Below are 57671 nucleotides of genomic sequence, written 5' to 3'. Positions count from 1 at the left end.
AGGGAATAGAAACTCAGTACGGGCAAGTTTCTAAAAGTATAAAGAGATTGCAAGCGGATGCCGCTCGCTTGCGCCATGCTTTAACGACTATTAGTGAAAAAATAGCGAAGACTCGAGAAGCCATTGCTAATCATAAAAACGAGTTGGAGAGTCAAGTCAGGTCGGCGCATGCAATGGGGGAAAGGGAACGGTTAAAAGTGATTTTTAATCAACAAGATCCAGCATTATCCAGCCGCATGCTCGTTTATTATGATTACTTGAATAAGGCGAGACTGAAAAAAATACGGTTGGTTGAAAATAAGGTTCGGGCTTTACAGCAATTAGAGCAAGAAAAACAAAAGGAAACGGGTTTATTGACCGTTGCGTTGCAGCAACGCCAGCGTGAACAAATTGAATTGCAGAAGGTCAGAAAGGAACGCGAAAGTTTGGTCCAGCAACTCGACGGCTTGTATTCGAGTAAAAAGTCCCAATTAGCAAGGTTGCAAGAAGATGAGCGCAAGTTGCGGCAATTGATTGCCGAGCTGCAAAAGAATCGAGACGATTTCCCATTTCAGGAAGGGCCGGATAAACCGTTTGCGCAGTTGAAAGGGCAATTGCCCTGGCCGGTCCATGGCAGGTTGCTCAAAAAGTTTGGCAGTCCGCGTTCTGAAAGTCGTTGGGATGGTGTGTTGATCAATGCCAAGGAAGGAACGGAGATTCATGCGGTTACGCGGGGGCGGGTGGTTTATGCGGATTGGTTGCGGGGTTACGGCTTGTTGACTATTATTGACCATGGCAAGGGTTATATGACCTTATATGCATTTAACCAAAGTCTGTACAAAACCGAAGGCGATTGGGTCGAGGCGGGCGAGGTGATTGCATCGGTCGGTAACAGTGGCGGCCGTTCTCAGGCTTCTTTGTATTTTGGCATCCGTAAGAAGGGTAAGCCCGAAAATCCGCTAAAATGGTGCCGAAAAGTACGTAATGGCAGAGTCGGATAGTTTTCGTCGACACTGAATAACTTTTTTAATAATCTTTCTGTGGGATTTTTGTTCTCTTTATCGGAAACCAGGTCACTGGAGTTTTAAATACATGCAAATTAAGAAAAATATATTAATTCTGACTCTCGGCTTTTTGCTTGGTGCGTTGATCAGTTTATGCGGCAGCGTCTTGGCTGAGAAAGAAGATACTTTGCCGGAGCTTCCCGAGGAAGTGAAAGCCCTGCCATTCGATGAGCTGAGGACATTCACCGAGGTCTTTGGCCGGATAAAACAGGATTATGTCGAGCCGGTTTCCGATAAGAAATTGTTGGAAGGGGCGATTCGCGGCATGTTGGCCGAGCTGGACCCGCACTCGGTCTATTTGGATGGGGAGCAGTACGAAGAATTGAAGGAAGGAACGACCGGGCAATTCGGTGGCCTGGGTATCGAAGTGACAATGGAGAGCGGTTTTGTCAAGGTGGTGGCGCCCATTGACGATACGCCGGCACAACGCGCCGGCCTGCAAACGGGAGATTTAATCGTCAAGTTGGATGATCAGCCTGTTAAAGGCATGACCTTGGTCGATGCGGTCAAGATCATGCGCGGCGAGCCCGGTAGCGATATCGTACTGACCGTGATACGGGAAGGAGAGGAGGCGCCGTTAAAATTCAAGATTACCCGGGCTATCATTAAAGTTAAAAGCGTTAAAAGCAAATTGCTGGAGAAAGATTTCGGCTATTTACGCATCAGCAGCTTCCAATCCCGTACCGGACAAAACTTGCTCGATGCTGTGTCTGAGTTGGAAAAAGAGAATAAAGGCGAGTTAAAAGGGATAGTGCTGGATTTGAGGAATAACCCCGGCGGTGTGTTGAATGCGGCTGTTGAGGTGAGCGATGCCTTTCTTAAAGAAGGCTTGATCGTATTCACCGAAGGGAGAATCAAAAATTCCGAAATGCGTTTTAACGCCGCTCCCGATGATGTGATTAATGGCGCTCCGATCGTCGTCTTGATCAATGCCGGTTCGGCCTCTGCCTCGGAAATTGTGGCCGGAGCCCTTCAGGATCATAAGCGGGCGATCATTATGGGCGAAAAATCATTCGGCAAAGGTTCGGTGCAAACTATCTTGCCGACCAGTAATGGCGCGGCGGTGAAGTTGACCACGGCGCGTTATTACACGCCTTCCGGCCGTTCCATTCAGGCCGAAGGGATCGAGCCGGATATCAAGTTGGCGCGAGTCAAGCTGGAAACTCTCGAAAGCTCTAAATTCGAGCCTATCAAGGAAGCCGATTTAAGCCATCATCTGGAAAACGGCAATGGCAAAAAGGATGAAGCCGATAGTAAAGAGGGTGGGGAAGAAAAGAGCTTGGATATTCGTGATTATCCTTTGTATCAGGCGCTAACCTTATTGAAAGGGCTCAGCATTATTCAATAATTGCGAAGGCTAAGCCCGCTGTATGGCAAGTCAGGACTTTGCCGTATGGCGGGTTTTTTAGTTTCTGTTCCCCAAGTCGGCCGGATCTTTTGGTTTATTACGTTCGTAAAGCTTTGTCACGCAGTGACAAGGCAGGGTTAGTGCCGGTAATCAATTTGAAGGATAAGGCGCGGTATGAAGTAATTGAAGGGGGGTTGTAGCCTCTTTGGTGGGACGCCACTTCCCACATGCAGCAGTCACTGTTGCTAAGACAGGATCTCAGGGTTGGGCCAGCGATTTTCCAACCGTCAAAGGGGCTACGAATCTGTTTTAAACTCGTTTTAAATTGATGTTAATGGTAAAAAAATTTATTTTTACCAGCATTTTGCTAGTTTTTTACCGGAAAAAAACGAAAATCGTTAAAATCTTTTTTGTCTTTTTAATGTAAATAACGGATTATTAAAGGAAATCTTCGATTTTCCTATTTTTCTTTATTCGCATACTAAATGTCTCCCCTCAGTTAGTTTGATGAATGCTAAGGTTCGGGTAAGCGATGAGAGATGTTGGTGCCTTGTCTTGGGGAGATATTCCGCTATTGCCGGACGAACGGTCCGGCAATAGGCTGCGGCGGGATTAGTTGCTGGAAATTTGGTAATGAACTGAAAAATCGTTTAGTGCCGATAAGGCCGTATTCAATTCTTTGTCGGTTTTCAGTTCGAAGGCATTAATGCCGACCCGGCTCAGATAAAAAGCTTGGTCAGGGATGAAATGGCCGGTGGCTCTGATTTCGCCTTGGAAGTGATAGCGGCCTCTTAGTAAGCGTGCCTGGGAAAAGCCTCGGCCATCGGTGAATGCCGGAAAGTCGATTTCGATCAGGCTGATTTTATCCAGGTCTTCGGCAAGATTGCTTACATCGTCGGTCGATGTCAGGCGGATGCCGATTTTTCCATCATGTTTAAGGATGTGTTCCTTGTCTTTTTTCCAGCGCGGTAACGAGACGCTGATATCGCCATTTTTCAGAGCTTCGTCGTCGGCAACAAAAGTCCAGGTGTTGTCGGTGATCTGTTTATCTTTAATGATTTGCATAGACTTGTTCTTTAAATGGGTTCAGGCCAATTCTTTTGACGGTTTGTAAAAAAGTTTCGTCTTCACTCAAGCGCTGTTCGACATAAACATCCAGAATCGAAGTGATCGCAGGCGTGATCTGATCTTTTGCCACCGCCGGCCCCAGTCGTTCGCCGATGGCGGCCTCGTTTTCCGATGAGCCTCCCAGCGTGATTTGGTACCATTCCACGCCTTTCTTATCGACGCCCAAAATGCCGATATGGCCGACACTTTGGTGGGCGCAGCCGTTCATGCAGCCGGATATGTTGATTTTGACGTCTCCTATATCATGCAGGTAATCCAGGTCGTCCAGAGCCGTGTTGATTTCGCGGGCGATACCGATTGAGCCGGCATTAGCCAGGGCGCAGAAATCCAGGCCGGGACAGCAGATCATGTCGGTCGCGGTGCCGATATTGGGTGTTGCCAGGTTCAACTGGTCCAATTGCTGCCATAATTCGAACAGATCGGCCTGCTTGACATCGGCCATGACCAGATTTTGCCTGTGTGTCGATCTGATCTGGCCGAAGCTGTACTGATCGGCCAGGTCGGCAATGGCGTCAAGTTGGCTGTCGCTAATGTCGCCGGGCGGCGAATCTAGGGCTTTTAAGGAAATGAAGGCGTTACGGTAGCCGGCTACCTTGTGATCGACGGTATTGTGTTTGAGCCAGCGGGCAAACGCCGGGTCTTGTTGTTGCATTTGCGCGCAACTCTCATCGTTTGTCGCGTCGCTATCGTAAGCGGGCGGTTGAAAGTGAGCTTGCATCGCGCTTATACGCTCGTCGCTTAATTCCAGTTCGTCGCGAATCTGTAGCCATTCCTGTTCGACCATGTCGGTAAATTTCTCGATGCCGGTTTCCCGTACCAGGATTTTGATTCTGGCTTTGTATTTGTTGTCGCGCCTGCCGTTTAGATTGTAGACCCGTAAAATCGCTTCGAGATAAGAGAGCAAATGTTTCTTTTCCAGGAAAGGCTTTATTTCCTGCCCGATCACCGGTGTGCGGCCGAGGCCGCCGCCGGCCAGGATTCTGAAGCCGGTTACGCCCGCGGCGTTCTTGACGATATGCACGCCGATATCATGAAATTGGGTCGCGGCGCGGTCCACGGTCGAGGCGCTGACCGCGATTTTGAACTTGCGCGGTAAATAGGCGAATTCAGGGTGCAGGATGGTCCATTGGCGAATGATCTCGCAATAGGGGCGAGGGTCCTCTAGTTCGTCAGGACAGGCGCCGGCCAAATGGTCGGTTGTGGTGTTGCGCATACAGTTACCGCTGGTTTGTATGGCGTGCATTTGTACGCTGGCCAGTTCCGCTAAAATGTCGGGAACTCGTTTAAGTTCCGGCCAGTTGAATTGGACGTTCTGACGGGTGGAAAAATGACAATAGCCTTTGTCGTAGTCGCGCGCGATGCTGGCCAGTTTTCTTATTTGCTTGGAGGACAGTAGGCCGTAGGGGACGGCAACCCTGAGCATCGGGGCGTGGGTCTGAATGTAAAGGCCGTTCATTAGGCGCAAGGCGCGGAATTCATCCTCGCCTATTTCACCGTTCAGGTAGCGTTCGGTCTGTCCTCTGAATTGGGCGACCCGTTCTTCAATAAGTGTCTGATCGTTGTCGTTATATTGATACATGAATGTTTTGCGCTATCGGTAGCGGATGAGTTTTTTGCCGACAATGATATACCGCACGACATTAAATGACAAAGTAAATTAGATGGGATACTATACGCGGTTGTTTGGATTTGCAGTTGATAATAATTTTGTTTTTTGAAGGGTAGGGGGTTGAATTGTTGCGCTTATTATTGATCTTAGCCGGTCTTTTTATGGTGCCGGAAATGGCCATGGCTGCTGAATTTGCCAATATTGGTTTGACTGGAACGGAAAGGGGGATTTATACGGTACTGATTTTTATCATCGCGTACGGTTTTGTCATGGCCGAGGAGTTTACCGGCCTGCGTAAATCCAAACCGGTGATTCTGGCGGCCGGAATTATCTGGGCCCACGCCGCTGTTTTGGCTGCTTCGGCAGGCGTGTCGGTCGATGCCGTGCATGAAGCTTTCGAGTTTAACTTGAAAGAATATGCCGAGTTGATGTTGTTCTTGTTGGTGGCCATGACATATATCAACGCCATGGCGGAACGTGATGTGTTCGAAGCGTTGCGGTCTTGGATGGTTAGAAGGGAGTTTGGCTACCGTAAACTGTTCTGGATTACCGGGGTTATCACCTTCTTCTTGTCCGCCGTGGCCGACAATTTGACTTCGGCTCTGCTAGTGGGTGCCGTGGTGTTGGCGGTAGGAAAGAACAACGAGAAATTCGTCGCGATCGGTTTCGTCAATCTGGTGGTTGCCGCCAATGCCGGCGGAGCGTTCAGTCCGTTCGGCGATATTACGACTTTGATGGTCTGGCAGGCCGGATATGCGGAGTTCTTCGATTTCTTCAAATTGTTTTTCCCGTCCGCCGTCAATTATCTGGTGCCGGCCGCCTTTATGTATATGGCGGTTCCTGATGAGCGTCCTGAGGCCACTCATGAAGAGGCGGTGCAATTGAAACCTGGAGCGATTCAAGTATGCGCCTTGTTTTTGTTGACCATCGTAACCGCGGTCAGCTTCAAGCAATTCCTGCATCTGCCGCCGTTCATGGGGATGATGGTAGGCTTGTCTTTTTTGTTGATCTATGGCTTTAGATTGAAACTGCTGTATCACTCCGATGAGAACGATCCATTCGATATTTTCAATAAAGTGCGCGATGCGGAATGGGACACTTTGTTCTTTTTCTTTGGCGTGGTTTTTTCGGTGGGCGGTCTCGGTTATATCGGTTACCTGGAATTATTGTCCGGGGCTATGTACGACGGGCTCGGACAGACTGGCGCCAATATTCTGGTGGGGATTTTGTCGGCAATCGTTGATAATATCCCGGTAATGTTCGCGGTGTTGAGCATGAACCTGGATATGGATCTGTATCAATGGTTGTTGGTGACGTTGACGGCCGGTGTCGGCGGTTCGATGCTTTCCATCGGTTCGGCGGCGGGTGTCGCGTTGATGGGGCAATCGCAGCATAAATATACCTTTTTTAGTCATTTGAAATGGGCGCCTGCAATTGCTGCCGGTTATGCCGCCAGTATCTTTGTTCATTATCTGATTAACGGATAAAAGCATCATTACGCTGTTTGTTATAGCGTATCAATTTGGGGAGGCCTGATGGCGGCGAAAGCTCGCGGTTTGCTTCAGGCTTTCTCCGTTTATGTCCGGCCGCGGGTGCTGGGCATGATTTTTCTTGGCTTTTCTGCCGGCCTCCCTTTTCTACTGGTGTTTTCCACGTTGTCCGCCTGGTTGCGTGACGAGGGGGTGGCGCTGTCCGTGATCGGCTATTTCAGCTGGGTCGGAGTGACCTATTCCGTTAAGGTGTTTTGGGCGCCGGTGGTCGACCGATTGCGCCTGCCCTGGTTATCAAGGTTGATGGGCAAGAGGCGCAGCTGGATGCTGGTTGCGCAAATTGGCGTCGCGCTTGGCTTGATCGGTATGGGGGCGGCGGATGTGCATCAGCAATTACAGCAGATAGCCATGTTGGCGGTCTTGGTGGCCTTTTGTTCCTCGACCCAGGATATTGTGGTTGATGCCTATCGGATTGAAGCTGCCATTCCCGAATATCAGGGGGCTATGGCCGCGGCCTATGTATTTGGTTATCGTGTGGCGTTGTTAGTGGCGGGGGCGGGGGCTTTTTATATCGCCGCTTTTAGCAATTGGCAGGTTGCCTATTTCGTGATGGCAGGCACTATGCTGGTGGGAATCGTGACAACGCTGGTGATTGCCGAGCCGGAGCATCATGGCGACCCTCTGGCCAGGGAGGTGGAAGGGAGGGTGGAAGCTGTTTTGGGCGTCGATAAAGAAACGTCATGGCTGCTGAGGTTGTTGGCCTGGTTTTCCGATGCGGTAGTCAGTCCGTTTGTCGAATTTTTTAGTCGCAATGGTAGAAAAGGCCTTTTGATATTGCTGTTAATCGCCGTTTATAAATTGAGCGATATCACCATGGGGGTCATGGCGAATCCGTTTTATCTGGATTTGGGCTTTAGCAAACAGGAGATTGCCGAAGTTAGTAAAATTTTCGGCTTTTTCATGACAATTTTCGGCGCATCGCTGGGCGGCGTGTTGGTCGTGCGTTTCGGTATCATGCGGCCTTTATTGATAGGGGCGGTCATGGTGGCCGCTACCAATCTGTTGTTTGCGTGGCTGGCGGTCAGTGAGCCGAGCCTAGTGTTGCTGGCCTGGGTCATCAGTGCCGATAATCTGAGTGGAGGAATCGCGTCGGCGGTGTTTATCGCTTATTTGTCCAGTTTGACCAACAGCGCTTATACCGCGACCCAGTATGCCTTATTCAGTTCGTTGATGACGTTGCCGGCAAAGTTATTAGGGGGTATGTCCGGCTGGGTGGTCGAATATTTAGGCTATCAGCTGTTCTTTATTTACGCGGCCGCGATTGGTATTCCGGCTATCGTTTTGGTGGAGGTGATGATCCGCTGGCGGCCAAGCGTTAATAAGGATAGTCGTAATCCATGATCAAGGGGGCGTGATCCGAAAATCGCTCCTCCTTATATATGAAGCAAGCTTGAACCTTGTTTTTCAGTGGGTGATTGATGACTTGATAGTCGATGCGCCAGCCGACATTGTTGCTCCAAGCCTGTCCCCGATTCGACCACCAGGTGTATTGGTCGGCTTCCTGGTTGATAAGGCGGAAGGCGTCGAACCAGGTTTTATCGTCGAACAATCGGTCCATCCAGGCGCGTTCTTCGGGCAGAAAGCCTGAATTTTTTTGGTTGCCCCTCCAGTTTTTCAAGTCGACTTTTTTATGGGCGATGTTCCAGTCGCCGCAAATGATGTAATGGCGGCCATTCCGGCTGATGTCTTGTAAATAGGGGAAAAGGCGGTCGAGAATGTCGAATTTTAAGGCCTGTCTCGCTGACCCGGAGGAGCCGGAAGGCAAATAGAGGGAGATGACGCTCAGGTCGCCGAACCTGGCTTCGATGAAGCGTCCCTCTCGGTCCATTTCCGGCCAGCCTATGCCGTGAATGATTTCGCATGGGCGTTTTTTGCAGTAGAGAGCGACGCCGCTGTAGCCTTTTTTCTCCGCGTCATGGTAAAAACAATGGTAGCCTCTGGGCCAGAAAGTTTCAGCCTGCAGTTGCCCGTTTTGCGCCTTGGTTTCTTGGATGCATACGACATCGGCATTTTGTTGCGACAGCCATGGGAAGAAGCCTTTTCGTTCGGCGGCGCGGATACCGTTCGCGTTTAAAGTAATGATGCGCATAAAACACAGTTGCGGATTGTTCTGGGAAGTCGTATTATAAGCAGTTCTCTATTAAGTATGTAGCCCGTAACGGGGAATGTGAAGATATGAAACCAGAAATTCATCCTGAATATAAACAAATTACTGTAACCTGTGGCTGTGGTAACACATTCGAAACCGGTTCGGTGTTAGGCAAAGATTTGCACATAGAGGTATGTTCGTCCTGCCATCCTTTCTATACAGGAAAGCAGAGAGTTGTTGATACAGCGGGTCGTGTGGATAAATTCCGTAAGAAATTCGGAAGATAAGGTTGTCTATAAGGCAATTGCGCAACACACTTTATGGTAGAGCAAAATGAGTTCTGATATGGCACAAGACAAGGCAACCATCACTCTTGAATCGTCGGGACAAAAAGCTGAATTTCCCATAGTAAAAGGATCCAAGGGGACGCCGGCGGTCGAAATTGGAACTCTGCATAAGCAACTGGGCGTTTTTACTTACGACCCCGGTTTTATGTCGACCGCCAGTTGTAAAAGCGCCATCACTTATATCGATGGTGAAAAAGGCGTTCTACTGTACCGTGGGTATCCGATAGAGCAATTGGCCAAGCACAGCACTTTTTTGGAAGTCGCCTATTTATTGATGAATGGCGAGTTGCCTACCGACGATCAGTTGTTGGCATTTACCGACGAAATCAATCATCATGCGATGTTGCATGAGGCCTTGCGAAGCTTTTTCGATGGCTTTCATTACGATGCCCATCCGATGGCGATGATGGTTGGCGTCATGGGTTCGTTATCGGCTTTCTACCATAGCGAACTAAACATGGATGATCCTGAACACCGCCGTATCTCCGCGATGCGGATGGTGGCAAAAGTACCCACCATCGCCGCGGCCTGTTATCGTCATTCGGCAGGTTGGCCCTTCGTTTATCCACGTGTCGACCTGGGTTATTGCGAAAACTTTCTGAATATGATGTTTTCGCTACCTTCGCAAAAATATATCGGGGTCGATCATTATATCGATCCGGTAGCGGTCAAGGCGCTGAACATTCTGTTTATTCTGCATGCCGACCATGAGCAGAACGCCAGCACCTCGACCGTACGATTAGCCAGTAGCACCGGCGCCAATCCATACGCCTGTGTCGCGGCGGGTATTTCCGCCTTATGGGGGCCGGCGCATGGCGGCGCCAATGAGGCCGTGTTGAGCATGCTGTCGGAAATCGGCAGTGCCGACAGAATTCCTGAATTTATCGCCAGGGCCAAGGACAAAAACGATCCGTTCAGGTTAATGGGGTTCGGACACAGGGTTTATAAGAACTTCGATCCGCGGGCAACCATTATCCGCGAAACCTGTTACGAGGTGTTGGAGAAATACTCCAATAACGATCCGCTTTTCGAGCTCGCGTTAGCCTTGGAAGAGCACGCCTTGAAGGATGAGTATTTTATCGAAAAGAAACTTTATCCGAACGTGGATTTCTATTCCGGGATTATTTACAAAGCTTTGAAAATTCCGGAAGACATGTTTACCGTTATGTTTGTCATCGCGCGCACCGCCGGATGGGTTTCGCATTGGCTGGAGATGATGGCCGAACCTAATCATCGCATTGGTCGACCCAGACAAATTTATACCGGTTATGATCAGCGGGAATACCTTCCAAAGGATAAACGCTAATCGTTGCAATTTGCTTGGGCGGCGAATACAGCAATTTATTCATGCTGGTAAAATAAAGCGCATTCATCGCTTGATCTAAATATCTTATGTCATTGTTAGGGAGTTCGGTTTCCTGACGAGACTTTCTTCCCGTTTCTATTTTTGCGAATTTTAAAACAAGCCGGTGCCGAGAGAATGCTCGTTCTGGTCGCGGCTTGTTTGTGTCGGAGAATATTGCGTTGGAAGGTTTTCGATTCTGAAATATTCCCAAATGCCGTTGCTGCTGCCGGGCTGGGCTAATAATCCCGTGTCTGGATTGATAAAAGCGCTTTGGATGCTCTCCGGCTGTTCTGGAATTGTCTCCGGCTTGTCCCGTAATGCTGTGCGCATAAATTCGATCCACATTGGCAATGCGGCTTTGCCGCCTGTTTCGCCGCGGCCTAGCGATCGGGAATCGTCGAAACCAAGCCATGCGGTGGCGGCTATCTCCTTCATGAACCCATTGAACCAGGCGTCGCGTTGTTCGTTGGTCGTGCCTGTTTTTCCGGCAAGGTCCTTGCGTCCCAGCGTTTTTGCCCGGGTCGCGGTGCCGCGTTGCACGACATCGCGCAATAGGCTGTTCATTAAGAAGTTGATTTCAGGAGAGATGATGCGCGGGGCGTATTGGCTAGACTGGCTGTGTTCTTCTTCGCAGTTGGGACAGGCCACGGCGGGTTCGTGCTGAAACAATATGTTACCTTGTCTGTCTTCGATCCGGTCTATAAAGAAAGGATAGATTAAAAAGCCGCCATTGGCGAAGGTGGCATACATTCTTGCCATCTGCATCGGCGAGGCGTAACCACTGCCTAAAGCCAGCGATAGGCTGTTAGGTAATTGCTCCTGTTTGAAGCCAAAGCGCATAGCTGTTTGGGTGACTTCGTTTATACCTAATTCTCGCAGGAGTCTGATCGATATCAGATTTCGCGATTTGCGTAAGGCAGTCCGCAGAGGGGTAGGGCCGAAAAATTTTCGGCTATAGTTTTCCGGCCGCCAATCATCCTGATTGGGGTCTTCTATGACCACGGGCGCGTCATTGATGAGGCTGGCTGCGGTAAAGCCGTGCTCCAATGCCGTGGTGTAGATAATGGGTTTAAACCCCGATCCCGGTTGCCGCTTCGATTGGGTTGCACGATTATATTTGTTCTGGAAAAAATCAAAGCCGCCTGAAACGGCAAGAACCGCGCCGTTTTGCGGATTTAGCGCGACAAACGCGCCCTCGACTTCCGGTATTTGAGCTAAACGCCATGTGTTGTCCGGAAGGCGTCTCACCCGGATAAGGTCATTGACGGAGAAGACGTCGGCGGTTGATTTGAGAGAGGGGCCTGAATAGCTCCTTGTTTTAAAAGGCCGGGCCCATTTGATATTTTCCCAGGAGATATTGATTTCGGACTGGTCGGCTAATAAAGCGCGTGCGGACTTTTCCGATAAAGAGGTGATTAATGCAAGTTGAGTGTCGCCAACAATATCTGCGGAAAATGTTTCGCCCGGCGTGAGTTTTTTATGCGGTAGGCTTCTGTAGCCATGACGTTCGTCGTATTCATGCAAGGCGTATTTTAAAGCCTGATCTGCCGAAGATTGCAGTTCGCCGGTAATGGTGGTGTAAACATTCAGGCCAAGCGTATAAGCTTCTTCCCCATATTGATCGACCATTGCCTGGCGGACCATTTCCGCCATATAAGGCGCGTTAAGTTCGATTTCCTTGCCGTGATGCAGTGTTGCTGTCACCGGGGCGTCGATGCTTAGATCGAAGTCGTTCTGGCTGATATAGCCCTGCTCAAGCATGCGGCGCAGCACATAATTTCGCCTTAATCTTGCCCTCTCCGGATTGCTGATCGGGTTGTAGCTGGAAGGCGCCTTGGGAAGTCCGGCCAACATCGCCATTTGTGCTAAATCCAGTTCCGCCAAGGGCTTGCCATAATAAGTCTGGGCCGCGGCGGCAATACCGTAGGAACGTTGTCCTAAATAAATTTTGTTCAAATATAATTGTAGAACCTGGTCTTTGCTATATTCTTGTTCGATCTTGAGCGCCAGAATGATTTCCTTGAACTTGCGAATGAATGTTTTCTCGCGGCTTAAGAGAAAATTGCGAGCTACTTGCATGGTGATGGTACTGCCGCCTTGTTTTTTCTTGCCGGTTAATAAGAATTGGATAGCGGCACGGGTAAGCCCTTTGTAGTCGACGCCGGGATGCGAATAAAAACGGTCGTCCTCCGCAGCCAAAAAAGCGTTTAGTTGCTGTTGCGGAATGTCGCTTATCTCGACAGGGGTGCGTTTTTTCTCGCCATATCGTGCAATGAGCAAATTATCCGCGCTGTAAATGCTAAGAGGTATCTGGTATTGAACGTGATGCAGTTGTTTGACATCGGGAAGTTCTTGTTCCAGTTGTTTATAAAACAAATAGCCGGCCAGGATGAGGCAAAGCGAAAAAAAAAGAGATGTCAATACAAGCAGTTTGAGCGTCGTTTTTAAATAGCTACGGTGTGAGGGCACTGTGTTGTAAAAAATCATCAAAGTTGCTTGCAAAATACATTCTTTTTGCAACAAGGACAACAGAAATTTTAATTTAAGCGGGTGTCGGCCTGTGAAAAAATTAAAAGGCTACTATACTTTTGCCTGACAGCGGCTTTGGATGCTTATTGTTTTGGAGGGTAGGCATTAAAGGTTGTAAACATTTAAGCCACATCATCTTAAGAAGGGTTTGTACATGAGCTGGTTTAGAAAGAATCAGTCTGTTGTTCTGGGCATAGATATAAGTACGGCAGCGATTAAATTATTGGAACTGAGCAAGGCGGGCGCGCGCTATAGGGTGGAAAGCTATGCCGTGGCTCCGTTGCCCCAGGATGCCGTCGTTGATAAGAATATTACGAATGTGGAAGTAATCGGTAATGCGGTGAAAACGGCGGTGCGCCAATCCGGCACCCGGGTCAAGCAGGCGTGCGTCGCGGTGGCGGGTTCTTCGGTGATGACCAAGATCATTCCCATGGCTGCTTCTTTGTCCGAAGACGAAATGGAGCAGCAAATCATGGTCGAAGCCGACCAATACATCCCCTATTCATTGGATGAAGTCAACCTGGATTTCGAGGTTCAAGGAAGATCGGAAAACAATCCGGAAATGGTCGATGTGTTGTTAGCAGCTTCGAGACGGGAAAATATCGAAGATCGTGTCGAGGCGTTGGCTCTAGCCGGTTTGAAAACGGCCATAGTCGATGTGGAAGCCTTCGCCATGGAAAATGCTTTTACATTGCTTGCCGATCAATTACCCGAATCTGTCGAAAACCAGACGGTAGCTATAGCGGATATCGGGGCGACCATGGCCACCTTAAATGTTTTGCATAATGGCAAGACGATATATACCAGGGAGCAGGGTTTTGGCGGCAAGCAATTGACTGAAGAGATTCAGCGTCGTTACGGGCTTTCCTATGAGGAGGCGGGATTGGCCAAAAAACATGGCGGATTGCCCGATAATTATGCCACGGACGTGTTGGAGCCTTTCAAACGAGCAATGGTGCAGCAGATTGCCAGGTCGTTGCAATTTTTCGTTTCATCCAGCGCGAATAGGGGGGTGGATAGCATCGTGTTGGCAGGGGGGTGTTCGTCGATACCGGGATTGGAAAAGTTGGTCGAGCAGGACTTGGGGATTCCCTCATTTGTCGCCAATCCATTTATCAACATGGCACTTTCCAATAAAGTGAAACCGCAAAGTTTAAGTAACGATACACCAGCTATGATGATCGCTTGTGGGTTGGCGTTAAGGAGTTTTGATTAATGGCTAAAATTAACTTACTGCCTTGGCGGGAAGAACTGCGGAAACAGAAACAGCAGGACTTTCTAGTTGGAATCGGTATTGGCGTCGTTATCACCTGCTTAATTTTGATCGCAGTATATCTATACATAGAAGGTTTGAAGGAATATCAGCAGCGCAGAAACCAGTTGTTAAAAGATGAAATTGCGATGGTTGATAGAAAGATTCGGGAAATTAAGGACATAGAAGAAAAGAAAAATAAACTGTTGACCAAAATCGAAGTTATTCAAAAGCTGCAAGAAAGTCGCCCAGAAATCGTACATTTGTTTGATGAACTAGCCAAGGTGACTCCGGATGGGGTTTATTTAACCAAGTTTGTACAAGCAGGTTCTTCGTTAACCTTGAATGGAAAGGCGCAGTCTAATGCAAGGGTTTCCGCTTATATGCGGGCTATCGAAAATTCGCCGTGGCTCAAGGAACCTAAACTGGATGTCATAAAAGGGCAGGGAGATAAAAAAACCATTTCTTTGAATGATTTCACCATGAGGGCCCAACAAGGAAAGGAAAATGCCGATAAGAAGGGGGAAGCTAAATGAATTTGTCCGAAATAAATTGGGACTTGAATGCCGCCGGCACTTGGCCTTTCCCAATTAAAATAATTGCCGTATTGATCGTGTGCGCGGTTGTTGCGGGGGCTAACTATTATTATTTCACGATGGATCAGCTAGCAGAGCTGGAGCAGCTTGAAGCCGAAGAAGCAACATTAAAGTCATCGTTTGAAATTAAGCAAAGAAAAGCGGTCAATCTACAGGATTAACGCGATCAATTAAAACAAATTGAAGCTTCCTTGGGGGAAATGATTAAGCAAATGCCGACCAAGGCAGAGGTGGCTAACTTGCTGGTCGATATTTCTCAGACAGGCTTGGCTAGCGGATTGGAGTTCAAGTTGTTTAAACCAAGCGGTGAAATAAAGAAGGAGTTTTATTACGAATTGCCGATTAGCATCGAAGTTGTTGGTAAATACGAAGAGTTAGGGTTGTTCGTTAGCGGCCTGGCTTCGTTGCCTCGAATCGTCACGGTGCATGATGTCAACATCACACCTAATAAAGATTCAAGTATGTCGATGAAGGCAACGGTAAAAACCTATAATGAAGGTGCAATGGAAGAAGCGCCTAAAAAGAAAAAAAGGAGAAGAAGATGATAGGCATCTCGAATAAAACAAGCTGTTTTCTCATTCCAGTCAGTTTGTTGGTGTCGCTTGGCCTTTCTGGTTGTGGTAACGATGACTATGACGATTTGACTAGATATATCGCTGAAGTCAAGGCGCGGCCAAAAGGAACGATCGAGCCACTACCCGAAATAAAGGTGGTCGAACCTTTCATATTCAAACCAGATGGTTTGCGCGATCCGTTCAGGCCGATGGAGAAATTAGCCGAGTCAGACGTTTCCGATATAGCTGCCGGTAGCGGTATCCGGCCAGATTTAAACAGACGAAAAGAAGAATTGGAGTCGTATTCTTTGGATACTCTTCGGATGGTTGGAACGGTGACGATGAAGAATGATTTGTGGGGATTGGTCAGAGCCAACGATGGGACGATACATCGGGTTCAGGTCGGGCACCACATGGGAAAAAATTACGGAAAAATTATCCGTATTCTGGAAGATAAAATCGAATTGATGGAAATTGTGCCGGATAATAAGCCGGGAATATGGCGCGAGCAACCGGCTTCATTAGCAATAGCGGAGTAATTTTAAGGGTTAAATATGAATACTAAGCAGAAAAACAAATTTTGGGGTTTACCGGGTCGAGCGCAGTTCGGCTGGTTGGCATTAACTTTTGCTTTGTTGTTGCAGGCCCATTCCGTCTCAGCTAGTGAAAAAGCAATTGAATCGTTACAGTTTACCTCGTTGGCGGGAAATAAGGTTCAATTGCAATTGGAAATGAATGAACCGGTCGCCGAACCGAAAATTTTTCAAACCGATAACCCTGCGAGAATCGCCCTGGATTTTGCCGGAGTAAAGAGTCATCTCAGCAAAAAAAGTTTTCCGATTAACCAGGGAGCCGCCACGACATTATATGTCGTCGAGGCGGGCGGACGGACCCGCGTTGTCATTAACTTGAATGCTGCCGTCGACTATCAAACCAAGGCGGAAGGAAATAGCTATTATGTTGTGCTGAATGCAGCCAAATCGGTCGGTGCCGGTGAACAGGCGGTCAAAAAGCAGCTTAAACAAACCAATATCAGTAAGTTAATTCCGCAGCAAACAATCAAGGGAATCGATTTTAGAAGAGGCCCGCACGGCGAAGGCCGCTTGCTTTTGGCTTTATCCAATCCGAATACCGTCGTTGATGTCAAAGAGAAAGGCGGTAAAGTGGTTTTGAATTTTCTCAATACCAAACTGACCGGCGCTTTGGCAAAAAGCTATGACGTGATTGATTTCGCGACCCCAGTTCGGCGGGTTGATGCCAGGAGTCGCGGAACGGGTGCCACGATTACGGTAACGACCGTTGACGAGAATTTTGATTATTCTACGTTTCAAGCCGAAGGGCTTTTGACGGTCGAATTCAGGCCGGTCAGCGTTGAGGAGAAGGCTGCGCTCCTGAAAGATAAGTTCCCTTTTACGGGAGACAAGCTCTCGTTAAATTTTCAGGATATCGAAGTCAGGTCGGTATTACAGATCTTGGCGGATTTCACTGATTTAAATATCATTGCCTCCGATTCGGTGGGCGGCAATGTGACGCTGCGTTTGAATGACGTGCCTTGGGATCAGGCTTTGGCTCTGGTATTGAAATCCAAGGGATTGGCGAAGAGAGAAAGCGGAAATGTCGTGTTCGTCGCTCCGGCAACCGAAATCACTCAGATGGAGGAGGATGAACTGGCGGCCAATAAAATTGTGGAGGAGTTGGAACCGTTGGTAACCGAATATATCCAGATCAATTATGCCAAGGCCGAGGATTTCAGCAAAATGTTGTTTTCCAGGGGGCAGGCTGGCGGCAGAGCTGGTGGAGCCGGTGGAGTCGGTGGAGTCGGTGGAGCTGCTACAGCAACAGGTGTTGGGGCTGGCGTTGCTGGCTCGCGCGGAATAAACGATGATGAGCGCAGATTGATTTCCAGGAGAGGCAATGTGATTGTCGATCCCAGAACCAATACGTTGATCGTTAAGGATACCGCCGATCGCTTGGTTGAAATTCGTAAAATGATCAAGTTGCTTGATATTCCAGTCAGGCAGGTTTTGATCGAGTCGCGTATTGTCATTGCCACCACATTATTTGCTAGGAACTTGGGCGTTAAGTTTGGTGTTGCTCAAAAAGCCGATATCAATGGAGGCAAGCAGTTTGGATATACTGGAACGGGGGTGGAAACTAGCGATACCTCGCAAATTTTGGCTGATTTGGGGGGGGCTTTAGCGGCTTCAAGCGGAGGATCCTTGGCTATGACGCTGGCGCGTGGTGCGGACTATTTATTGAACCTGGAAATTTCCGCCCTGCAAGATGATAGTTTGGGCGAGTTATTATCGAACCCCAGAGTCATGACGACCGACAGAGTGCAAGCGGTGATCAGGCAAGGGGTGCAGATTCCTTATGTTACAGTAAGCCAGGATGGTACCAAGACGGAACTTGTTGATGCCGTACTAGAGCTTCAAGTCACCCCGCAAATTACACCCAATGGCAGTGTTATCATGGAGTTAAACATCAAAAAAGACTCGCCTGGTGCTGATACAATAACGACAGGGGGCGCGGCCAGTACACCTATTGACACCAGGGAAGTCAATACCACAATCCAGGTCGATGACGGCGAAACAGTGGTGCTGGGTGGTATCTATGAATCAGAAACGAATAACCTTAAGAATACAGTGCCATGGCTAGCTGATTTGCCGGGTATTGGCTGGTTGTTCAAAAGAACAGAAAAAAGAGATGACAAAAGAGAATTGCTGGTCTTCGTGACGCCGAAGATCGTCAAACCATCATTATCCGCCTACTAACAACTTACACAACCGGTAAAAAAAGGGGCATAATGCCCCTTTTTTTGTAACTTCAATTTGCCATTCATGAAAAAAGCAAAAAATATTTATCTGATCGGATTGATGGGGGCGGGTAAAACGACCATCGGCAGACAACTGGCAAAGTCGTTGAAGATGCCATTTTATGACAGTGATAAGGCGATTGAAGATCAAACCGGCGTGACAATTCCAACTATTTTTGAATATGAGGGGGAGGAAGGGTTTCGCTGTCGCGAACAGTCCGTTATCGAACAACTGACCGGGTTGAACGGTATCGTTTTGGCGACCGGAGGGGGCGCAATCATAAAAGAGCGAAACAGGGAAGCCTTGCAGCGTCACGGCTTCGTCGTCTATTTGCGCTGTTCGGTCGATAAAATTCTGCAAAGAACCCGGCGCGACAACAAGCGGCCGCTATTGAATACGGCGAATCCGAGAGAACGGTTAGAAGCGTTGTATGCGGAACGGGAGCCTTTGTACTTATCCTGTGCCGATTATCAAATAGATACCGGTATAATGCCGAGTAAAATAGTCGTTAAAAAAATTTTGCAAGAATTTCGGGCGCAGCATAGAAAAAATAATGAAAGAGCTACAGGTTGATTTAAAAGATAGAAGCTATCCTATATATATAGGTGCCGATTTACTTAAACAAGGGCCGTTATTGAAGCGCCATGTCCAATCGCAACAGGTTGTCGTGCTAACCAACGACACTATTGCGCCATTGTATTTATCCGTCGTACAGCAATCATTGCCGGACTGTCATATGGAGGTGGTCGTGATTCCCGACGGCGAGCAATATAAAACACTGGAGTATGTCGGTCAGGTTTTCGATCGTTTGCTGGCGAAAAAATTTAGCCGCAATGCCACCTTGATCGCTTTAGGAGGCGGCGTGATAGGGGATATGGGTGGTTTTGCCGCAGCCTGTTATCAACGGGGAATCGCCTTCATCCAGATCCCGACCACGCTGTTAGCGCAAGTGGACTCCTCGGTCGGGGGTAAGACGGGAGTCAATCATCCGCTCGGTAAAAACATGATCGGCGCTTTTTACCAGCCGAAATGCGTCATCGCCGATACGCGGGTATTGAGAACATTGGAAGACAGGCAGTTGTCGGCCGGCATCGCCGAAGTCATTAAATACGGTTTGATCAGGGATTTGCCGTTTTTCGAATGGTTGGAGGCAAATATGTCTCAGTTATTGGCGAGAAACGATGATGCCTTGAGTTTCGCTATCGAACGCTCCTGCCGCAATAAGGCGGAAGTGGTTGCCGAAGATGAATTCGAGTCGGGTGTTCGGGCGACTTTGAATTTGGGGCATACTTTCGGTCATGCCATAGAAACCGGCATGGGCTATGGCCGATATTTGCATGGCGAAGCGGTAGCCATCGGCACATGTTTTGCCGCCGACTTGTCGCATAGGTTAGGTTATTTGAATGAAGAAGAGGTGGTCAGGATTGTTGCGATATTCAAGGCGGCAGCGTTGCCGGTCGAGCCCCCGCAGGAGATGACAAGCGACCGATATCTCGATTTAATGTCGGTCGATAAGAAAAATATCGACGGCAACATACGGGTAATTTTATTGAAAGCATTGGGCAAAGCCACATTGCCTGTTAATGTGGATTTATCCATGTTGCGAGAAACGCTTGAAAACTATGCCGGATAACGATTCTTCCTATACTTACCAAAAAAACATGCTGGGTGACCGGCAACCCAAGGCCTCGCTGCAAGCGTTGATTACGCTCGAGCGAGCCCAGAAACTGGATTTACTGATTCATTTGATCAGCAATCTCAGTCAATCGCTGGTGATCTGCGGTTCACAAGGGATCGGTAAAACCCGGTTGGTGGAAACCTTGCTTGAACACAATAGGGATCACTGGCCAATTTGTATCGTTCAAGGTTCCGCGGGATTAAGTTTCGAAGCGATTTTGGAGCAATTCGCGCAACAATTGATTCGCCAGGAAGCTGTGTTTGCAGGACAGGATTTATCGGCCATTTTGCAGCATTACCAGAAAAATAACGCTCATGTCGTTTTAATTGTCGATGACGCCGGATTGCTGGTGCCCGGTTTGATTACTGCGCTGATCCAGTATGCCAATAGCAATGAGGCGATTCGTTTAGTGTTGACACTGACACATGACGAGTTGCATATCAAGCACAGTTCCGACAGTATCATTGACGAATGCCATTTTATTGAAATGCCGCCATTGAATAAAAAACAATGTATGACATTTCTGCAGAATTTGTCGGCACAGCCAGGGGCTGCCATTTCATTCAATGCCGTGACGGATGGGTTGGTGGATAATCTGTATAGTGCCACCCATGGTATTCCGGGAAGAATACTCGCCGAATTGCCGCGTTTGTCGGAATATCAAAGTAAGGCCGGAATTAAATGGGGTGTCATTGCGGTCGTTTTAATCGGCTTGTCGCTGATCGGCGGAGGCGTTTACTTTAACGAACACGATCCCCGGGAAGACGATGGGCTCGTTGCGTCGAGGATTGGCAGCAAGCCGGCTCCGGTCAATATTCCTGGTCCGGTCGTTGCCACAAATAAGCCTGTCATTGAAACGATTTCGGAACAGAGTGATAAATCTAGGTTAGAGCATCTTTCCCCCGCAGCTTCTCGGCGTGAAATAACTCAGTCCTTGTTTAAAGCCGAAAAGAGTGACGTCGATATCGAGCCTCCTGTCGTTGAGGACAGCCCGATACAAGGAAATGAAATTGTGGCTGACGCTGAAGACAAGGTTGCAGCTCAAACGGAAGCCAAACAGGCCGCCGATATTAATGAAGAAACAGCGCTGGAAATCGAGCAAGGCGCGGAATCGGCCGGAAAAAATGAATCGCCCGCGGAAGAGCCAAAAACGATGGCGGCAAAACAAATAGCCAAGGAAACCGAGGAAAAAACGCCAATTGTCATGCCTTCCGCCGAAGAAAAAAAACCGGCGGATGACGGAGCACACTGGGTGAGCGCACAAAACGCGAGTCAATACACATTGCAATTGATGGTGTTGTCACGCAAGCAGTCGGTGATCGATTTGTTGAAAAAACATCCCGGGTATCAGCAAGCCATTAAATATTTCAATATCGGCAAATCGGGTCAGGATAAATATGTGTTGGTTTATGGGGCTTTTACCTCCTCGAATGAGGCGGAAAGGGCTAAGAAAACACTCCCCCCCGTTTTCAAAAATGCCTGGGTCAGAAAATTCAAAGTCCTGCAAAAACAAGTGAAAAGTAATTGATGCCGTGAGCTCGCTTTTGTGCCGATCCACCATTAACGATTACAATTTGCCCTCTTCAAAAATTAATAATCCTAGCTAATGACTTCATTAAAAAACGATATTTTTATCAGAACCCTGTTAAAGCAGCCTGTCGACAGGACGCCGGTTTGGATGATGCGGCAAGCTGGACGCTATTTGCCGGAATATCGTGCGGTTCGGGCAAAAGCAGGCAGTTTCATGGGGCTTTGCACGAACCCGGAGCTGGCCTGCGAAGTTACGTTACAGCCGCTGGAACGGTTTGATTTTGACGCGGCAATTCTGTTTTCCGATATTTTAACCATTCCCGATGCCATGGGCTTGGGTCTTTATTTTAGTGAAGGCGAGGGGCCGAAATTCGAGAAGCCGGTGCGCAGCAAAGCCGATGTCGAGAGTTTGACGGTTCCCGATCCTATGGATAAGTTGCGCTATGTTATCGACGCCGTCAGTCTGATCAGAAAGAATCTGCAAGGACGAGTGCCGTTGATCGGTTTTTCCGGGAGTCCTTGGACTTTGGCGACTTACATGGTCGAAGGCGGTAGCAGTAAAAGTTTCCAGAAAGTAAAAAGTATGATGTACGAACAACCGCGGCAGATGCACCAAATGCTCGATAAATTGGCGCAATCCGTCGCGGCTTATTTGAATGCCCAAATAGAGGCCGGCGCTCAAGCGGTGATGGTGTTCGATACCTGGGGGGGCATGTTGAGTTCGGAAGATTATGTCGAATTTTCTCTGCAATATGCGCAACAGGTCAGGCAGTTGCTGCAAACCACTGTAAATGGCGAGCAAATACCGACGATTCTGTTTACCAAAGGCGGAGGGCTTTGGCTGGAAACGATGGCGGAATCGGGGTTCGATGCACTAGGGCTGGATTGGCAAACGGATATCGGAATAGCGAGAGAAAGAGTGGGCGACAAGGTTGCCTTGCAGGGCAATATGGATCCGGTTGCATTGTATGCCGAACCGAGAGTGATCAGGGAAAAAGTCGGAGCAATTTTGCAAAAATACGGCCACGGCCCAGGCCATGTATTCAATCTGGGGCACGGAATCTTGCCCGATGTTAATCCGGATCATGTCAAGTCAATGGTGGATGCGGTTCATGAGTTTAGCCCGCAATATCATCGTTGACCCTGCCGATGAGAAATTCAGGCCTTTTGTTGGAACGGTCATGCCGGTTCTGGGTCTTGTCCGAATCAAGCCTGCGATAACCGGCAAATCAATGTGATGGCAGGGCTGATCAATCCCGGTCCTTTATCTTCTTGCTGGCGATATCGCTGATATTATCGTTTTTGCGACCGGAAAGCCGTGTGGCGAGGAAATAGTGAAGATAGGTTTTTTATCGAATTGTTCGGCGATAGTTGATTGGCGATCAATTTATTGCCTCTTGTCGTGTTGATTGTGTATTGAAATGTGGATACAAAAAAAGATCAAATTGCCGGCCATGAGTCGAGGGTTCCATCTAATTACCCGGCATATAACCAATGAAATACCGGAATTGAAAAGTATGCGGGTCGGGTTGGTCCATATTTTTATGCAGCATACATCGGCTTCTCTGGCCATCAATGAAAATGCCGATCCCGATGTCAGGCATGACATGGAAGCTTATTTCTCCAAAACGGTTCCCGAGAATGAACCGTATTATAGGCATGTTTTGGAAGGTGCTGATGATATGCCGGCACATATCAAATCGGTGTTGTTAGGGGAAAGTCTGACCGTTCCGGTAAGCGAAGGCAGGTTGGCTTTGGGAACATGGCAGGGGATTTATTTGTGCGAGCACCGCAATCATGCCGCAGGTCGGACGCTAATGGTCACGCTGAACGGCGAATAACGAGGAAGGAAAAATGAATATTATTAAATTAAGTATGGCATTGATGTTGCTTTTTTTCTTTTTACCGATTAATGCGGAAACAGGGAAACAAAACAATGAAGTGTTGAAAATCGTTGTTTATCGCAGTCCTACTTGTAGTTGCTGCGGTCGATGGGTTCAACATTTACGCGATAATCATTTCGAGATTGAAGATATCGTCAGTGACGATATGCAGGCCATCAAGGAAAAATACGGAGTACCGCGTGCGATGCAATCCTGCCACACAGCGGTTATCGATGGTTATGTTATAGAAGGGCATGTGCCGGCGAGCGATATCGTGCGTTTATTACAGCTCAAACCGAAGGTGGTCGGCATTTCGGTCCCTGGCATGCCCATCGGAACGCCGGGAATGGAAATGGGAGGTCGACAAGATCCCTATCAAGTCATCGCTTTCGATAAAAAAGGGAATTATCGCGTGTTTAGCGATCACGGAGAGTAGCGATGATCTTGGCCGGCGATATAGGAGGTACGAAAACATTATTGGCGTTGTTCGATGTCGATGGCCAATGCATAAGCCGCCAACAATTCAATAGTCTTGATTTTGACCGTTTCGAGAATCTGCTAAAGCTGTTCTTGGCGCGAGACGAAGACGTTTTTTTACAAAGCGTTTGTTTGGGCGTCGCCGGACCGATTATTGAAGGGGATTGCAATGCCACAAACTTGCCCTGGTGTCTGAGAAGGCAAGATATCGCGGACTTAACGGGGGCATCCAAAGTCTATTTGTTGAATGATTTGGAGGCTGCGGCTTGGGGGGTGTTGGCTCTTCCCGAGCAGGAATTGGTCGAGCTAAATCCCGACGCTAAAAAAAAGACCGGCAATGTTGCGGTGTTAGCCGCCGGCACCGGCTTGGGTGAAGCCGTGATTTGTTGGAACGGCAAGGAGTATCATGTCATGCCCACCGAAGGCGGGCATGCCGATTTTGCCCCTCTCGATGAACTGGAGATTGAATTACTCAGATTTTTACGGGAAAAATATGATGGGCACGTCAGCTATGAACGGCTCGTTTCCGGCATGGGGGTGCGAAATATTTACCAATTTCTCAAGGCAATCGACTATCTTCCGGTTAACCCCGAAACGGAACGTTTAATAAAGATGCAGGATGCCGGGGCTGTTATCAGTACCATGGCGCAGCAAGGGAAAGACCGGCTCTGTTTAAAAGCGATGCAGATGTTTTGCAATATTTATGGGGCCGAGGCTGGAAATATGGCGTTAAAGACGCTGGCTTATGGCGGGGTGGTGTTGACGGGCGGCATCGCCGCGAAAAACCTAACCTTATTGCGACAAGGAGGGTTTATGCAGAGATTCCTGGATAAGGGGAGGTATCGAACGATGATGCAAAATATTTCGGTTAAAGTATGTATGAATCCACACGCGGCTTTATTGGGCGCGGCGGAATATGCGGCCAGGTTGAACGGGTGACATTATGCGTATCGGAGTACTAAAGGAAATCAAGGATAAAGAAAATCGGGTGGGGATGATTCCGGAGGGCGTCGAACGCTTGGTGCAAGCGGGCCACTGTGTCCTGGTCGAACACGGTGCCGGCTTGGGGTCAGGTTTTAGCGATCAGCAGTATCGGCAAGCGGGCGCGGAAATGGTGTCGGCAACCGAGGCGTGGGCCAGCGAACTGGTGGTAAAAGTTAAAGAGCCCATGCCGGCCGAATACCGTTATCTCTCGAATCAAATGGTATTTACCTTTTTTCATCTCAGTGGAGTCGATGAATCCTTGACCAGGGAGTTGTTGGCCAGGCAAACTGCCGCAATTGCCTATGAGACCTTGGAGGACGAACAAGGGGGGCTTCCTATATTGGCGCCGATGAGTGCGGTAGCCGGTAACATGGCTACCTTAATGGGAAGCTATTATCTGGCCTCCTTCAATAAGGGGCGGGGCGTGCAGTTGGCGTCGGTATTGGGGCATGGTTCCGGTCAAGTGCTGGTGATTGGCGACGGCGTGGTGGGCAGGCATGCGGCCAAGGTTGCGGCGGCAATGGGGGCGACTGTTTATGTCGCTGGGTTAAATGAGCAGAAGTTCAAGGCGATGCGCCAGGAAATGGTTGGCGAACTCCGTTTTCTGCAATCTACTCCGGATAATATACGCGAATATGCGCGCGAGGTTGATGTGGTGATTGGCGCGGTGCTGGTCAGGGGGGCTAAGGCGCCGAAGGTGTTAACCGAAGACATGGTTAAAACGATGCAGCCGGGGGCGGTTGTGGTGGATGTCAGTATCGACCAGGGAGGATGCGTAGAAACATCGAGGCCGACGACGCATTCCGATCCGGTATTCGTCGTTCATGATGTCGTGCATTATTGTGTGACCAATATGCCGGGCGCTTATCCGCGCACTTCTACAATCGCCTTGGCGCGTGCAACTATCGAATATGTGGAAAAAATAGCGGGTAAAGCTTTTCATGAATTGCTGGCGGACAAACATTTCGCCAGAGCAATCAATACCTATCGAGGAAACATCACTCACGAGAAAGTTGCTCGCGACTTAGGGATGCAGGATCGCTATAAGGCGCTTTTTTAATAATGAATGGCAATTAGGTTTGAGGATATAAAGACAGGGGCTTGATCTGCGCCTGTCTTTATGGCGATGATTTATAGCTCGTCCAGGCCGCTGATCCCTTCAATCGACCAGTTGTCGGGGTTGGTGACACCGGATTTATCATCCTTCATATTATATTTGATGCGGCATACGTAGCGACGGGTGAAAGATTGACCGTCGGCAGGGATTAAATCGATGTCGGCATTGATCACGTATTGAAAATTACCAAGTGACCAAGCGTTGATCGGTTGGCCGGAAAACGAAGCCGTGAAGTCGGAGTCTAGGTCGTTTGCAATGTATATATTGCACTGATCGAAAGCATAGCCGGTCATGTCGGTGCTGATGGCGTTGAGCTGGGGCTCGTCGCCGCTATCTTCGAGAAACAAGTCTGATGCGACGATGTCGTACACGAGGGGCATGATTACCTTGGCCTGTAAGGCGATCAAACCAATTAAGCATACGACAAATAAAATAACTTTATATCGAAAGGTCATGGGCAAAAGGGTGATTGGAAAGAAAGTAATTGTTATAAGGAGCTAAATCGGGAGATATGACCTCGAAAGGTTTTTGAAAATTCTCAAAGCCGAAAGAGGCTGGACATATCCATCCCTACAGTAAGCTGTGTAATTCTAGCAAAAAACATTATCGAATCAAAAGGAAATCAAGAGTTTATAGACTATATGGGCTTTGATTGGTAAAAAATAAGGAGGATTGTCTTGACATAGGTTTCCGAACTGGTAGACTCTCACACACCATTATGGATGAAGTGGCATCGTTTAAAATGTATTTAAGCGATGAGAAAGGGATTTAAATTAGAACTCCCGGCCTGGCCGGGGATTATATAATCTTTTAGGAGGTAGAAATGGCTGCTACAACTGAGTCAGTTAAGGCTGATGCTGCGGAAGCACCGCTTTTAAATAAAAGAAACCTGACATTCGGTGTTTTGTTATACCTGGTGTTCTATTCGTTCATTCGTTGGTACGAAGGTGTATACGGTTGGTCCGCTGGTTTGGACTCATTCGCACCTGAGTTCGAAACTTACTGGATGAATATGTTGTACATCGAGTTGGTGCTCGAAGTTGTTATTTCAGCTGCTCTGTGGGGCTATATCTGGAAAACACGTGATCGTAAAGTTATGTCAATCACTCCTCGTGAAGAGTTGAGAAGACATTTCACTCACTGGATCTGGCTGGTATGCTACGGTTGGGCTATCTACTGGGGCGCTAGCTACTTCACTGAGCAAGACGGTACTTGGCACCAAACAATCGTTCGTGATACTGACTTCACTCCAAGTCACATCATCGAATTCTATCTGTCATACCCAATCTACATCATCACTGGTGTAGCTGCGTTCTTGTATGCTAAAACCAGACTGCCTACTTACCATGAAGGTCTGCACCTGATGTACATGGTAGCGGTAATTGGTCCTTTCATGATTCTGCCAAACGTTGGTTTGAATGAGTGGGGTCACACTTTCTGGTTTATGGAAGAGCTGTTCGTTGCTCCATTGCACTACGGTTTCGTATTCTTTGGATGGGCTGCTCTGGCTATTATGGGTGTGGTTAACACTGAAGTAATGGCAATCACAAAATTACTGAAAAAAGATCTGGCTTAATAGCTTAGACTTTTAAAGTAATAATACTATCTCCGGTCGCTCCGCCCCTTGGTGGGCGGAGCGAATCAGGATAGTAAAATAAAAAATATAATTTTAATTTTTAGGAGGTAAGCTAATGAGCGCATCTCAATCAGCTGTACGTTCTCGTGCGGAAGCCGTTCAGGTTTCCCGTACGTTCGACTGGATGATTCTTTTTACATTGTTTACTGCCGTTCTGGGTGGTTATCACATTCACTACATGTTGACCGGTGGTGACTGGGATTTCTGGAGCGACTGGAAAGATAGACGTCTTTGGGTAACCGTTGCGCCTATCGTGTCCATTACTTTCCCTGCTGCTGTTCAAGCATGTCTGTGGTGGAGATATCGTCTGCCAATCGGCGCTACTATTTCTGTATTGGCGCTGTTGTTGGGTGAGTGGATCAACCGTTACATGAATTTCTGGGGTTGGACTTACTTCCCAGTTAACTTCGTATTCCCATCAAACTTGGTTCCAGGCGCGATCGTGCTGGACGTAGTTCTGATGTTGGGTGGTTCCATGACTCTGACTGCTGTTGTTGGTGGTATGGCTTATGGTTTGTTGTTCTACCCAGGCAACTGGCCGATCATCGCTCCTCTGCACGTACCTGTTGAGTACAACGGCATGATGATGACTCTGGCTGACTTGCAAGGTTATCACTACGTACGTACTGGTACTCCTGAGTACATCCGGATGGTAGAAAAAGGTACATTGAGAACTTTCGGTAAAGACGTTGCTCCAGTATCAGCGTTCTTCTCCGCTTTCGTATCAATCATCATTTACTTCTTGTGGCACTTCTTCGGTCGTTGGTTTGCTAAAACTGACTTCATCGCTGATGACGCTTCTTAAGAAGAAATCATAACAATAAACGAAGGCTGGCGAGTTAAATCGTCAGAAAGTCTTAAATTTACAGATTCTCTAGAAATAGAGGAGGGTATATGAAAATAATAAAAGACAAGGTTGCTAAACTATCCTTTGTCGCACTGCTGGTAACAATGACAGCAGCGATCTTTTACACACCTGCAGCATCCGCTCACGGTGAAAAGTCACAGGCTGCGTTCATGCGTATGCGTACTATTCACTGGTTTGATCTGAACTGGTCAAAAGACGAAGTTGCAATCAACGATACTATGACAATTTCCGGTAAGTTCCACGTTTTCGCTGGATGGCCTGAAACTGTTGATAAGCCAGAAGTATCATTCCTGAACATCGGTATCCCAGGTCCTGTTTTCATTCGTGCAGGTTCTTGGATCGGTGGTCAATTGGTTCCTCGTTCTGTTAGCTTGGAACTGGGTGAAACTTATGAGTTCAAAGTATTGTTGAAAGCACGTCGCCCAGGTGACTGGCACGTTCACACTATGATGAACGTTGAAGGCGGTGGTCCGATCATTGGTCCTGGTAAATGGGTAACCATTACTGGTTCAATGGGTGAGTTCGTTAACCCGATCACAACATTGACTGGCGACACCATTGATCTGGAAACTTATGCTCTGGACAGCATCTACTTCTGGAGCTTCTTCTGGTATGCAATCGGTCTGGCTTGGTTGTTGTTCTGGGTCAAACGTCCATTGTTCGTGCCTCGCCACATCGCTGTTAGCAGCGGTAAAGCAGATACTCTGATCTCTGCTGGCGACAAAAAAGTTGGTGTTGCTTTCGCTATCGGTACTTTGGTAATCGTGGCAGCTGCAATGGGTTCTACTAACGAAAAATACCCTGTAACTACTCCATTGCAAGCTGGTTTGTTGCGTGGCATTAAACCAATTCAAATGCCAGAATCAACTGTTACTGTAAAAGTTGAAGACGCTTCTTACCGTGTGCCAGGTCGTGCGATGCAAATGACTCTGACTATCACTAACAACGGTGATTCAGCAGTTCGTTTGGGCGAGTTCAACACGGCTTCAGTTCGCTTCTTGGATGCTGACGTATTGGAAGATGAAACGGGTTATCCTGATGACCTGTTGGCTGAAGAAGGTCTGACTGTTTCTGATAACAGCCCATTGGCTCCAGGCGAAACTAGAACTGTTAACGTTACAGCTTCTGACGCAGCATGGGAAGTTTACCGTTTGGCTGACTTGATCTACGATCCAGACAGCCGTTTTGCTGGTCTGCTGTTCTTCTTCGACGAAGACGGCGGCCGTCAAATGGTTATGGTTGACGCTCCATTGATCCCAACTTTCATCTAATGATAACTTTCTGAAAACGTAAGTTTTTAGAAATGGGAATAAGACCCTCGTCACCGAAAGGTGGCGGGGGTTTTTTAATGTCAAAAATAAAGCACTGAAAGCTGATAAAAGCCAAAAATGAGTTGTAATGTAAGAGGTATCACGATTCTAAAAAGCTATTTTGGTATTAGCTAAGCTAAGTTTTCAGTTATAATTGTTCATTTTTACTGCAACTTAATTCAAGAAACGTGTCCGGCAATAATAATGATTTAACGACATTCCAAGGTTTGATTCACGCCTTGCAGGAATATTGGTCTGCCAACGGCTGTGTACTGCTGCAGCCATTGGACCAGGAAGTTGGCGCAGGCACTTTTCATCCGGCAACATTTTTGCGTGCCATAGGGCCTGAGCCTTGGAATACCGCTTATGTGCAACCTTCAAGAAGGCCAACCGACGGACGCTTTGGCGAAAATCCAATGCGCTTGCAACATTACTATCAATATCAGGTTATCCTAAAGCCTTCGCCAAGCAATATTCAGGAATTGTATCTGGGCTCCTTACGTCATCTCGGATTGGATTTGTTGGAACACGATGTACGCTTTGTCGAGGATAACTGGGAGTCACCAACTTTAGGCGCCTGGGGATTGGGTTGGGAAGTATGGTTGAATGGCATGGAAGTATCACAGTTTACCTATTTCCAACAGGTTGGCGGCTTGGAATGTAAACCGGTAACCGGCGAGTTAACCTATGGTTTGGAACGTATCGCCATGTACATACAAGGTGTTGAGAGTGTGTTTGACTTGGTCTGGACCCGGGGGCCGCAGGGTGTCGTAACCTACGGCGATGTGTTTCATCAAAATGAAGTGGAAATGTCGGCCTTTAATTTTGACGAAGCCAACGTTGATTTTCTGTTTCATAGCTTTGATACCTATGAAAAAGAGTGTCAAAAGCTGATTGACAAGGATTTGCCATTGCCGGCGTATGAAATGGTTTTGAAAGCATCGCATGCATTTAATTTGTTGGATGCCAGGCATGCAATTTCCGTAACCGAAAGGCAACGTTATATTCTTCGCGTCAGAAATATGTCCAAATCGGTGGCCGAGGCTTATTACAAAAGGCGGGAAGCATTGGGATTCCCCATTCTTGACAAGCAAGGAGCTCAATAATGGCAGCAACAAAAGATCTATTGTTCGAAATCGGTTGTGAAGAATTGCCACCTAAGACATTGTTAAGACTCAGCCAGAGTCTCGGTGATAATCTAGCGAAAGGATTGCACGATGCCGAATTGACTCATGATTCGGTACGAATTTATGCGACCCCAAGAAGGCTGGCGGTTATCGTTGGCAATTTGGTTTCCTCGCAACCTGATAAAACCGTGGAAAAAAGAGGCCCTGCCATCAAGGCCGCCTTTGCTGATGATGGAACGCCAAGCAAAGCCGCCCAGGGCTTCGCCGCAAGTTGCGGCACAACTGTAGAACAGTTAGGTAGATTGAAAACAGGAAAAGGCGAATGGCTCGCCTACACTGAAAACGTTGCCGGAAAGCCAACCGATCTGTTGCTGCCGGAATTGATCAACAAGAGTATCCAGCAGTTACCGATCGCAAAAAGAATGCGTTGGGGCAGAGGCGAAACCGAATTTGCCCGTCCCGTGCATTGGATCTTATTATTATTTGGGGGTGAAGTAATCGACTGCGAGATACTGGGTTTGAAAGCGGATCGTAAAACGTATGGTCACCGTTTTCATGCGCCGCAGGCATTTAACATCGACAAGCCCCTAAATTATGTCGATACCTTATATGAACAGGGCAAGGTCATCGCAGATTTTGAACGGCGCAAGAGCATGATCCGCGAATCGGCAAAAATAGTAGCGGCTGAAGTGAACGGAATTGCGCATATCGATGAGGACCTGCTTGAAGAAATTGCTGCAATCAATGAATGGCCCGTGCCCGTCATCGGTAATTTCGATTCGCGTTTTCTAGAATTGCCGGTCGAAGTGCTGATTACGACAATGCAGTCGAACCAGAAATATTTTCCGGTGAAAAATTCGGCAGGCGGCCTGTTGCCCCATTTCATAACGTTCAGTAACATCGAAAGTAGCCGTCCGGAATCGATTCAATATGGCAATGAGCGAGTCATATTGCCACGTTTGGCCGACGCCGAGTTTTTCTGGAATCAGGATAGAAAACAGAAACTGGAAAACCGGGTGGAAAAACTAGACGCAATTGTTTTTCAGAGAAAACTCGGAACGTTGGGCGACAAGACTCGTCGTGTCGGTTTTCTTGCCGATCATATAGCCGGACAGATGCACGTCGAAGGCAACTTGGCCAAGCGGGCGGCGCTATTGGCAAAAACAGATTTGCTGACCGAAATGGTCGGGGAGTTCGCAAATCTGCAGGGCATTATGGGGCGTTATTACGCCTTGGCCGACGGTGAGCCGAATGAGGTTGCCAGTGCATTGGAAGAACAATATTTTCCCAAGCAGGCCGGAGGCCCTACGCCTTCTACAATGACCGGACAGATCCTATCGATTGCGGAAAAAATCGATACCTTATGCGGTATCTTTAGCGCAGGCCTGATTCCCACCGGAGATAAAGATCCCTATGCCTTGCGGCGGGCTACATTAGGCATTCTTCGAATCATTATCGAAAACCAGCTCAATCTCGATGTTATTGACTTAATAGACGTCGCATTGGCGCAATTTAATCATGAATTCGATAAAGCGAAAATTAAGTTATTGCTGACCGATTTCATTTTCGAAAGATTGAAAGGCTACAGTCTCGATAAGGGTTTTCGAGTGGATGAATTCGAAGCGGTAATCAGTGTCAAGCCGACACAACCTTTGGATTTTATGCAGCGTTTACAAGCGGTTAAAGAGTTCAGGCAATTGCCGGAAGCGGCAAGTCTAGCCGCCGCTAACAAACGAATTATTAATATATTGAAAAAGACCGAGGGAAAAATTCCCGAGCAAGTGGGCACGTTGGTCGAAGCCGAAGAAATCGCATTATTGCAAGCGGCTAATGCCTCGATAAACGATATTACGCCGCTATTGAACAATAAAGATTATCAAGCGGCCTTAGCGCGATTGGCTCGGCTGCGTGATTCCGTCGATGATTTCTTCGACCATGTGATGGTCAATACGGAAGATCAGACCTTACGTAACAGCCGGTTAGCCTTATTGACCATGTTATCTCATCAATTTCTGGAAATTGCCGATATCTCGAAATTACAATCATGACATCGCGTTACGTATTACTGGACCGTGACGGTGTCATCAATTATGACTCTGATGAGTTTATCAAGTCGCCCGAGGAGTGGATTCCGATTTCAGGAAGTTTGGAGGCGATCGCCTTGTTGAATGACAACGGTTATAAAGTCGTTGTCATCAGCAATCAGTCCGGAGTGGCGCGAGGATTGTTCGATTTGGCGACTCTGGAGCAAATCCATGAAAAGATGCGGCAAAAAGTCGCCGAAAGGCAGGGTGAAATCGAAGCCGTGTATTTTTGCCCGCATGGTCCCGACGATAATTGCCGGTGTCGTAAACCGAAAGCCGGCCTGTTGGAACAATTTGCTGCGGAATACCGGGTTGACTTGATCAATCTGCCATTTGTCGGGGATTCATGGCGAGATATCGAAGCCGCCAGGGTGGTGGGGGCAAGACCAATGTTGGTTAAAACGGGCAAAGGTCAGCGGACCCTTGCCGCGCATCCAGATATTAACATTCCTGTTTTTGAGAGCTTATATGACGCAGCAAAATTTATCGTCACAGAAAAATAGTTTGAGAGTTTATTTAGGGTCGAGCATATTATTCATTTACATCGTTATTTCGACATTGATATTCGGCCCAATCATTGTGCTGTGCATCTTTTTGCCGTTTGAGGCGCGTTATGCTTTAGCCCAATTATGGATTAAAGCTTTGTTTTGGATGTTGAAAATGACTTGTGGTTTGACTTATCAGGTGCAAGGATTGAACAATGTGCCGAAAGATCAAGCATGCATCATTTTAAGCAAGCATCAGTCGGCCTGGGAGACAGTCGCGTTACGCCTGTTTTTACCCCCGCAAACCGCGTTGTTGAAAAAGTCATTGTTGTGGATACCGGTGGGAGGTTGGGCATTAGCGACATTGAAACCCATTGCAATCGATCGCGAAAATCAACGTGAAGCCTTGAAGTCGCTGATTGATCAAGGAATTGCTCGTTTGCAAGAAGGCTTGTTCGTGCTTATTTTCCCCGAAGGAACAAGGGCCGCTCCGGGAGAAAACAAGAAATTCAATGCCGGTGGCGCCATGTTAGCGCAGAAGTCCGGTTATCCCGTTATTCCGTTGGCGCATAATGCCGGAGAGTTCTGGCCGCGTAACAGTTTTTTGAAATATCCCGGCACTATCCAGGTTAAGATAGGTCCCGTCATTCACACCGAAGGCAGGAAAGCCAAGGACATCAATGCCGAGGCCGAAGCCTGGATTGCTCAGGCCATGGCCGAAATCAGTCAAACTCATTAAAGAATACAAATATTACTTATGAAAAAATTACTGCTATTGAGCTTGTCGGTTCTATTATTGGCCGGCTGTGCCGATAAAAAACAATATGAACAGGCCGTGTTGGAGCAAATGCAGGCCGAAAAAGACATCAAAGATTATAAGATCGAGCCACAGCATATGACCGATTGCGTCGTCGATTTGACATCGAAAAATATGCCGGGCCTGTTTGCCTTCGACCCGGATCGTCTGCAGGCATACCGTAACTATACAAAAATGCTAACCCTGAACAAATCGGAAGACCCAAAGAAGACTTTGGAGGAATTGCGTACTGATTTTGGCTCGCCACAAGCGCTCGCCGATGCGCATAGAAATTATGCGGAAAGTATGATGAATTGTATGGCCGCAATCGTCATGGAAACGGAAGAAGAGGCGAAAAAAGAGCAGTAAAAACAAGCGGGCAGCATGGGGCGTTGTATCGTTAAATCGATTGCCACTTCAATTAAAAAAGGCGTCATTCATTGCGCAAATGACGCCTTTTTTATTGTCCAAAATAATTCCGGCTGAGGAAAGGTGACCATAAAACCGCTTAGGCCATGTCGGGTCAGGTAAAAAATAATGCGTAATAGCGCACAATCTGTTAAAAGTAGACTCATCCCGTAACCAAATTTCTGCAGAGATGAATATAAAGCAACAAAAATCAAATGGCTATTTGATATTGGAAATTTGCGAGGAGCGCATCGATGCTCATAACTCGGCTGAATTAAAGGAAAGTGTGTTGAAGGTAATCGAACAGGGCGAGATAAATATTGTCGTAAAGTTAGGGCAAGTGCGTTTCATCGATAGTTCCGGGTTGGGCGCTTTATTATCGGGTTTCAAAAATGCGGCCGCCAAGTCAGGTAAATTGGTGTTAACCAATATTCAGAGTCAGGTTCTTTCAATGTTCGAGCTAACCCGGTTGAATCGAGTGTTCGAAATTTATGCGGATGCCGGCGATGTTTTGAACGCTAGCTAATCGCGCAAGAGGGGGCATGTATGTCCGACGAAGAGCTTCAGATCGATGTGGTGATACCCACGCAAACGCGGTATCTGGATCTGATCGGTAATATTGCCGAACATATCGGTAAGGAATTGCAACAATATTCAGGCGACCGGGAAGCATTCGCTTATCATCTGAATTTGGTATTGACCGAAGCCACATCCAATGCCATCCGCCATTCCAGTCATAACGATCCCAGCGAAACAGTCCGCATAACTATTCAGCTCATCGGCGATGAGCTGAATATCAAAGTTTATGATCATGGTCAGGGTTTCGATTTGGAACAAATACCTTTGCCGGATCTCGATCACCCTAAAGAGGGGGGAATGGGTATTTTTTTCATTCGCTCGCTGATGGATTCGGTAACCTATACCAAGCGAGAGGATTGTAATGTGTTGGAAATCAAGAAACTCTTAAAACCTAATCCGGGGGGCTCTTGAAAGTCTATCTCGAAGCCGGTCGCACCAAGACGGATAAGAGCCGTCAGCATTTGAAGCTCGAACAGGTGCAATACCTGCTTGATCGACATGAAAATATCGAGCAGCGGCGTTTTCTGAAAACGTTGGCGGACGTGCTCATCTTCCCTGAAAGTTATTTAGCGACCTTGCCCTCGGCGTTATTAGACTCGCTGATCGTTCGTTGTTATCAATTTTTAGAAAACCGCACGCAGGAGATTGGCTTGCAGGCCGTTCCCTTACAAAACGGTGGGCAATATTTATTGATGATCAGTGCTCCGAACGAGCCTTATCTGGTCGAAACCCTGATAATTTTGCAAAAAAAATACAGCGGCTTGTTCAGTTTGATTGCGCATCCGATTTTAACGATCAAGCGCAGGGAGCAAGGGATCATTTATCTGGATGCCGGAGCCGAAGAGGACAGCAGCGAATTATTGATATTGCTTCGCCTGGAAAATATCGACCAGGCGATTCTGGAAACGATACAACAACAATGTTTGGTTTTACTGCGGCAAAATCATCGAGTCTTCCAATCCTGTGTCGCCTTTAACGACAAGCAGGAATATCTGAAAAGCTTGCGTGGATTGCAACTCTATTGGTCGTTGCTGGCCTGGTTACAGCAAGAAGCGTTCATTCCGATTAGTTACCGAGCGATCACCACCTCTCCCGATTCACAGGCGGATTACGCTAACAGCAAACAGTTAGGCGCCGATCTAGCCTTCTGTCTGGAAATTCTGGAAGCGAACGCGGGTCAACAGTTGCAGAGTGAAATTAATCGGCTGATGTCTAGGGAAACCGAGGTTGTCGTCCACCGATTGACATTAGACAGCCCTTTGATCAGCAATGAGCCTTTGATTTATATCGGTTTCCGCGAACAGCAAGGCGATATCGCCACCGAGCATGCATTTATCGGGTTGTTCAGGCGTATCGAGATAAATTGCTCCTCTTGCCACGTTCTGGAATTGCAGCGAAAAACCGCGGAGACGTTGAAAAAAATAAAAATAGTTCGCGGCAGTCATGATTATGTCAAGCTGCAGGAGCTATTTAGCCTGATTCCCAAACTGGAATTTTTTTTCCTCGGTGAGACACAACTCGAATTGTTGGCACAATCGCTATGCCGCTATTTAAGCAGGCCTTATTCGCTGAAAGTATTGTTTCTGGCCAGCCCGAGTCCATTTTGCCTTTCCTTTTTGGTAATCATTCCTCAGACATTTTTAAAAACCACCAGTCAGACGCAATTGGCCGGGACTCTTAGCGCCGAATTGCAATGCCGAACCGACGTCGTTCGCTTGATCAATTTCGGTGAAAGCTATTCGGCATTATATCTTTCATTGCTTCCTCAGCAGGAGCAAGTCCATATCGATATTGCGGCATTGGAAAAACTGGTAAACCGACAATGCCGTCCCTGGACCGTGCGGTTAAGATTGTTGCTGGAGCGGGCCTTGGGTAAAGGCAAAGGTAGTGAGTTGTGGCGCAAGTATCGTGACAGTTTTAACGCGGATTATAGAAACATGTTGCCGCCCCGTTATGCGCTGAAAGACATGCTCCAGTTGGAAAAACTGACCGGCACCTCGCAACAGGGTGTGAATTTACTGTTTCCCTGCCAGCGGCAGGAAAATTGTCGTTTGCATTTCTACAGCGGTCGAGAGCAATTCCTCGATGAATTCATTCCGATACTGGAAAACCTGAATTTAAGATTGGTCGATCAGGTGCAGTTTAGCGTGAACACCGGCCAGACCACTTGCTATATCAAGAGCTTTGCCGTGATACCGGCCAATACTGGCTGTCAGCCGTTACACAAAATCAAACAGCCGTTACTCGGAATGATCGAGGCCATACAGCAACAGCGCGTGGAAAATGACGGATTGAACAGGTTGCTTTTACTGGTCGGGATGGAGTGGCAGGAAATCGATTTATTGAGGACTTACCGCAATTATTGCCTGCAACTGGGATTCCATGTCACGGTTTCCTCTTTTCACCGCGCCTTGATCAATAATCCCCGCTTGGCTAAGTTGCTGTTCGATTATTTCGAAGTGCGCTTCAGGCCGAGCGAAGAGTGGGAAGATGCGCTACAACGCGAAGAACAGGCTTTGTTTCCGATACGCTTGCGCCTGCTGGAAGACATGGAAACGGTGACCGATCTGAACGACGATCGCATCTTGCGGACATTGTTCAATTTGATCGACTCGACCGTGCGGAGTAATTTTCATGTCCGTCGAGGCCTGGAAGATTATCTAATCGCCCTCAAGATCAACAGTCTCGGAGTGATCGATATGCCGGCGCCCAGACCCAGTTTTGAGGTTTATGTTCACGCACCCGATATGGAAGGCATTCATTTGCGCGGCGGGAAGATCGCTCGCGGCGGTATACGCTGGTCCGACCGGCCCGATGACTTCAGGACGGAGATTTTAGGGCTGATGCAAACGCAAATGAGCAAGAACGCCTTGATCGTGCCGACTGGCGCCAAGGGCGGTTTTGTCGTCAAGCGCCTGCGGCGCGATGAAAGCTTCAGGCAGGCCGGTAAAAGGGCCTATCTGCAACTGATGCGGGCCTTACTGGATTTGACCGATAATTATGTTGGGGAAAAGGTTAAAACCTTATCCGGTATCGTCCGTTACGATGATGACGATCCTTATCTGGTCGTCGCCGCCGACAAGGGTACGGCCCAATTTCCCGATGTGGCCAATGCCGTTTCCGAAGAATATCGATTCTGGATGGGAGACGCTTTTGCCAGCGGCGGCTCCAAAGGTTATAGCCATAAGGCCTTGGGAATCACTGCGCGCGGCGCCTGGGAAAGCGTCAAGCGGCATTTTCGCGAGTTGGGCAAGGACATCCAACATGAAGCATTCACAGTCGTTGGCATCGGCAGCATGGACGGCGACGTGTTCGGCAACGGCATGTTGTTATCGCGCTGTATTAAATTGCGCGCGGCCATCAGCGGCCAGCATATATTCCTCGATCCTTCCCCCGATCCCGAACGGTCCTATCAGGAACGTCGGCGCTTGTTCGACCTGCCTGGCTCCAGTTGGAACGATTACAGCCGAGAATTGCTCAGCGAGGGCGGCGGTATCTATAGCCGGGACAGCAAGGATATCCCATTATCCGAGCCGGTCAGGCAGTGGTTGGGTCTACGTTACAAGACCTTGGACGGCGAATCGCTGATCCGTTATTTGTTGATCGCGCCGGTGGAGCTGTTGTGGCTGGGCGGCATCGGCACCTATGTCAAAGCCGGCAGCGAAAAGCACGAGGAAGTAGGCGACCGTCAGAATGACACTGTCAGAGTGGATGCGTCCAGTTTACAGGCTAAAGTGGTCGGCGAGGGTGCCAATCTGGGATTTACCCGCTTGGCGCGTATTGAATTCGCCTTGGCGGGCGGTCGTATCAATACCGATGCCATTGACAACTCGGCGGGCGTGGATACCTCGGATCACGAAGTCAATCTGAAGATCCTGCTAAGGGAACTGCATAAGAAACAGCAAATAGACGATTATCAAACCTTGTTCGACCAGTTGTCCGAGGAGGTTTGTCGAACGGTGCTTGCCGATAATTATGCCCAGACCTTGTGCTTGTCGCTGGAACAACTGCGTTGCGCCGAGGATGTCGAACCGTATCTGGAACTGGCCGAGAAACTGCAATCCGCGGGTTTTCTCGATTTCGCCGTCGAGGCGTTTCCTGTCGCCAAGGCGGTCAGGGCGCGCGAAAACGTCAAGCTGACTCGTCCCGAGCTGGCCGTGTTGATGGCCTCGGCTAAACGCTGGTTGACGCAACAGTTGCTGGATCGCCCAGAATTCGTCACGGCGACCTGCTGCGACCATTATTTATTGGCCTATTTCCCCCGACCGCTGGTTGAGCGTTTTGCTCAACATATCCCATCGCATCCGTTAGCTTCGGCGATTAAGGCCACTTGCATCAGTAATCTCGTCATCAATCAGGCAGGATGTTTGTTTTTGGCCAGGGCGATCGATAATCAGGCCAGTGACCTGGGCGTTTTGATGAGTAGTTACTTGGCTTTTGATCGCATCCTCGCCGGCGAGGATTTCAGAAAGTCGGTATTTGCTTTGGACAATCGAATCGAAGCCGCCTTGCAATATGGTGCGTTACTTAAAATGGAAAATCGTCTGACGGAGTTCAGTATCTGGAGCATGCTGAACGATGCTCCGTTGAAACCAACTCCCGGCTTGATTGGCGATTATCTCTCTTACCTGGAGAAGTTCGTGCAACATGCGATGGAAAACGGACGGAGTCCGACGGCCGAAACAACGGCATTTGGCGACAAACTTCCGGAGTCGTTGAGCCAATATTTGCATCGGCTGGCGCTGATCGAGGATTTTCCGGCCAGTGTCCGGTTGTCGATCGAGACCGGTAGCGCTATCGAAACTATCGCCGATCTGTACGTCGATACCGCGGAATGTTTGTTCTTGCAAACTGTTCGTAAACAGCTTAACGACATTACCCTGCAAAACGCCTGGGAACGCAAGCTTTATGGCGATCTGGAACAAGGCGTGAAAAAACTGCAGGGAGGCCTGGTCAAGAAAATTGTGCAATCCGGTGCCGGCGGTGTGCAGGCATATTTTTTCCAAGGCGAAAGACAAACTCGTCTCAACCGTTATCAACGCGGTTATCACGAAATTGCCGGGGCCCTGCAGCACACCTTGACGCCTTATCTGGTTTGGTATAAAGAACTCGAACGTTTGTTGGAAGCGATATGATGAAAGGGAAGCAAGATGGAGTTGGCCAACATTAAAGTTAACTTGCTGCTGCTGACGGTGCCGGATGCGGAATCCGCATCGACCGATGCGTTTTTGATTCGGCAAGTCAGCAATAGCCTCTGTGATTTACTGGGTTACCAGGCGCAAGAATTGATTTCTAAGCCGCTAGCTATGTTGTTGGCGGACGGCGATCAACACGAAAATTGGAAGAAAGCCTGGCGGCAGGATCATCGTTTTGTTCCATCGATCGTTTTTCGCCATAAAAATGGGCGGCGGATAAACATGGCGATCAATCTTGCCGATCTGTCTCCGGGCGACGAAGTTGCCTTAATCATCGAGCCGGATCAGGACGAGTCGGATGAAGCCGAGCATACCAGGATCATGTTGCGTGCGGTCGAACAGAGCGCCAGCGCGGTAATGATCACCGATGCCGACAGCCGGATCGAATACGTCAATCCGAAATATTGCGAATTGACCGGCTATAGCCGCGAGGAATTGATCGGTAACACGCCGAAGTTATTGCATACCTGCGAGCAGCCATCTCTCGATTACCGGGAGATGTGGGAGACATTGCTGAGCAGCGGACAATGGCGCGGCGAGATCAAGGACCGAAAGAAGACCGGCGAATTGTTTTGGATCTACGAAACCATCAGCGTCATCAAAAACAAGCAGGGGGACATCAGCCATTTTTTGGCCATCGCCGAAGACATCAGTTCGCGCAAGAAGTTCGAGACGGCCTTGGTCGACAGCGAACAGCGTTTCCGTCAAATGGCGCAAATGACCGGCGAATGGCTGTGGGAACAGGATCCCGACGGTTATTACATCTACAGTAGTATCGCGGTCCGCGATATCCTCGGTTTTCAACCGGACGAAATCATCGGCAAGCACTATACCGAGTTGTTGACAGCACAGGACAAGGCGGATCTGCAGCCCAACACCGGCATCAAGCAGCCTTTTTATGCGCTAATGAACCATTATCGGCACCGCGACGGCCACATGATTTATACCGAATCTACCGGTTTGCCAATCAAGGACGAAGAGGGCAAACTAATCAAGTGGCGCGGCGTCGACCGCGACATCACCGCGCGCAAACATTTCCAGGATGCTTTGATCGACAGCGAAAAACGCAAGCGGCTGATCCTGGAAACCGCGTTGAACGCCATCGTAACGATGGACTCCTACGGCATCGTCACCGACTGGAACCAGCAGGCGGAAAAAATGTTCGGTTGGTCGCGTAACGAAGCGATCGGCCAGCGCATGGCCGATTTAATCGTTCCAGAACGTTTCCGCAACGAACACTATCAAGGTTTGCAGGAGTTTCTGCGTAGTGGCCAGGGTAAAATACTCAACCGGCTGATCGAGCACACCGCGATGCGTCGTGACGGCACTGAGTTTCCGGTCGAATTCAGCGTGGCGCCGTTGAAGCTGGGCAATGCCTATGAATTCAGCGGTTTCATCCATGACATCACCGTCCGCAAGGAAACCGAAAAGAAAATTCGTCAGGCCGAAGTGTCGCTGGCCATCGCTCGCAATGAAATGAAGATTGCCCAGCAGATCCAGGCGTCCTTGCTGCCTGCCGCGCCGATCAAAACCGCAGACTTTGAAATTCTCGGTTATTGCCTGCCCGCCGCCCAGGTCGGTGGCGATTATTTCGATTACTTCTTCCGCGGCCAGGATTGTCTGGACATGACCATCGTCGACGTTTCCGGGCATTCCATCGGCCCCGGTTTGTTCATGGTCGAAACCCGCAGTGCCCTGCGTGCCCAGGCCAATTGGCAGAATTCGCCGGCCAAGGCGCTGGCCGCGCTAAACGATTTTCTGTTCGACGACCTGAACAACGCCGACTATTTCATCACTATGACCTATCTGCAATACAATCCGAAAACCGGGGGGTTGAGCTACGCCAACGCCGGCCACCCCCCGGCGCTGTTAAGCCGTAAGCAGAACGGCCAATGCCGGCAACTGGATGCCGAGGGCTTGGTGCTGGGAGTGCTGAAACAAGTCAGCTTCGAGGAAAAAACGCTGGCAATGGAGTCCGGGGATACGGTGCTGCTCTATACCGACGGATTGATCGAGGCGGAAAATCCCAACGGGGAGTTCTTCGGGGTCGAACGGGTATGCCGGCTATTGAACGATGCGTCGGAACAATCGCCTAAACAAATCATCGAAACGGTCCTGGCAGAACTGAAAAAATTCTGCGCCAAGGAGGTGTTCGCCGACGATATCACGTTGTTGGTGTTTAAGCGCTATTGAACCGCCCGGGAAAAAATCACCAGGGTACAAATTAGGTGATAGTTGGAAGTAAAACTCGCTGGCCGAGAGGTTTCATCCCTTGCATGCTATGATTCCACCAGCGATGCTATAAGCTAAGCAGAATCTTGCCTCGTTAATATCCCAGGGGCCGACCTACTTCTTGAATTATCAAAACCGGAAGTTTTTCTAATGAACAGGATCATTTACGTCTTAATCGTGTCATCCGCCCTTCTTGCCGGCTGCGTCAACCGGCAAATACAGGAAGGCGTGGCCGATCGCGGGCCGCAGGTTGCGGTGGCGCCGTTGTCCGCCGCCGAGCGAATGACGATCGCGATCGCCCGTTTCACCAACGAGTCCGTCTATGGCAGCGGTTTGTTCACCGATGCCTCGGGAGACCGTCTGGGTAAACAGGCGGCGGATTTGTTGGCTCGCCACTTGGTTGCCACGCAACGGTTCAACATCGTGGAACGCCAGGACATCGGCAAGTTGAAGCAGGAAGCGGAATTGATGGGCTTGACGGAACAACAATTCAAACAGAATTTGCAGGGTGTGGATGCATTGATCATGGGGTCGGTAGCGGAATTGGGCCGCGACACCACCGGCGGTGTTTGGTTGTTGGGAAAGCAGAAAACGCAGCGGGCCAGGGCCCGGGTCGTCATCCGCATGGTCGATCCTAAAACCGGCCGGGTGTTCTACAGCCAGGAAGGGGCGGGCGAGGCAAGTCTTTCGGCCTCAAGCACATTAGGTTTCGGCGGTACTGCGGGCTTCGACTCGACATTGGAAGGCAAGGCCATCGATGCGGCGATCGTCAACATGATTAATAATATTGTCAGTACGCTGGACGCTCGGCGCAAAGCCAATTAATGATCTTTTAACAAAAATTGCCGATATGGGAATCGGGAAGAATTCAGTCGGGTTCGCTTCCTATCTCAACAAATTATTATCGTTAGTCGCGCTCGCATTTTTTTTAAACGGCTGCGCACCTAGCGGAATATTTTATTGGGGCGATTACGAGGACAGCCTCTATCAACGCTATATCGAACAGAATTCGGCTCAAGCGGAAGTCTACCTGCAGGAAACGATAACCGACGCGGAACGCAATCATTATCGGGTCCCGCCCGGTGTTTATGCCGATTACGGTTTCCTCCTTTACCGCCGTGGCGATAAGCAGGCCGCTATCGCGTTTTTCAACAAGGAAAAACGAACTTATCCGGAATCTGTCATGTTAATGGAAAAGTTGATCGAGCGGGTTCGCTTGCAAATGGAACAGGAAATACTGCGGGAAAATCCGTCGACCGATTCAGGGAGAGAACCATGAGGAAATGGTGCATCCTATTGATATTGGCCGCCGCTTTACTGGCCGGCTGCACGGTTCGGCCCAAAGTCGATCTCGATGCATTTTACGCCCACCGCCCGCGCTCCATAGTCGTCGTCCCGGTCGTCAATGAGTCTCCGGAAGTCTCGGCTTCCTCCGTTTTCATTTCGACGATTACCAAGCCTCTGGCGGAACGCGGCTATTATGTGTTTCCCGTTTATTTGACCGATTTGATCCTGCAAGACTTCGGCTTGGTGGAAGCGGGGCATATCCATCAACTGCCGGCCGGACGGTTTTATGAATTGTTCGGAGCGGACGCCGTGTTGTTGGTCACCATCAAGGACTGGAGCACTAAATATTTGCTGTTGGCTTCCGTCGTAGTGGTGGAAATGGAATATGTGTTGAAAGACACCAAAACCGGTATGGTTCTGTGGCAAAACAAACAGACCTATACCCATGATTCCGGCACTGCTCCCGGCAGCAGCGGTTTGGCGGGGCTGGTGGCGATGGCCGTTTCCGCGGCGGTCAATGCGATTTTCACCGATTATCTGCCGCTGGCGCGCCAGGCCAATTATCTCGCCTTTCAACCGCCGAAAGGCTTGCCGGCCGGTCCATACCATCGTGATTTCGGCCGGGACCAGGACAAATTCTAATCGCGAAATAAGCCGGGCCGTGCACTCCGTTGCTTAACCCGGCTTATTATTTATAGAGAGTAACTATTTTCCAACAGCTTGGCATGCGCCGCCGCCAGTCTGGCGACCGGAATGCGCGGGGCCGAGCAGGAGACATAGTTCAGTTTGATGTGATGACAAAAACGGATCGATTGCGGATGACCGCCTTGCTCGCCGCAAATTCCGATGCGAATATCCGGACGGGTGGCGTGGCCGAGTTCGGCGGTCATCTTCATTAGCTGACCGACCCCTTTGACATCAAGAATTTCGAACGGGTTGTCTTGCAACAAGCCGGATTCGTTATACAGCGGCAGGAACTTGTTTTCCGCGTCCTCGCGCGAGAACGAGAAGGTTGCCTGGGTCAGGTCGTTGGTGCCGAACGAGAAAAATTCGGCGACATTGGCCAGATCGCCCGAGCGGGTGCAGGCGCGTACCGTCTCGATCATCGTGCCGAATTTGAAATTGAGCTCGATTCGATACTGCGATTCCACTTCCTGTCGGACTTGGTCGACGATCTCCTTGACCTTCTTCAGCTCTTGCGAGGTGATCACCTGCGGCACCATGATTTCCGGATGAACGGTCAGGCGTTGCTTGGCGCACATCGCGGCCGCTTCCAGAATGGAGCGGATCTGCATGCGATAGATTTCCGGATAGCTCATCCCCAGGCGCACCCCACGGTGACCCAGCATCGGGTTGACCTCGTAGAGTTCCCGCACCTTACGCAGCATGATCTGTTTCTTTTCGATCGCTTCGTGAATGACTTCATCGTTTAGCATGTTGAAAGGCGAGGGCAGGGATTCATGCGAGCCCATCGTATCCAGGGTAACTTTTTGGCCCATGACGATTTTGGCGTAATGTTGCAGGGCATCGATCTCCTCTTCCAGCTGGTGTTCGCTAGGCAGGAATTCGTGCATGGGGGGGTCGAGCAGGCGTACTGTGACAGGATGCGGCGACATCGCTTCGAACAACTGGCGGAAATCGTCGCGCTGTATCGGAAACAATTTGGCCAGTGCCGCTTCGCGGGTCTCCAGGTTGTCGGCGATGATCATGTCTATCACCAGCGGCAGCCGGTCGGAGGCGTTAAACATGCGTTCGGTGCGGCACAGGCCGATGCCCTGAGCGCCGTACTCGAAGGCCAGTTTGGCGCCGTCCGGCGTGTCGGCGTTGGCGTGAACCTTAATTTCGGCGATGTCATCGGCCCAGCCCAACAGGGTTTTTAGTTCCTCGGAAAAACTCGCCTTCATGGTAGGAATACGTCCCAAATAAATATCGCCGGTGCTGCCGTCGATGGTGATGATATCGCCTTCGCGAATGTGCACATCGCCAACCACGGCCATGCGCGCCCTGACATCGACGGCGATGTCTTCGGCGCCGGCGACACAGGCTTTGCCCATGCCGCGAGCGACCACGGCCGCGTGCGAGGTTTTGCCGCCGCGGCTGGTCAAAATACCCTGGGAGGCGAAGAAACCGTGGATATCTTCCGGCTTGGTTTCTTCGCGCAACAGAATGATGTCCTCGCCTAACCGGCCCAAGCGTTCGGCGGTATCGGCATCGAACACGCATTTGCCGCTGGCGGCGCCGGGCGAGGCCGGAAGGCCTTGCGCCAACGGCGGATGTCCGTGGTCCGGTGCCAGTTGCGGATGCAGCAATTGTTCCAGCAGTTCGGGGTCGATCCGCAGCAGGGCCTGTTCGCGGCTGATCAGGCCTTCGTTGACCATGTCCACCGAGGTTTTCACCATGGCTGCGGCGTTCATCTTGCCGTTACGGGTTTGCAGGCAGTACAGTACGCCGCGTTCTATCGTATATTCGTAATCCTGTACTTCCTTGTAATGCGCTTCCAGTTTATTGCGCAAGGCCACCAGCTGAGCGTATTGCTCCGGCATTTCATTGGCCATTTCATGTACGGGCTTGGGGGTACGGATACCGGCCACGACATCCTCGCCCTGGGCATTGATCAGGTATTCGCCATACATTTCGTTGACGCCGGTTCCTGGATTACGGGTGAAGCCGACGCCGGTGGCGCAGTCGTTGCCCATGTTGCCGAACACCATCGTGACGATATTGACGGCGGTGCCGTTGGCGACATTTGGTGTAATATGGAATTCGCGGCGATAATCGACCGCGCGTTTGCCCATCCAGGAATTGAATACCGCCTTGATGGCGATTTCCAATTGTTCGTAGACGTCTTCCGGGAACGGGTGGCCGGTTTCTTCATGCACGACTTGCAGGAACAAATCGCTGATTTCATGCAATTGCTCGCTGCTCAGGCCGACATCGGCCTTGATGCCGGCTTTGCGTTTGACCCCTTCGAAATGGACGTCGAATTTCTCGTCGTCGATGCCGAGGGCGACTTTGCCGAACAGCTGGATGAAGCGGCGATAGGCGTCGTAGGCGAAACGCGGGTCGCCGGTATGCTCGATCAAGCCTTGCAGCGTCTGTTTGTTCAACCCAAGGTTGAGAATGGTGTCCATCATGCCCGGCATCGAAATGGCCGAACCGGAGCGCACCGAGACTAGCAGCGGATCGGAGGCGCTGCCGAATTCTTTGCCGGTTTTCTTTTCAATCTCCTTGATTTGCTCGCGGACTTCGCCCATCAAATCATCCGGCAGTTTGCCCATTTCCAGATAGGTCAAACAGGTTTCGGTAGTAATTACGAAGCCCGGCGGAACATTCAAGCCGATCTGCGTCATTTCGCAGAGATTGGCTCCTTTGCCGCCCAGTAAGGCTTTATTTTTGCCATCGCCGGTGTTGAACGAATAACTGTATTTGGTATTCATGTGGTGGCCTATATGTTGGTTAAGTTAAATGATTAAGAATTTTTAGCGCCTGTTGCGGCGCTGATTTGAAAAGGATTGCTCATTATTGACTGTTCATCAGGGCGCTGACATGGGCGGCGGCGCTTTCCCCTAACGCCGGTAGATCGTAGCCGCCTTCGAGGACGGAAATAATGCGGCCGGAACAACAGGTAGCGGCAATTTCCATGACTTGTCGAGTCACCCAATGAAAATCCTCGCTTTCCAGCATGATCGACGCCAGAGGGTCCGCTTTGTGCGCATCGAAGCCGGCCGAAAGCAAAATAAGTTCCGGTTTGAATTTTCTCAGCGCCGGTAAAATGATGTTACGGTATTTCTCCCTGAATTGTATTCCAGTGTCGCCCGCGCTCAACGGGACGTTAACGATGTTGCCGACACCGGTCTCGCTGGGGTGGCCGGTGCCGGGAAAAAGCGGCATTTGATGGCTTGAAGCATACATGACTTCAGCCGTCCGGTAAAAGGCTTGTTGGGTGCCATTGCCGTGGTGGACGTCGAAATCGACGATCGCCAAGCGGTCGACGCCGTGAAATTTACGGGCGTAAGCGGCGGCGACGGCGATGTTGTTGAACAGGCAAAATCCCATGGCGTGGCTTTCTTCGGCATGATGGCCTGGCGGACGCACCGCGCAAAAAGCGTTATCGGCTTGTTTGGCGACGACCCGGTCGAGTGCGCCGCAAACGGCGCTGGCGGCCAGTAGCGCCGCTTGGTAAGAGCCCGGAGAGAGCACGGTATCGGCATCTAACGAAGCCTGTCCATGGCGCGGGGTCGTTCGATGTATCGTTTGTATATAGTCCGCCGTGTGAATCAGCGCAATATGTTCTTCGATATCGTCCAATAAAACCGGCGTCATTCTGGTTAATCGGTCGAAGGCGGGGGTATTCAGAGCGGAATTGATACTGGTGAGCCTGGCGCTGGATTCCGGGTGGAATTCCCCGGTATCGTGCCGCAGGAAGTCATCGTGATAGAAATAAAGTGTCGTCACAAAGCCAGGCTCTGAGGTCTGATAGAATCAGTCTTTATTTGTACCGTTTTTTGCCGCCCAATACAAGGCGGCGTTAAATTAATCTTTTCGAGTGATGAAGAACGTTTTTTTGACCGGCCCGGACGTGGTCATTATAGGCGCCGGCGCTTCCGGTTTGATGTGTGCGATCGAGGCCGGCAAGCGCGGTCGGCGGGTTTTAGTGTTGGATCATGCCAATAAGGCGGGGAAGAAGATCCTGATGTCCGGCGGTGGGCGCTGCAATTTCACCAATTACTCGGTCGTTGCGGAGAATTATCTGTCGTGCAACCCGCATTTTTGCAAGTCGGCCCTGAGCCGTTACACGCAGTGGGATTTTTTGGCGCTGATCAATGAATACAGCATTTCTTATCATGAACGCGATCACGGACAATTGTTTTGCGATAACAGCGCCCGCGATATCCTCGCCATGCTGCTCGACCAATGCGGTAAATACGCTGTCTCCATACAACTGAATTGCAAGATCCTGAAGGTCGAACGACAGGACGGATTTCGTCTGTTTACAGAACAAGGCGAGATCGTTTGCGACAAATTGGTCGTAGCGAGCGGCGGTTTGTCGATACCGAAAATGGGGGCCTCGCCGTTTGGCTACCGCTTGGCCGAACAGTTTGGTCTTGCCGTGGTTCCCACCCATGCCGGGTTGGTGCCTTTTACCTGGCGGCAGCAAGACAAAGAGCAATTTGCCAGGTTGTCCGGTATCGCCGTGCCTGCCGCGGTATCCAATGAACGCAACAGTTTTCAAGAAAATATTTTGTTTACTCATCGGGGGCTAAGCGGACCGGCCATTTTGCAACTTTCCTCCTATTGGCGTTTGGGCGAAGCGATCGAAATCGATTTGTTGCCCGAAGTGGATCTGGAACCAGCACTGAAAAAGCAACGTCGTAACAAGACAAACGTCAAGATCAGAACGCTGTTAGCGAACTATCTGCCCAAGCGCCTATTGGAAGCGTTGCTCGATGAGAATACGATGGACGAGACACTGCAAAATTGTTCCGACAACCAGCTTGAGGCGATCGTCCGACAGCTTAAGCAATGGACCCTGAAGCCGAACGGCACGGAAGGTTATCGAACTGCCGAGGTCACCGTCGGCGGGGTGGATTGCGACGAACTGTCTTCGAAGACGATGGAAAGCCGCAAGGTGCCAGGGCTTTATTTCATCGGCGAAGTGGTGGACGTCACCGGCTGGTTGGGGGGTTATAATTTTCAATGGGCCTGGTCTTCGGGGTGGTGTGCGGGACAGTTTGTTTAGTAGGTTCGCGATTGTGGGCTATGATAAACAGATTGTTTGCCGGTTGTTTCAATAGGGGTTGTCAATGTTGCGGTCACAAAAATCATCGTCTGGAGTACACAGATCTATTAGCAAAAGTCAGCTGATCATTTTTCCTCTTGCCTTGTTGCTAGGTTGCCAATCGGGGCTGGTCAGCGATGGCGCGGACCTGAGAGCAAGCGAAGGTTATAACGCCGAACAGACCGACAAACTGTTTGTCGTCGATTGTTTGTTGCCGGGGCAGATACGCAAGCTGGGCAGTCAAATGACGTATTTGTCGGCGCGGAGGCCGATCAAGACCACAGCCGCTGATTGCGAGATTCGCGGAGGCGAATATGTCGCCTACGACCGGGCCAATTATGCCTCGGCCTTGCGGGTTTGGTTGCCACAGGCCAAGCAGGGGGACGCCCAGGCGCAGGTCTTGGTTGGAGAAATTTATGAAAAAGGACTGGGCGGAATGGCGGACCCGGCATTGGCCGCGATGTGGTATCGCAAGGCCGCCGAGCAAGGCAACTCCAATGCGCAAATCAATCTAGGCCATTTATATGAAAAGGGACTGGGAGTGGAAAAGAATTTGCCGGAAGCATTGAACTGGTATCGTAAGGCGTCCGGATTGGACGACACCGATTTGCAGTTCGCCTCGATCACCGCCGCGCAGGTGTCGGCCGGATATGAAAAGCAACTGGAGGATTTACGGCAAACTTCGTCAAGCTACCAGAAACAAGCGGAGACTTTACGCCAACAACTGAACCGGGCACAGCAAAACTATGCGACGCAACAACGCAATTTGCAGTCGCTCAAGAATAAGCTCGAGGACACCCGAAAGCAATTGCAGCAGGAAAAAAGCAAGAGTGGCGGCGATCGGCAATTGATCGAAAAGTTGGAACAACAACTTAAAAACAATCAGTCTTCCTATAACGACCAGAAGGCCGCACTAGCGAAAATGGCGGCCACGATGAATCAACAAGAGCGGGAACAGGCGGAAATATCCGCTTCCCGGTTATTGTTGGACGATCAAAAACGGCAGTTGAAAAGCAAGGAAGCCGAATATCAGGACACCTTTATACGGATTAAAAGCGATATGAAGCTGATCGAGGAAAAATCGGCGCGGGCGGTTACGACTCAGGACAAGTTGGCGGTCGAACATTTACGCACTCGGCTGGAGGCCGAAAAGGCGGACTTGTTGGCCAAGGGGCAACAAATTAAGCAATTGAAAGCGAATATTGGCGACAATGAAAAAATTCTCGCCAGTCTGGAGCAGAACGGCCAGAACAAGATCACGCTGGCGCAAGCCGGCATCGAGATCATCGAACCGGACATGCCGGCCTTGGTTTTGACGCGCGGTATTCCGAGTTACCAGCTCAGGTCGATCGCGCCGAGCAAAAAAATCATCGGCAAGGTCGCCGCGGTCGATGCATTGAAGACGTTAACGGTGAACGGACAGGAAACCCGGGTCGACCAACGCGGAATTTTTCACAGTCTGATTCCGATTAATGATGAACTGAATCCGGTCGAAATCGTTGCCACTTATAAGAGAGGCAATCCAAGCATCGTTAATTTCAATTTGTTGGCAAAGTCGAAGGCTTCTACTGGCGTGGAGCAAGCACCGCCGAGCAGAGCCGTTTCGCGCACCTATCCGTCCGTCGATTTCGGCCGCTTTTATGCCTTGGTAATCGGTAACCAGAATTATGCGCAATTACCTTCGTTGAGTACGTCGGTCGAAGACGCCAAAGCGGTGGATGAAATCTTGCGTACCCGCTACGGTTATAAAACGACCTTGTTGATCAATGCCGATCGCCACCAGGTGATGACGGCATTCAATGAATTACGCAAGAAATTGACCGAAAAAGATAATTTGCTGATTTATTATGCCGGCCATGGCGAAATCGACAAATCCGACCAAAGCGCCTATTGGCTGCCTACCGATGCCGAACCGGACAATGCCGCTAATTGGTTGTCCAGCCACAGTATCACCCAGTTTTTGAATATCATCCCGGCCAGGCATATTCTGGTCGTGGCCGATTCCTGTTATTCCGGGGCGATGACGCAAACCGCCGTCGCCCGCTTGCCCGAGCAAATGGCCGAGGCGAAACGCAAGAAATGGCTGCAGTTCATGGTCAGGCGTAAGGCCCGGACGGTGTTGACCTCGGGAGGCGTGAAACCGGTGCTGGATACCGGAGGCGGGCAGCATTCGGTATTCGCCAAGGCTTTTTTGAAGGTGTTGCAGAATAACCATGGTTTGTTGGAAGATTATGAATTGTTCAGGGAGGTCTCTAAACAGGTCAAACAATCCGCGGCCCTCGTCGGCTTTCAACAATTGCCGCAATATTCGGCCATGCTGCACGCCGGCCATGAAGGCAGCCCGTTCTTTTTCGTGCCGAGCGTGAATTAGGGCTTGTTTGCAGACGACTTACGGCTTAACGACTCGAACAACACGCAATGAACGAACATGAGCAAAACCAGGATGAATTGACTGTCATTCATAACGCCGGGCAAAACGGGGCGGAGCAAGAGACGGTGATTCGCACGCAATTGGAAAACGATGCGACAGTGTTGGAGCCCGAACTTCGCCCGGTGCCGAAGGGTAAACCGTCGGAAACTCTGCGGGTCGGTTCGATATTGCAAAGACGTTTCGTCTTGAAAGAAGTATTGGGCAGCGGCGGCATGGGTACCGTGTTCCGAGCCACCGATTTGCGTCGGGAGGAGGCGCAGGATCATCAACCCGATGTCGCCATCAAGGTGTTGAACGACGAATTCAGAGACGATCCTGAATTGTTTATCGCCCTGCAGCGGGAAACCAAGAAATCGCAGATTCTGGCCCATCCCAATATCGTTACGGTGTATGACTTCGACCGCGACGGCAGTAATGTTTTCATGGTCATGGAATTACTGGAAGGAAAATCCCTGTCGCAATATCTCAGGGAAGAAGGCGCCGACGGAATTTCCTTTAAAAAAGCCTGGCATATTATCAAGGGGCTGGCCCTGGCCTTGGCTTACGCGCATAAGAAAAACATCATCCATTCCGATTTCAAGCCGGGCAACGTGTTCATCACCTCGGAAGGCGGCGTCAAGGTATTGGATTTCGGCATCGCTTGCGCCGCGGCGCGCTCGGAATCGCATGTCGAGGATACCGTGTTCAATGCGCGCGATTTGGGGGCCTTGACGCCGGCCTACGCGAGCCTGGAAATGCTGCAGGGCAAGGAGCCCGACCCGGCCGATGATGTTTATGCGCTGGCCTGCGTCTGTTTTGAAATTCTCGCCGGCAAGCATCCGTTCGGCAAGCTATCCGCGCAAAAGGCCATGGAAGTCAATCTCCAAGTGCCGGTCATACCCGGCTTGGATCGCCGCCAGCGTATGGCGTTGAGTCATGCCCTGGAATTCAAGCGCGAACTACGCACCCCGACCGTCGATGCCTTTCTGGATGAGATCGAACCGAAGTCGATCTGGCCGAAAGTATTCGCCGGAAGCGTTGTTATCGTCCTGTTGGGGGTGGCTGGAAGTTATTATTACGTCTTCAAGGAATATGATTTTGTCGATGACAAGATCGTTCAACTGACCCCGGAACAGGAACTGGCGGTCAAGGACTTTCTCGAGCTGGCCCAGATTCATTTTGAAGTCGGATATTTGACGGCACCGTCGGGCAGCAATGCTATGTGGGCTTATCGCCAGGTGTTGAAAATAGATCCGTACAATCAACAAGCTCAGGATGGATTGAAAAAAATCGCGGATCTGGTATTGCAACAGGCTATGGAATTGTACGAACAAGGAGATTACCAAGGCAGTCTGGCGAAAATCGAGGCGGGTTTGGAGGCCGTCCCTAAGCATGAACAGTTGTTGGCGTTAAAGGACCGTATTCTCGAATCAGAACGGTCTCTCAGGTAGCTCGTTGGAGCGCCATTTTTCTTTTATTGGGCCCGTTTAACTTGATTCCTGCCATTAGCCTTGGCCAGGTACATGGCGCGGTCTGCGCGTTTGATAAATGACCCGATGCTGTCATTACCCCTTAGTGAACTGACGCCCAGGCTCACTGACATATTCAGCGTTTGCATGCCATAGGCCAGCGTATGGTTGTAGATGACTAGACGGATTCTTTCGGCGATGTCTTCGGCATCATCCAGGCTTGTTTCGCTGAGTAAAATGACAAACTCCTCGCCGCCATAACGAAACAATATATCGCTGCCGCGAATGGAATCCTTGATCAGGTTGGCGACCGAGGCCAAGGCGATATCGCCGCATTCATGACCGTGATTGTCATTGATCGATTTGAAATGATCGATATCCACGAAGATTAAGGAGAGGTGTTTGCTATTGCGGTTGGCCAGCTTGAATTCCCGGGCGATGGCTTCATTAAAGGCGGTCCGGTTTTTGGTTTTTGTTAACGGGTCGGTTTGGGCCATTTGCAGCGCTTGCTGATACATCGTCGCGTTTCGCAGGGGATAAATCAGGCAACACAACAAGGCTTCCAACAGTTTTAGTTCTTCGTTGCCGAAGCGTTGGCGCCGCATCAAGCGCAGTTCTCCCAGGGGTAAGTCTTCTATGGTCAACTTGTAACTGCAGGAATGGCGGGTATTCATGCCTTTCTTGAATTCCAGGTTGAATTGAGGGTTGCAATACACCATCCCATCATGCGGAATCATTAGGTGAATTTTCTCGCAGAAAATAGTGATCAGTTCATGAAAATTCAGTGTGGTTTGCAGGGCGCTACTGATGTCATAGTGTTGCAGGTTGGTGGCACGAGTTGCTTCGTAGGTCTTATTATTGACAACGGCTAAATTGGCGATTTTCTTTTTCATGACCACAGGCACTGGTAAAGTGAAGGTATTTCGAATAAGCGCGTTTTATGCCAATGCTTATAACTTTATTATTATCAATCGGTTAGAGTTGTGTTGGCAACGCTGGCGGCGGCCGGTGTCAAAATTCCGGCAAATTTTTGCCGTCGAAAGTTCGACTAAGAGTCTGTTGGCGAATCTTTTTTGCGATCGATAAGGTTAAATTGCAATTTAAGATTCCTTTAAGTTGGGATTACGGATAATATGCGCTTCGCATTGGTTTTAATCTATTCAGACAAGCGGAAAGCATGTTAAGAAATTTACCTATCATGGTGTTGCTCGCGGCACTATTGGCGATCTTCCCGGTTGGCGCGACGCAGAAAAATGAACGCATTATTGCCGGATGGCTGGAAATGGTGGTTCTCCATCCCTGGCAAATAAAACTGAAAGCCAAGTTGGATAGCGGCGCCAAAACATCGTCGATTCATGCCGATAATCTCGAGTATTTCGAGCGTGACAATAAAACTTGGGTACGTTTCGATCTGCCTAAAGGGCGAAGAAAAAAAGCGGTTCAACATGCGATTGAGGTTCCGTTATTGAGAGAAGTCAAAATTAAGCGCCATAATTTACCGCCGGTATCGAGGCCTGTGGTGGAAATGTCGTTTTGCATCGATTCGCGTTTCTACACCGCGCAGTTTACGTTGGCCGATCGAGGAAATTTCAATTATCCGGTCTTATTGGGGCGGCGTTTTTTAAAAGACAATTTTCTGATCGATCCGGGCGCTACCTTCATGCATAGAGATGAAGAAACTGTTGTTTTTTGCAAGCAAGCGACTGCCGCAACTGAGTAATGGGGCTAGCAATCATTGCATGAAAAAGGATAATAAAGCTTGAAGAATTTGCATGTCATCATCCTGTCGCTGGCCTTGATCGTGATCAGCATCGCGATCTGCTTTTATAAAGTCACGGAATTAAAATTGCCGTTGTTGCCGGCGGAGCAGTCGGAAGTATGGGCTGTTGAGGCCAGGATCAGTTTTAAGGCCAACAGGGGGCCCGCCAAGGTGGATTTATTGCTGCCCAAGAAACCGCAGGATTACTTCATTCTGGATGAAAGCTTTATTTCCGGGCGCTACGGCATGACTCTGGAAGAAGCAAACAGGAATCGCTTGGTGCGTTGGACGTTGCGCCGTCCCAAAGGCAGCCAGTCTCTGTATTACCGGATGCAGATTATCGCCGAAAAACAAGTGCCAGAACCGGAGGAAGGCGCGCGTTATCCTTTGAAAAAATCCTATCCCGACATGATGCAGACTGCCGTCGACGCCTTGCTCGACGAGGTTCGCAGCAAATCGGCCGATACTCGCTCGTTCACTCATGAATTATTGTTGCGCCTGAATGCGAAGGATGCCGATGACAATATCCAATTATTACGCAAAGGGGCGGAAAAGCCCGAGTTGTGGGTCGAACGTATTATCAGTATCCTGGCGGGCGCCAGGATTCCCGCGCGAAAGGCTAACATTCTGTTATTGAAAGACGGTATCCGGCATGGCCAGCTGACGCCCTGGTTGCAGATATACGACGGCAGTGAGTGGGTGGCTTTCGATCCCGGCAGCAGTCGTGGAGAAGCCGGGTTTCCGGAAAATTCGTTTGTCTGGAATATCGGCCAGGATCCCTTGTTGACGGTGAAAGGGGGCAGGGCGGCCAAGGTCGAGTTTTCCGTGCATAAACAGTTTCAAGAGGCGGAGTACATCGCGCAGCAGCGCTCCGATGTCAAACATTCCAGCGTCATGGCCTGGTCCCTGTTCAATTTGCCGATTCAGACGCAGAATGTTTATCGCATTTTATTGATGATGCCGTTAGGCGCTTTATTGATCGTGGTCTTGCGCAATCTGATCGGCATCAAGAGTTTCGGCACCTTCATGCCGATCTTGATCGCCCTGGCTTTTCGCGAAACGGAGTTGGCTTGGGGATTGGTATTGTTTACCGTGATGGTCGCGTTGGGATTGATGTTGCGGTTTTATCTGGAATATCTGCATTTGCTGTTAGTGCCGCGTTTGGCGGCCGTGCTGATCATCGTGGTCATTCTAATGCTCTTTTTGAGCTTGTTGACCCATAAATTGGGAATCGACCGGGGTCTCTCGGTGGCGTTGTTCCCAATGGTCATTCTCACCATGACCATCGAGAGGATGTCGTTGGTATGGGAAGAACTGGGCCCGGCCGAAGCGTTGCAGCAAGGCATCGGCAGTTTGTTCATCGCCTCGATCGGCTATCTGTTAATGACCAATCCGCTGTTGGAGCATCTGATTTTCGTGTTTCCGGAATTATTATTTTTCCTGTTGGGTATTACATTGCTGCTTGGCCGTTACACCGGATACCGTCTGACCGAACTTTGGCGTTTTAGGGCCTTGTTGAAATAAGCGTCATGAGTTGGAAAAACTATTTGTTTGCGGCTCGTAGATTGCGTCAATTCGGGTTATTGGGCATGAATCAGCGCAATGGCGATTATATTTCCCGTTACAATCCCAGGCATTACTATCCGCTGGTGGACGATAAGCTCCAGACCAAGCAAATGGCGTTGGATGCGGGAGTCGCCGTTCCGCAGTTGTATGCGGTGGTTGAAATCGAGCACCAGATCGACCGGTTGGCGCAAATTCTGGCCGGCTACGATGAATTCGCCGTTAAGCCGGCCCACGGTAGCGGCGGAGAAGGAATTTTGATCATCAAGGGGCGCAGCAAGGATTTGTACCGCAAATTGAACGGTACCCTGCTCAGCGAGGCCGAAATCGGCCATCATATTTCCAATATTCTCAGCGGCATGTATAGCTTGGGCGGTCAGCCCGATAAGGCGCTGATTGAGTACCGGGTCGAATTTTCCTCGGTATTCGAACATATCAGTTATCAAGGAGTGCCGGATATTCGAACCATCGTCTTCAGAGGGGTGCCGGTCATGTCGATGCTCAGGCTGCCGACCCGGCTTTCCGATGGCAAGGCCAACCTGCATCAGGGTGCCATAGGCGTCGGTATCAATCTGGCCACTGGGCGGACGTTAAAAGGCGTATGGCGGGAGGAAATCGTCTCGCACCATCCGGATACCGGCTACGAAATAGAAGGCCTGGAAATCCCGGATTGGGGGCAAATCATGTCGTTGGCGGCAGGTTGTCAGGAAATGGTCTCGTTGGGCTATATCGGTGTCGATATCGTGCTGGATGCCAAGCTCGGGCCGCTGATGCTGGAAATCAATGCGCGTCCGGGCTTGAGCATACAA

Annotated in this window: 47 protein-coding genes and 1 pseudogene (2 of these 48 cut by a window edge); 40 read left to right on the top strand and 8 right to left on the bottom strand. The window is 49.5% G+C overall.

Annotated features, from left to right (window positions below; translation table 11 throughout):
* Together EP25_RS0110615 and EP25_RS0110610 are read left to right on the top strand one after the other, a co-directional pair.
* Positions 1-980: the 3' portion of a murein hydrolase activator EnvC family protein gene (locus EP25_RS0110615; RefSeq protein WP_235185881.1), read on the top strand. Its footprint begins 148 nt before the window's first position; 980 of the gene's 1128 nt are visible here — the last part of the coding sequence; its start codon lies off the left edge, out of view; its stop codon occupies positions 978-980.
* Between the two features lie 91 nt (positions 981-1071).
* Entirely contained in the window at positions 1072-2391 is a 1320-nt protein-coding gene (locus EP25_RS0110610; RefSeq protein ID WP_031433858.1) for a S41 family peptidase, read from the top strand.
* Between the two features lie 612 nt (positions 2392-3003).
* Here the strand turns inward: EP25_RS0110610 and EP25_RS0110600 are convergent.
* Together EP25_RS0110600 and EP25_RS0110595 are read right to left on the bottom strand one after the other, a co-directional pair.
* Positions 3004-3456 (bottom strand): DUF934 domain-containing protein, encoded by a 453-nt coding sequence (locus EP25_RS0110600; protein ID WP_031433857.1) that lies wholly within the window; start codon positions 3454-3456, stop codon positions 3004-3006.
* The gene (locus EP25_RS0110595) at positions 3443-5098 is read right to left on the bottom strand and encodes a nitrite/sulfite reductase (protein ID WP_031433856.1); all 1656 of its coding nucleotides are present in this window, start codon (positions 5096-5098) and stop codon (positions 3443-3445) included. The genes EP25_RS0110600 and EP25_RS0110595 overlap by 14 nt, the downstream gene beginning before the upstream one ends.
* A gap of 209 nt (positions 5099-5307) precedes the next feature.
* Between EP25_RS0110595 and nhaD the strand changes: the two genes are divergently transcribed.
* Both nhaD and EP25_RS0110585 read left to right on the top strand, forming a co-directional pair.
* On the top strand, positions 5308-6615 hold the full coding sequence (gene nhaD / locus EP25_RS0110590; RefSeq protein ID WP_084191158.1) for a sodium:proton antiporter NhaD: 1308 nt from the start codon (positions 5308-5310) through the stop codon (positions 6613-6615).
* A 48-nt stretch (positions 6616-6663) separates the two neighbouring features.
* Complete coding sequence (locus tag EP25_RS0110585) at positions 6664-8019, top strand: AmpG family muropeptide MFS transporter (protein ID WP_031433854.1); 1356 nt, start codon at positions 6664-6666, stop codon at positions 8017-8019.
* On the opposite strand, the gene EP25_RS0110580 is transcribed toward EP25_RS0110585, so the two are convergent.
* Positions 7994-8767 (bottom strand): exodeoxyribonuclease III, encoded by a 774-nt coding sequence (locus EP25_RS0110580; protein ID WP_031433853.1) that lies wholly within the window; start codon positions 8765-8767, stop codon positions 7994-7996. The two genes, EP25_RS0110585 and EP25_RS0110580, sit on opposite strands and share 26 nt — an antisense overlap.
* Before the next feature lie 86 nt (positions 8768-8853).
* Between EP25_RS0110580 and rpmE the strand changes: the two genes are divergently transcribed.
* Together rpmE and EP25_RS0110575 are read left to right on the top strand one after the other, a co-directional pair.
* Positions 8854-9054, top strand: a complete 201-nt coding sequence (gene rpmE / locus EP25_RS22945) for a 50S ribosomal protein L31 (RefSeq protein WP_084191012.1) — start codon at positions 8854-8856, stop codon at positions 9052-9054.
* Between the two features lie 58 nt (positions 9055-9112).
* A complete protein-coding gene (locus EP25_RS0110575; protein WP_031433852.1) occupies positions 9113-10420 on the top strand; it encodes a citrate synthase in 1308 nt (435 codons plus the stop codon).
* A 150-nt stretch (positions 10421-10570) separates the two neighbouring features.
* Here the strand turns inward: EP25_RS0110575 and EP25_RS0110570 are convergent, their stop codons facing one another.
* Complete coding sequence (locus EP25_RS0110570; protein WP_327036929.1) at positions 10571-12880, bottom strand: penicillin-binding protein 1A; 2310 nt, start codon at positions 12878-12880, stop codon at positions 10571-10573.
* Positions 12881-13142: 262 nt separating this feature from the next.
* Here EP25_RS0110570 and EP25_RS0110565 point away from each other — a divergent pair, with 262 nt between their 5' ends.
* The 13 genes and pseudogenes from EP25_RS0110565 to ald all read left to right on the top strand — a co-directional run bounded on the left by EP25_RS0110565 (position 13143) and on the right by ald (position 25818).
* The gene (locus EP25_RS0110565; protein WP_031433850.1) at positions 13143-14204 is read left to right on the top strand and encodes a pilus assembly protein PilM; all 1062 of its coding nucleotides are present in this window, start codon (positions 13143-13145) and stop codon (positions 14202-14204) included.
* Positions 14204-14776 (top strand): PilN domain-containing protein, encoded by a 573-nt coding sequence (locus EP25_RS0110560; RefSeq protein WP_031433849.1) that lies wholly within the window; start codon positions 14204-14206, stop codon positions 14774-14776. Before EP25_RS0110565 ends, EP25_RS0110560 begins: the two co-directional genes overlap by 1 nt.
* Positions 14773-15381 (top strand): annotated as a pseudogene (locus EP25_RS21930) (type 4a pilus biogenesis protein PilO). The gene EP25_RS0110560 and the pseudogene EP25_RS21930 overlap by 4 nt, the downstream one beginning before the upstream one ends.
* Positions 15378-15929 (top strand): pilus assembly protein PilP, encoded by a 552-nt coding sequence (locus EP25_RS0110550; protein ID WP_084191011.1) that lies wholly within the window; start codon positions 15378-15380, stop codon positions 15927-15929. Before EP25_RS21930 ends, EP25_RS0110550 begins: the two are co-directional and overlap by 4 nt.
* Before the next feature lie 15 nt (positions 15930-15944).
* Positions 15945-18164 (top strand): type IV pilus secretin PilQ, encoded by a 2220-nt coding sequence (gene pilQ / locus EP25_RS0110545; RefSeq protein WP_031433847.1) that lies wholly within the window; start codon positions 15945-15947, stop codon positions 18162-18164.
* A gap of 66 nt (positions 18165-18230) precedes the next feature.
* Positions 18231-18779 (top strand): shikimate kinase AroK, encoded by a 549-nt coding sequence (gene aroK, locus EP25_RS0110540; RefSeq protein WP_031433846.1) that lies wholly within the window; start codon positions 18231-18233, stop codon positions 18777-18779.
* On the top strand, positions 18760-19839 hold the full coding sequence (aroB, locus tag EP25_RS0110535; RefSeq protein ID WP_031433845.1) for a 3-dehydroquinate synthase: 1080 nt from the start codon (positions 18760-18762) through the stop codon (positions 19837-19839). Before aroK ends, aroB begins: the two co-directional genes overlap by 20 nt.
* Entirely contained in the window at positions 19829-21412 is a 1584-nt protein-coding gene (locus tag EP25_RS0110530) for an AAA family ATPase (protein ID WP_031433844.1), read from the top strand. Before aroB ends, EP25_RS0110530 begins: the two co-directional genes overlap by 11 nt.
* A gap of 78 nt (positions 21413-21490) precedes the next feature.
* Complete coding sequence (hemE, locus tag EP25_RS0110525) at positions 21491-22555, top strand: uroporphyrinogen decarboxylase (RefSeq protein WP_031433843.1); 1065 nt, start codon at positions 21491-21493, stop codon at positions 22553-22555.
* 280 nt (positions 22556-22835) lie between these two features.
* On the top strand, positions 22836-23255 hold the full coding sequence (locus EP25_RS0110520; RefSeq protein ID WP_031433842.1) for a secondary thiamine-phosphate synthase enzyme YjbQ: 420 nt from the start codon (positions 22836-22838) through the stop codon (positions 23253-23255).
* A 13-nt stretch (positions 23256-23268) separates the two neighbouring features.
* A complete protein-coding gene (locus EP25_RS0110515) occupies positions 23269-23733 on the top strand; it encodes a DUF411 domain-containing protein (RefSeq protein ID WP_031433841.1) in 465 nt (154 codons plus the stop codon).
* Between the two features lie 2 nt (positions 23734-23735).
* Entirely contained in the window at positions 23736-24713 is a 978-nt protein-coding gene (gene glk / locus EP25_RS0110510; protein ID WP_031433840.1) for a glucokinase, read from the top strand.
* Between the two features lie 4 nt (positions 24714-24717).
* Complete coding sequence (gene ald, locus EP25_RS0110505; protein ID WP_031433839.1) at positions 24718-25818, top strand: alanine dehydrogenase; 1101 nt, start codon at positions 24718-24720, stop codon at positions 25816-25818.
* Between the two features lie 71 nt (positions 25819-25889).
* Here ald and EP25_RS0110500 read toward each other — a convergent pair whose 3' ends face one another.
* Entirely contained in the window at positions 25890-26255 is a 366-nt protein-coding gene (locus EP25_RS0110500) for a hypothetical protein (protein ID WP_235185880.1), read from the bottom strand.
* A 443-nt stretch (positions 26256-26698) separates the two neighbouring features.
* Here EP25_RS0110500 and amoC point away from each other — a divergent pair, with 443 nt between their 5' ends.
* From amoC to EP25_RS0110425, 15 genes are all read left to right on the top strand, one after another.
* Complete coding sequence (gene amoC, locus EP25_RS0110495; RefSeq protein ID WP_031433837.1) at positions 26699-27451, top strand: bacterial ammonia monooxygenase, subunit AmoC; 753 nt, start codon at positions 26699-26701, stop codon at positions 27449-27451.
* A gap of 115 nt (positions 27452-27566) precedes the next feature.
* A complete protein-coding gene (gene amoA, locus EP25_RS0110490; protein WP_031433836.1) occupies positions 27567-28316 on the top strand; it encodes a bacterial ammonia monooxygenase, subunit AmoA in 750 nt (249 codons plus the stop codon).
* Positions 28317-28405: 89 nt separating this feature from the next.
* Complete coding sequence (gene amoB / locus EP25_RS0110485) at positions 28406-29650, top strand: bacterial ammonia monooxygenase, subunit AmoB (protein ID WP_031433835.1); 1245 nt, start codon at positions 28406-28408, stop codon at positions 29648-29650.
* Positions 29651-29877: 227 nt separating this feature from the next.
* Complete coding sequence (gene glyQ / locus EP25_RS0110480; RefSeq protein ID WP_031433834.1) at positions 29878-30795, top strand: glycine--tRNA ligase subunit alpha; 918 nt, start codon at positions 29878-29880, stop codon at positions 30793-30795.
* Positions 30795-32864: a glycine--tRNA ligase subunit beta gene (gene glyS / locus EP25_RS0110475; RefSeq protein WP_031433833.1), complete on the top strand. Its 2070-nt coding sequence runs from the start codon at positions 30795-30797 to the stop codon at positions 32862-32864. The genes glyQ and glyS overlap by 1 nt, the downstream gene beginning before the upstream one ends.
* On the top strand, positions 32861-33403 hold the full coding sequence (gene gmhB / locus EP25_RS0110470; protein ID WP_031433832.1) for a D-glycero-beta-D-manno-heptose 1,7-bisphosphate 7-phosphatase: 543 nt from the start codon (positions 32861-32863) through the stop codon (positions 33401-33403). Before glyS ends, gmhB begins: the two co-directional genes overlap by 4 nt.
* A 157-nt stretch (positions 33404-33560) precedes the next feature.
* A complete protein-coding gene (locus tag EP25_RS0110465) occupies positions 33561-34124 on the top strand; it encodes a lysophospholipid acyltransferase family protein (protein WP_327036928.1) in 564 nt (187 codons plus the stop codon).
* A gap of 18 nt (positions 34125-34142) precedes the next feature.
* Complete coding sequence (locus tag EP25_RS0110460; protein WP_031433830.1) at positions 34143-34550, top strand: hypothetical protein; 408 nt, start codon at positions 34143-34145, stop codon at positions 34548-34550.
* Positions 34551-34779: 229 nt separating this feature from the next.
* Positions 34780-35115: an STAS domain-containing protein gene (locus EP25_RS0110455; protein ID WP_031433829.1), complete on the top strand. Its 336-nt coding sequence runs from the start codon at positions 34780-34782 to the stop codon at positions 35113-35115.
* 20 nt (positions 35116-35135) lie between these two features.
* Positions 35136-35579, top strand: coding sequence for an ATP-binding protein (locus EP25_RS0110450; protein WP_031433828.1), 444 nt, complete (start codon positions 35136-35138; stop codon positions 35577-35579).
* On the top strand, positions 35576-40303 hold the full coding sequence (locus EP25_RS0110445; protein ID WP_031433827.1) for an NAD-glutamate dehydrogenase domain-containing protein: 4728 nt from the start codon (positions 35576-35578) through the stop codon (positions 40301-40303). Before EP25_RS0110450 ends, EP25_RS0110445 begins: the two co-directional genes overlap by 4 nt.
* 15 nt (positions 40304-40318) lie before the next feature.
* Positions 40319-42556, top strand: a complete 2238-nt coding sequence (locus EP25_RS0110440) for a PAS domain S-box protein (RefSeq protein WP_084191009.1) — start codon at positions 40319-40321, stop codon at positions 42554-42556.
* Positions 42557-42745: 189 nt separating this feature from the next.
* The gene (locus EP25_RS0110435) at positions 42746-43420 is read left to right on the top strand and encodes a CsgG/HfaB family protein (RefSeq protein ID WP_031433825.1); all 675 of its coding nucleotides are present in this window, start codon (positions 42746-42748) and stop codon (positions 43418-43420) included.
* 25 nt (positions 43421-43445) lie between these two features.
* Positions 43446-43874: a DUF4810 domain-containing protein gene (locus EP25_RS0110430; RefSeq protein WP_051906557.1), complete on the top strand. Its 429-nt coding sequence runs from the start codon at positions 43446-43448 to the stop codon at positions 43872-43874.
* Positions 43871-44524, top strand: coding sequence for a DUF799 domain-containing protein (locus EP25_RS0110425; RefSeq protein ID WP_031433823.1), 654 nt, complete (start codon positions 43871-43873; stop codon positions 44522-44524). Before EP25_RS0110430 ends, EP25_RS0110425 begins: the two co-directional genes overlap by 4 nt.
* Before the next feature lie 50 nt (positions 44525-44574).
* On the opposite strand, the gene ppdK is transcribed toward EP25_RS0110425, so the two are convergent.
* Positions 44575-47319: a pyruvate, phosphate dikinase gene (ppdK, locus tag EP25_RS0110420; protein ID WP_031433822.1), complete on the bottom strand. Its 2745-nt coding sequence runs from the start codon at positions 47317-47319 to the stop codon at positions 44575-44577.
* Positions 47320-47401: 82 nt separating this feature from the next.
* The gene (locus EP25_RS0110415; protein WP_031433821.1) at positions 47402-48337 is read right to left on the bottom strand and encodes a histone deacetylase family protein; all 936 of its coding nucleotides are present in this window, start codon (positions 48335-48337) and stop codon (positions 47402-47404) included.
* Between the two features lie 94 nt (positions 48338-48431).
* On the opposite strand from EP25_RS0110415, the gene EP25_RS0110410 reads away from it, so the two are divergent.
* The 3 genes from EP25_RS0110410 (at position 48432) to EP25_RS22465 (ending at position 53522) form a co-directional block, all read left to right on the top strand.
* On the top strand, positions 48432-49622 hold the full coding sequence (locus EP25_RS0110410; RefSeq protein ID WP_031433820.1) for a BaiN/RdsA family NAD(P)/FAD-dependent oxidoreductase: 1191 nt from the start codon (positions 48432-48434) through the stop codon (positions 49620-49622).
* A 145-nt stretch (positions 49623-49767) separates the two neighbouring features.
* Positions 49768-52032: a caspase family protein gene (locus EP25_RS0110405; RefSeq protein ID WP_235185879.1), complete on the top strand. Its 2265-nt coding sequence runs from the start codon at positions 49768-49770 to the stop codon at positions 52030-52032.
* A 47-nt stretch (positions 52033-52079) separates the two neighbouring features.
* On the top strand, positions 52080-53522 hold the full coding sequence (locus tag EP25_RS22465; RefSeq protein WP_051906555.1) for a serine/threonine-protein kinase: 1443 nt from the start codon (positions 52080-52082) through the stop codon (positions 53520-53522).
* Between the two features lie 23 nt (positions 53523-53545).
* Here the strand turns inward: EP25_RS22465 and EP25_RS0110395 are convergent, their stop codons facing one another.
* Positions 53546-54433 (bottom strand): GGDEF domain-containing protein, encoded by an 888-nt coding sequence (locus EP25_RS0110395; RefSeq protein ID WP_031433817.1) that lies wholly within the window; start codon positions 54431-54433, stop codon positions 53546-53548.
* Positions 54434-54717: 284 nt separating this feature from the next.
* Here EP25_RS0110395 and EP25_RS0110385 point away from each other — a divergent pair, with 284 nt between their 5' ends.
* The 3 genes in view from EP25_RS0110385 to EP25_RS0110375 are tightly spaced (at most 39 nt apart) and all read left to right on the top strand, a layout consistent with a single transcriptional unit that may run on beyond the window.
* The gene (locus EP25_RS0110385) at positions 54718-55260 is read left to right on the top strand and encodes an ATP-dependent zinc protease family protein (protein WP_036300453.1); all 543 of its coding nucleotides are present in this window, start codon (positions 54718-54720) and stop codon (positions 55258-55260) included.
* Between the two features lie 39 nt (positions 55261-55299).
* Positions 55300-56823 carry an inactive transglutaminase family protein gene (locus EP25_RS0110380; RefSeq protein ID WP_031433814.1) on the top strand — a complete coding sequence of 508 codons (1524 nt, stop codon included), beginning with the start codon at positions 55300-55302 and terminating at the stop codon, positions 56821-56823.
* A gap of 5 nt (positions 56824-56828) precedes the next feature.
* Positions 56829-57671, top strand: the 5' portion of a protein-coding gene (locus EP25_RS0110375; RefSeq protein WP_031433813.1) for an alpha-L-glutamate ligase-like protein. 114 nt of this gene lie beyond the right edge of the window; 843 of the gene's 957 nt are visible here — the first part of the coding sequence; its start codon is at positions 56829-56831; its stop codon lies beyond the right edge, outside the window.

The sequence above is a fragment of the Methylomarinum vadi genome (genome assembly GCF_000733935.1).
In the GTDB taxonomy this organism is placed as follows: Bacteria; Pseudomonadota; Gammaproteobacteria; order Methylococcales; family Methylomonadaceae; genus Methylomarinum; species Methylomarinum vadi.
This window is presented reverse-complemented; position numbering and strand designations above follow the sequence as displayed.

Bases quoted from the DNA above. Each gene is read 5' to 3' on its own strand.
- EP25_RS0110610 (WP_031433858.1), top strand. From the start codon at position 1,072: ATGCAAATTAAGAAAAATATATTAATTCTGACTCTCGGCTTTTTGCTT.
- EP25_RS0110600 (WP_031433857.1), bottom strand. From the start codon at position 3,456: ATGCAAATCATTAAAGATAAACAGATCACCGACAACACCTGGACTTTT.
- EP25_RS0110595 (WP_031433856.1), bottom strand. From the start codon at position 5,098: ATGTATCAATATAACGACAACGATCAGACACTTATTGAAGAACGGGTC.
- nhaD (WP_084191158.1), top strand. From the start codon at position 5,308: ATGGCTGCTGAATTTGCCAATATTGGTTTGACTGGAACGGAAAGGGGG.
- EP25_RS0110585 (WP_031433854.1), top strand. From the start codon at position 6,664: ATGGCGGCGAAAGCTCGCGGTTTGCTTCAGGCTTTCTCCGTTTATGTC.
- EP25_RS0110580 (WP_031433853.1), bottom strand. From the start codon at position 8,767: ATGCGCATCATTACTTTAAACGCGAACGGTATCCGCGCCGCCGAACGA.
- rpmE (WP_084191012.1), top strand. From the start codon at position 8,854: ATGAAACCAGAAATTCATCCTGAATATAAACAAATTACTGTAACCTGT.
- EP25_RS0110575 (WP_031433852.1), top strand. From the start codon at position 9,113: ATGGCACAAGACAAGGCAACCATCACTCTTGAATCGTCGGGACAAAAA.
- EP25_RS0110565 (WP_031433850.1), top strand. From the start codon at position 13,143: ATGAGCTGGTTTAGAAAGAATCAGTCTGTTGTTCTGGGCATAGATATA.
- EP25_RS0110560 (WP_031433849.1), top strand. From the start codon at position 14,204: ATGGCTAAAATTAACTTACTGCCTTGGCGGGAAGAACTGCGGAAACAG.
- EP25_RS0110550 (WP_084191011.1), top strand. From the start codon at position 15,378: ATGATAGGCATCTCGAATAAAACAAGCTGTTTTCTCATTCCAGTCAGT.
- pilQ (WP_031433847.1), top strand. From the start codon at position 15,945: ATGAATACTAAGCAGAAAAACAAATTTTGGGGTTTACCGGGTCGAGCG.
- aroK (WP_031433846.1), top strand. From the start codon at position 18,231: ATGAAAAAAGCAAAAAATATTTATCTGATCGGATTGATGGGGGCGGGT.
- aroB (WP_031433845.1), top strand. From the start codon at position 18,760: ATGAAAGAGCTACAGGTTGATTTAAAAGATAGAAGCTATCCTATATAT.
- EP25_RS0110530 (WP_031433844.1), top strand. From the start codon at position 19,829: ATGCCGGATAACGATTCTTCCTATACTTACCAAAAAAACATGCTGGGT.
- hemE (WP_031433843.1), top strand. From the start codon at position 21,491: ATGACTTCATTAAAAAACGATATTTTTATCAGAACCCTGTTAAAGCAG.
- EP25_RS0110520 (WP_031433842.1), top strand. From the start codon at position 22,836: ATGTGGATACAAAAAAAGATCAAATTGCCGGCCATGAGTCGAGGGTTC.
- EP25_RS0110515 (WP_031433841.1), top strand. From the start codon at position 23,269: ATGAATATTATTAAATTAAGTATGGCATTGATGTTGCTTTTTTTCTTT.
- glk (WP_031433840.1), top strand. From the start codon at position 23,736: ATGATCTTGGCCGGCGATATAGGAGGTACGAAAACATTATTGGCGTTG.
- ald (WP_031433839.1), top strand. From the start codon at position 24,718: ATGCGTATCGGAGTACTAAAGGAAATCAAGGATAAAGAAAATCGGGTG.
- EP25_RS0110500 (WP_235185880.1), bottom strand. From the start codon at position 26,255: ATGCCCCTCGTGTACGACATCGTCGCATCAGACTTGTTTCTCGAAGAT.
- amoC (WP_031433837.1), top strand. From the start codon at position 26,699: ATGGCTGCTACAACTGAGTCAGTTAAGGCTGATGCTGCGGAAGCACCG.
- amoA (WP_031433836.1), top strand. From the start codon at position 27,567: ATGAGCGCATCTCAATCAGCTGTACGTTCTCGTGCGGAAGCCGTTCAG.
- amoB (WP_031433835.1), top strand. From the start codon at position 28,406: ATGAAAATAATAAAAGACAAGGTTGCTAAACTATCCTTTGTCGCACTG.
- glyS (WP_031433833.1), top strand. From the start codon at position 30,795: ATGGCAGCAACAAAAGATCTATTGTTCGAAATCGGTTGTGAAGAATTG.
- gmhB (WP_031433832.1), top strand. From the start codon at position 32,861: ATGACATCGCGTTACGTATTACTGGACCGTGACGGTGTCATCAATTAT.
- EP25_RS0110465 (WP_327036928.1), top strand. From the start codon at position 33,561: ATGACTTGTGGTTTGACTTATCAGGTGCAAGGATTGAACAATGTGCCG.
- EP25_RS0110460 (WP_031433830.1), top strand. From the start codon at position 34,143: ATGAAAAAATTACTGCTATTGAGCTTGTCGGTTCTATTATTGGCCGGC.
- EP25_RS0110455 (WP_031433829.1), top strand. From the start codon at position 34,780: ATGAATATAAAGCAACAAAAATCAAATGGCTATTTGATATTGGAAATT.
- EP25_RS0110450 (WP_031433828.1), top strand. From the start codon at position 35,136: ATGTCCGACGAAGAGCTTCAGATCGATGTGGTGATACCCACGCAAACG.
- EP25_RS0110440 (WP_084191009.1), top strand. From the start codon at position 40,319: ATGGAGTTGGCCAACATTAAAGTTAACTTGCTGCTGCTGACGGTGCCG.
- EP25_RS0110435 (WP_031433825.1), top strand. From the start codon at position 42,746: ATGAACAGGATCATTTACGTCTTAATCGTGTCATCCGCCCTTCTTGCC.
- EP25_RS0110430 (WP_051906557.1), top strand. From the start codon at position 43,446: ATGGGAATCGGGAAGAATTCAGTCGGGTTCGCTTCCTATCTCAACAAA.
- EP25_RS0110425 (WP_031433823.1), top strand. From the start codon at position 43,871: ATGAGGAAATGGTGCATCCTATTGATATTGGCCGCCGCTTTACTGGCC.
- ppdK (WP_031433822.1), bottom strand. From the start codon at position 47,319: ATGAATACCAAATACAGTTATTCGTTCAACACCGGCGATGGCAAAAAT.
- EP25_RS0110410 (WP_031433820.1), top strand. From the start codon at position 48,432: ATGAAGAACGTTTTTTTGACCGGCCCGGACGTGGTCATTATAGGCGCC.
- EP25_RS22465 (WP_051906555.1), top strand. From the start codon at position 52,080: ATGAACGAACATGAGCAAAACCAGGATGAATTGACTGTCATTCATAAC.
- EP25_RS0110395 (WP_031433817.1), bottom strand. From the start codon at position 54,433: ATGAAAAAGAAAATCGCCAATTTAGCCGTTGTCAATAATAAGACCTAC.
- EP25_RS0110385 (WP_036300453.1), top strand. From the start codon at position 54,718: ATGTTAAGAAATTTACCTATCATGGTGTTGCTCGCGGCACTATTGGCG.